Raw genomic sequence first — 52,270 nt, 5'->3', positions numbered from 1 at the left:
AGCAACGATCGGGTTCTGATCAAAATTGCTTCCACCTGGGAAGGCATCAAAGCTGCCGAGGTGCTGGAGAAAGAGGGGATTCACTGCAACCTCACGCTCCTGTTTGGTTTCGGTCAGGCCGTTGCCTGTGCAGAAGCCGGCGTCACTCTGATCTCCCCCTTCGTGGGGCGCATCCTGGATTGGTACAAGGCTGAAACCGGGCGCGACTCTTACCCCGGACCTGAGGATCCGGGTGTGATTTCGGTGACCAAGATCTTCAACTACTACAAGACCCACGGCTACGGCACGGAGGTGATGGGGGCGAGCTTCCGCAACATCGATGAGATCACGGAGTTGGCCGGTTGTGATCTGCTCACGATTTCACCGAAGTTGTTGGATCAGCTCCGTGAGACTGATGCTGTGCTGACCCAGAAATTGGATGCCACCCATCCCACCGATGGCGAAGCCAAGATCCACGTCGATCGCGCCACCTTTGATGCACTGATGCAGGACGATCGGATGGCCAGCGACAAACTCACCGAGGGCATTAAAGGCTTCAGCAAGGCCATTGAAACGCTGGAGCATCAACTGGCCCATCGTCTGGCTGAACTGGAGGGTGGATCCGCCTTTCGCCACGCCGTTTCCGAGATTTTCATGCTCAACGACATGAATGGTGATGGCTCGATCACCCGTGACGAATGGCTCGGAAGTGATGCCATCTTTGATGCCCTCGATCAGGACCACGACGGTCTGATCTCACAGGAGGACGTTCGCCAAGGCTTTGGCGCAGCTCTGACGCTGACCTCTGTCTGAGTCGCGCTGGTTCCATGCATGCCCTCGACACCATGCGTGCATTGGCCAGCAAGGCCGAAGTGATTCATCTCAATCAGGGTGACGCTCTGTTTCGTACCGGCGAAATCGGCACCTGCATGTATGGCTTGCTGGAGGGATCGGTGCGGCTCACCTGGATCGATTCAGCAGGTCATGAGGGACATGAAGACATCCCTGTGGGTCATGTGTTCGGCGCGGGGGCCTTGGTGATGGAAGACCATCAGCGTCTGAGCACCGCCACGGCCACCAGTGATTGCCGTTTGATTGCCATGAACCGCGACAAGTTCCTGTTTGCGGTTCAGGAGACGCCGATGTTCGCAGTGCAACTCCTTGCATCGATTGATGCCCGTTTGCGGGACATCAAATTGGCCGATGGATGATCGCGGGCGGGTCGATGCGGCGAAAGGGCGAGAACGTTATTGATTCGGCTCCGCAGCCGACCGGTAGGCGGCGGGCACGAGCACCAGAAACAGCAGCCACCAGACCAGTACGCCCAGGCTCAGGAGAAGGCTGATCCAGAGGCGGTGCAGCAGCGCCCAGGACCCGCCGACCATCAGCATTCCCGTAGAGATGATCGACCAGGGCTGGCACCACAAGGGTTTCAGCGACCAGAAGGCTGGCTGCTCCGGCTGTTCAGCGGAGGGCGTCGAGTTCACCGGCGGCTTGCATGGCGGCGAGATCGTCGTAGCCACCAATCACTGATCCGTCGATGAACACCTGGGGGAAGGTGGTCATCCCACTGCGCTGCTGCACGGCCTGGAAGGCTGCGTCGTCGTTGACGGTGGTGACGTTGTGGGGCAGATCCAGGGTTCTCAGGATGCGCAGGGCGCGGCTGCACCAGGGGCATCCCGGCAGCACGGCGATCTCGATCCTTGGAGCTGCTGCTGCTGCTGCCGTCTGACGCGCTGGGCGGCTTTCGCGTTGCTCCAGCACGCCAATCAGCAGATCAACGCCCTTCTGCACGATCGTGCCGGGCTCCAGGTGGCCTCCCCACACCTGACAGGCCCCATCCGAGAGGCTCAGGTGCAGGTGCACGCCCTCGGGGGAAAAAGTTCCATTGAGCGTGATTACCTCAAGATCGCCCTCCAGCACGGTGGGCTCCGCCTGGCCGGGGCACTGGAATGACGCCTTGGTCAGATTGCCGACCACGCCGAGAACAAATCCGCTGATGCCGTCCCGCTGGGCCAGTTCTTCGAGGCTGAGGCGCAGATCACTGCCGGGAGCAAGCTTCAGCGGCAGGGGGTGCATGGCGCCTCAAAAATTGTGTCCAAGATTACGCAATCTTGTCCAGCACGATATCGTTTATTTGATGTGATCATATTTTCACGAAATCGTGTCTCTCCTTCAGGATCTGGTTCAGGAGTTGCAGCAGCGGATTGAAGGTCAGGTCGCGGCTCCCAGCACGGCTGCGGTGGCGGATGCGGCTGGTTCCGAGCGCATCAACGTCACCCTGCCCCGCGGGGTGATGGATGACCTCAAGCGTCATGCCCTCGCTGAAGGGCGCAGTTGCGGCAATCTGGCCGCCTATCTGTTGGAAGAGGCCCTGCGTCGTCATCGCCCGCTGGGCTGAGTGGGCTGAGGTTTCCGTTTCAATCCAGCAGCCGGTTGGCAATGGCTGCAACCTTCCCCTGCCGTTGCAGTTTGAGGATGGAGACGTCCATGGGCGTGCGCAGGGGGCTGCCCGGTTTGATCACGAAGCCGTAGGTCTCTTCCGACAGGGTGAAGGGGGCGAGGCGCAGGGCGAGATCGGGATTGTTTTTGAGGTGGTAACGAATGGCCGGTCGATCAAAGATCAAGGCATCAGCCTTCTGATCCACCAAAAGTTGAACGGCGCTCCTGAGGTTGGTGGCTCTAACGATCCGCATGTCGCCGCGTTGGGCCAGCTCCATGCCACTGGTGCCCTCCACCACAGCAACCCGACGCCCGTTCAGTTGTGCAGGAGCGCTGATGCCTGATTCGGTGGCACCGGAGAGGAACAGGGTGAACGCCGAGGCGAGGCTGGCGGTGAGGGACGACACCGCGATCAGGGAGATCACCATCCAGGCACCGGTGATGCCCCGGCCGTTTCGTGTGATCGGCGCTTTGTCGCCGTAGCCCACCGTGGTCAAGGTCACCAGGGCGAACCACATGCCGCTGCTGATGCCCGGTAGCCAGTCCCGCGGAAATTGCTCACTATTGCGGTTGCGTTCCGCCAGCCAGATCAGGCTGCCTACCACCAGCAGAACGCTGATCAGCACCAGTACCGAGGAGATCACCGCCCAGCCGAAGAACACCTGCACGCGGCTCAGGATCGAGGGCGGGCGCATCGGCAGCAACACCCCGGATTTGCCCAGGTAGTAGGGCTGGGTGAAGTCAATGCCCGGCATGGCCAGGCGGCGTGAGGTGATGCTGATCGGGCCCACGAGCACGTCGATCTCACCGTCATCCACCGCCTCAATCCCGGCTTTGGGGGATGGCTGCTCCACCAGCTCGTAGCTGAGGTTGTTGTCTTCGGCGACGCGGCGCCAGATGTTGAGGCTGATGCCGCTGAGCTGATCGCCTTTCTTGATCACGAAGGGGGGCGATCCACTGATCCCCACCTTCAGTTGATTGGCCTGCAGGGGCAGTGCGTTGCCGAAGCAGGCCAGCGCGAGAACGACGGACCAGCGCCGGACGCCTCGCATCAGCGCTGTTCCAGACGACGCACGATCACGGCCATTGCCGCCAGGGAACCCGCCAGCGCGATCAGCAGGGCAATGGTCATGGAAGGGTCAGGTCAACGATGGTGCGCTCAGGTTGGCATCCCTCGCCCTAAGCAGCCAGTCGGCCACTTCCATCCTCAGGGCGTAGGCACATTCGAAACAGCCTTCCTCTTCCAGCAGGCTTAAGCGTTGTTCGAGCGTGCACAGGGTTGAACTCGCAACCTGGTGGAGGCCATTGCTCCGCGCCACAATGAGTCTTCTGGAGGCCCCTGAAGCTTGCGGCACAACGTCTGCCACCCAATGCAGCCAGCGCTACAGATCTGCGATCTGCACCGTTCATGAGCGCATTGGAGTGGTCCTGGGGCGACAGCCCACTCACGTTCCTGCCCCAGCGGGCCCTGTGGCGGGCTGAGGGGCGTGAGCTGTTTGTTGCCGACCTGCATCTCGGCAAGGCCGAGGTGTTCCAGGCCCACGGCATCCCCATGCCCAGCGATGGGGATCAAGGCACCCTGAATCCGCTGCTGGAGCTTTGCCATGCCTGGTCACCGCAGCGCTTGTTCGTGCTGGGCGATCTCGTGCATGCCCGGATCGGCATCACCGCTCCCCTTCGCGAAACCCTGCTGGCGCTGCCCGATCTCTGTGGTTGTCCGGTAGTGCTGATCGGTGGCAACCATGACCAGGACAGCTGGATTGAGGGCTTACCCCAACAGCCTTCTCAACGTCTGGGCCATCTCTGGTTGAGCCACATGCCCGAACGGGTGCCGGAGCCGGGGTTGTTGAACGTGTGTGGTCACCTGCACCCCACCACCCGGATTCGCAGCCGTTCCGATCAGTTGCGTTTGCCCTGCTTCGCCTTTGATCCGGAGGGCCCGCGTCTGGTGATTCCTTCGTTCGGGCAGTTGACGGGAGGCCATGACTGCGGCGAGCGTTACCAGCAATGGCTGGTGGCCGAAGGCTCCATCGTTCCTTGGTTCGACCCAACCACCAACAACCGAGAGCGAAGGGTCGCGTGACTCAGCCTGTTGCGCCGCGACCCAGACCCCGACCCAAGCGGAGGATCCGTCTGCGCAAACGCTGGCTGTTGCTGGCGATGCCGTTTGTGGTGTTCGGCGGCCTCATCGCCTTGGCGCCTGTGGCTCCCGAGCGCTCCGAGCTGCAGGATCAAGCTGTTCGTTCGGCCCAGCGGCGCGGCCGGGATGCCAAGCCGTTCCGCTACATCCCCGACGATGAGGTCTACGCGTTGGATCTCGATCCACGGCGGGTGCGCTTCGGGCTGCTGGAGGGTTGGGATCGCGAGCAGGACGCCTACCAGGACAGCGCTGCCCTGGCCTACGTGTCCGGCCCGATGTACGAGCGCCATGTGGACGACGATGGCCGCGAGATCACGGTTCCCCTGGGGGATCTGAAATTCGGCAAGCAGGTTTGGCGCGGTCGTAACCGCTCGGCTTCACGCCAACGGGCCTTCGTCGGTATCCGCCACGACGGCAGCATTGATTTCGGCTACGGGGAGCTGACCGATGAGCGCAGCCGCACCTACGACACCTTCATCGGCGGCCTGCATAGCCTTTACAACGACATCGAGGCTCCGCCGGAGAGTTACAAGGGGGCCTACAGCATCAGCATGGGCCAGCGCATCCGTTACTACCTGCCGCGGATCCGCATGGTGATGGGCCTGCGTCAGAACGGCCAGATGGAGGTGCTGATGAGCCGTGATGGCCTCACCCTCGAGCAGACCAAAGACCTCTCCCGTCGCCGGGGCTATCTGGCGGCTTATATGCCCGACCATGCCTCGAAGAGTCGTTTGATCATCCCTGGGGTGAAGGGCTTCACCGAAGAAGACGCCAACTGGATCAGCGGCGGTGCCACCAGCTTTGTGCATGTGCCCTACCTGCTGCGGTTGAGCCCCCGCCAGATCCCCCTGCAAGGCAATCTGATCGCGGCGCTGACGCCCAAGCTGGCGCTGGATGAGGGTTGTGATGGCCCGCTCGACTGTGTGTCGTCTTTCGGCAATCACCTCGCTGATCGCGCTCTGGCGGGCTTGAACCGGGTGATGGAACAGGGCGTGGAACCTCTGGCCCGGATGATCTGGGGGCCCGCTGACAACCTCACCAGGCCGGGTTTGCCCGCGGATGCCGACGATCGCAGCGTCGATCTGGACCGTGCGCCCCTGAGGGAACCCCCGATCACGGCGGATCCTTTGGTGTTGCGCGAGCCGCCCGCTGTGATCCGGGAGCCGGAGCCGGCTGAACTCGGTTCCGATGAAAGCTCAGATGCCAGCTCCGATGACAGCTGGACAGAGCCGCAGCTGTTTGTGCCGTTGCCCCCCGATCTGCCGCCGCCGATTGTGCTCGATGAGCCGATGCTCAACCCCGCAGAGGTTCTGCTGGATGAGCCAGCCCCATCGGTGATGCCGCCGCCAGCTTTGCCGCCCCTGCCGCCGGTGCTCGTGCCGCCCGTTCAGGATTGAGCTTTGGACATCGTTTGGTCCTGGTGGTCGATCCCCAGCACGCAACGTCGGGTTTTGGTGGCCCATCTCGCTCAGCCCCCGTCGCGCGCTGAGCAGCGTGCCTTGAGCGACAGCCTCACCTGCCGGCTGTTCGCCGATGCAGGCCAGATGGTTGTTGCGGATGACATCGGCCGCACGATCTACGGCAGGCCGCAGCTGCGCGATTCCCCGCTGCACCACAGCATTTCCAACACCGGATCCCTCAGCATCGGCGTGGTGGGGCCAGATCCGATTGGCATTGATGTGGAAGCTCTGGACCGGCCGTTGCGTGTGGCATCTGACCTGCTAACGCGGCGCATGTTTGCCTCGGCCGCTGAAGCGACGGACTGCCTGAGCAATTGGACGCTGATTCAGGCCTGGACGGCGAAGGAGGCTGTGTTGAAGGCAGCGGGTTTGGGGCTTGGCGGCGGACTGGCGAATGTGACCATCGCTTCGGACGGGGCCGCGGCATGGCTGCATGGTTCGCGTTATTCCCTCCGCCTCTGGACCCAGGAGGGCTTCAGCGTTGCGGTCGCTGAGGGCATCCGTTGCTAGAGGAAGGGATGGAGCATCGAGCAACAGCGTGAGATCTCTTTTGCAGCAACGTCTCGCCAAGGCCAACAACTTTCAAAAGGCGTTGATCACGTCTCTGCTCGCCTGGGTGGCCCTGGGGGTGTGGAGCTATCTGATCGTCGTGCCGATCCTTGCGGCTGTGGCGTTCCTCTGGCTCGGGGTAACGGGCTGGCTGGTGTGGCGGATCTGGCGCAAACCCCTGGGCTGATCCAGGGAGTTGCGGTTCAGCAACTTAGAATTCCGGCTGGTTTTGGTTCGCGTTCGGTGGAATTCACGGTGGTGATTCTGAGTGAGCAGGTTGGCTCCTACCCAAAAATCAACTGGACGGAATGGAAAGATCGCAACCGCAAGCAGATGAAAAGTCAGGGTGATGTGTGGTCGATGGCAACACTGTCTGGAGCAACAATCTGGGATTGTTTGGACGACAACAAGATCGACCGGCTCCATCTTGTGCAGTGGAAACCTGCTGAAGACACAATGTATCAAGTGAGCCTGCCGCGCCGCTGAGATTGAACTAATAATCAACACTTCTTTGATATCAATTCAGTAGCAAAAAAAGCACCTGTTCGATTCGAGAAGGTGCTTTTTGATTGATGCTGAGGTTCAGTCTTTTCTCTTTAGAGCAGGAAGAGGAAGATCACCGTGAACATGGAACCCAGCAGGAAGATCGAGTCCTCCTTGCGGTTGATATCGAAGGGCTCGTGGGGCTCTGGGATCATGGGAAGAGCAGTCGAAGCCGTCAAGCTAAAGGACTCGGCTGTCCCTCGGCGGTCTGATCCTTTTTTAATCACGTCAATCCGTGAGCCGGGCTCCATTCCATTGCGCACTCGATAACACCTCTTGGAGTTGATCCACTGCAAGCTGTTTTGCATCATTCCAGTCGTGGTCTGAGAGTCCGATCAGGTATTCGTGCTGAATGCCTGAGCCTCTTTGCCTTGATGTGATGATCGAAACGTCGTCGTAGGTGATGGGGAATGGGTTGCCGGCTGGTGCTCCAAGGACGGCCTCTGAGGCGAACAAGAGAAAATCAAAAATCACGGGATTGAAATATTCTTCGCTTTCATTCAGGTCACCGCAAGCCAGCATTTGTTCTCTGGTTTGTGGTGTGTAGGTCACAAAGGAAAAGCAGCAGGGATCACCGGTGGCTTGCAGGTAGAGCCCTTTGAACCGATGGTTGCTCATCAATCAGCCTGCCGCCAAATGGAAGAGTTGGGATCCCAGACGGGTTTGGCGTAGGTGCCCTTCAGTTGACGTTGAGGCTGATCGATGCCCAGTTGGCTATGGCATTGGCTTGCAAACTCAATCGAGTTTTTGTGGAATTCCTTCCAGGGCACCAAGGTTTTGCCATTCCAAATCGGCGGTAAACCTGTTTCTTTGAGCAGCTGATCAAAGGCGTCAAAGTGCGCCTGGAGTTGCTCGTCCGTGAGCACCGCCTCTGGCCGCGGCACCCTTATCGCCTGTTTGAAGGGTGCGCTCTCCATGCAAGCTTCAAATCTTTGGGTGAGTTCCGCTTGATGGCTCAAGGCTTTCTCTTGGACCACTCCAAAGACAACGAGGCCAATCAGCAAGAAACTGATCCCGATAATTGCGCTGAGATGACCAGCCGGCTCTCTGGTGTTGTCCATTGGCTCGCTCCCCCCAGCAAAGCCTAAGAAGGCATTTCTTCTCCGCGGCCCACCACCGACGGGTTCACCCGAACAGACTGGAGCCCCTTGTTTTGCCTGCGGATGCGAGTGCTGCTCACGGCTCTCCTCTCACTCGCGTCTTGTGCGCTGGTGTTGGCGACTGGGGTGAAGAGCACCGAGGGTTTCACGACCCACGTCGGGTCGCGGCTGCCGCCAGCAGAGCTGGGTTGCGTCCAGTCAGGGCACGTTCAAACCGATGAGGGGCGCCGGCTCATGATTTTCAAGTGTCCGATTTGATCAGCCGTTGGCCGGCTTTGTCAGCTTGTAGAGGTTCAAGGCGAAGAGGGCCATGCCGAAGCTGCCGAAGGCGATGAGCAGGTCTTGGGTGGTGAAGGCCACGGCTCTCGTTACAAAACTTTGTTGACTAATGTAACGGAGGCGCAGGGATGCGTCGTCAAGTCGTTTCGAGGGGGCTGTGGGCGGTCCTCTTTTTTATGACCTACCCCTTTGATGCCATTAAGACAGATCTTGAAAAAGCCTTCCGGCTTCCCGATGCTCCACCGCTTGAGCATCCTCAGAAACAAGACGTTGCCGAGTTGAGCGAGTCAGAACGGTCGACGGTTCTGTTTGAGCACCCTGGCGTCTGAGGCGTCCATACTTTTGGCCCAGCAGGGGATCGACCCATGGCGGTGCTTGGGCGTCAGGCCATTCTTCAAGCGGTTGACGAGGGCCTGATTGCGATCACGCCATTCAATGCCGACCATGTTGGGCCTGCATCGGTGGATCTCACCCTCGGCTCCACGTTTCGGGTGTTCCGCAAGGTGCATGAGGTGATCGAGGTTCGCGATCACACCGACTACCGCGAATGCACCGACAAGTTGGAAGTCCCTGAGGGAGGCCACATCCTGATCATGCCGGGGGAGACCGTTCTGGGAATTACCCGCGAACGGATCAGACTTGGCTCAGGCCTTTGCGGTTGGCTTGAGGGCCGCAGTCGCTTTGCTCGCCTGGGGCTGATGGTGCACATCAGTGCACCGTTCATGGGGCCGGGGATCGACAGTCAGCAGGTGCTGGAAATGAGCAACTTCGGTCCGGCTCCGCTGGCGGTGGTGCCGGGCACGCTGATCTGTCAGTTCATCTTTCAGCGCATGGATGGTGAAGAGCACTATGCCGGCCGCTTCGCAGGGCAAAGCCAGAGCAGTTTTTAGGAGGGTTGTCTTTTGTGACCCTGATTACCTCCTTTGAGAGGAATTAAGTAACTCAACGTTGGTATCGAGCCGTTAACTCCCTGCACCGCAGCGGGTTTACATAACTCATCGGAGATGTACATCCTCCGCAATGTTTGCCCTTCCGATTCTCTTTAGGTTTGTCCTGTTGGCGTTCGTCGGAGCAACCGTTGCATCTGTGGCTAACTCCAAAAAAGACTTTGCCTTGCTCGCTGGTGTTTTCCTGTTGGGTCTCGGAGCCCTAGAAGCAGTCCTTGTTTTCTTTGGCGTCTAATCCTGGCGACGAGCCTTGCTTTGGCAAGCGAAGCCACGCCCTTGGAAGCTGGCTTCGCTGCTCCGTGAAGGTGCAAATCAACTGGAGAGTGATGGCGACATTGGCGACCTCTTGCTTGGTGAATTCAACCTGGGCCAAGCAGATGGTTGCGCACTTGAATGGATAGAACGGGTCAAAACAAGGGGAACAGTGTTGATTGTTCCCCGGTGGGAGTTTTCGGACTTGAATCTCGAAGATCGGCTTGGTCAACTCAGAGCTCTTCTTCGGCTTCTCCTTTGATCTGGCAATCACTTGTTGGGTAAGCCACGCAAAGCAGGGCAAAGCCTTTGGCGATTTGTTCGTCGTCAAGGAAGCTCTGATCCGATTGATCCAGAGAGCCACTCGAGAGCTTGCCTGCGCAGGTGGAGCAGGCACCAGCTCGGCATGAATAGGGCAGATCAGCACCCGCTTCCTCTGCAGCATCAAGGATGTACTGATCGTCGGCACAGGCAAAGCTGGAGGAGCCTTCCGATGTGGTGATCGTGATTTGATACGAAGCCATTGGTTCAATCAATGCATGCATCAATCAAAAATCCAATTGGATGCCTTCGCTGATGCATTCAAGGAAGACTTCGGGATCGATGTAGCAAGTCATACCGGATTGATTTTGATGTTCTTGATCACTGATTTTGCAGGTCAGATTGATTGCTGTTGAGGGTGTTTTGAGTCAACCGCTCAATTCAGAAAACCCCGGTTGCACTCAGGCAAATCAGGGTTGTGGCGAGCAGCACCCAGCCCACCAGCTGAAGCCATTGTGTGAATGGCGTTCCCATGGCTTGTCAGTCGAGTGGGTCGTCCCAAAGCGGTGGTTCATCAAATTCTTCCAACAGAGAGTTGGCTTCTAACTCCTTGCCAGCCAGCAGCAGTTGAATCACTTGATTCCAGATGAATCGAGTCAGCCGTTCTGCCTCCTTTCCCTGATGCCCGGTCTCGAACTTGATCGGAGGCACATCACCTGTGTCGTCGTGAAATCGTGAGATGAGCGACACAGGGCTGGGCGCATCAACTGCTCCGTCGTAACTCTCCCGGTTCGACGGTTGACGTATCAACTGACTCCGTTTGTTCGCACACGTTGAAAGCCAAACAAGGCCTCGCCATGGGCAACCCAACGGCGCATGCTCGAGCCATGCAAGCCAAAACATCGGAAGCCTTAGAGGTGCTCGAGGCTGTTGTTGTCACCGCCGGCCTGGTGGCGGGCAACCTCGTGTTGTTTTCGCCGTTGCGCGTGGACAACCGCGTGCCGCCTGCCCCGGCATCGCAAACGGCGGAACGCCCTTAGCGCTTGAACACGCCGTTGCAGTCGCCTGGAGCAGGTTTCACAAAGCAGTGCCCCTCAACAGACCAGTACCCCAGAGCTGGAAAAGTCAGGCCTTGGGCCCGGGCTTCGGCGTTAACGGTATCAACGCCTTGGGCCTGGATCAGCAAGTTGCCCTCGCCATCCGCCAAGTCCAGGAAATTCATTTCCTCGGTCTCGGCCGTGGGGTTGGCGTGGCCCTGCAGGGGAACAACCACCAGCACACAGGCCATGAGGAAGGAGCGCAGCATCGGCCTGGAAAGGGAGAACGAACGATCAGTTGAATCAGCCGTCTTGATGGGCGGCGAGGGCACGCACCACGTCTCCCCGGGTGATCACGCCGACGGGACATTGGTTGCCGTCCAGCACGAACAGGCGTTGCGTGCCCCGTTCATGCAGCTGGGATGCCGCCTTGGGCAGCGCTAACGCCGTATCGCAGCTGTGGGAGTCTTTGCGCATCAGATCGCTCACCTTGGTGCCGAGCACCTGGTGCACCTGCTTGTCCCAGTTCAAGGGATTGCGCAGGTAAATCACGCTGTCCAACAGCATCACGTAGGGCCCGGCATCTACACCGCTCTCCCGCACCATCAGATCCTGCTCCGTCAGCTCGCCGATCAGACGACCCTCTGCATTCACCACCGGCAAACCACTCACATGGTGGTCGCTGATCATCTGAACGGCCTGCTGCAACGGGGTGTCGGGCGTGACCGTCAGAACCGGCTGGGTCATCACATCAGCCACCGTCAGCTGCAGGACCATGATCAAGGTTCAGCTCCTCACATTCTGAGCGTTGTTTCTGTCTTTGCGTTCGATTGCCAACGGACTCACCGTGGCGCGAGCCGTTGCCGGTTTCCCGCTGATTCTTGCCCTGCAGTTCGGCTGGCAGGGCTGGGCCTGGTGGTTGCTGCTGCTGGCCGGGCTCAGTGATGCGGCCGATGGTGGGCTGGCCCGGCGTGCCGGGGGTGGCAGCAGCTGGGGCGCCCGCCTCGACCCCCTCACCGACAAAGTGCTGATCGCGGCACCGTTGCTCTGGCTGGCGTCGTCCGCTGTGCTGCCGCTTTGGGCGGTTTGGTTGTTGCTGGCCCGTGAATTGCTGATCTCGGGCTGGCGCTCCCAGGCCAGTGATGGCGGGCCGGCTTCGCTGTCGGGCAAAGCCAAGACGATCCTTCAGTTCCTCAGCCTGCTGCTGATGCTCTGGCCTACCGGCTGGATCGCTGCTGCCGGGCTTCAGAGCCTGGGCTGGTGGCTGTTCTGGCCCTCCCTCGCCCTGGCTCTGAGCTCAGCTCTGGGCTACATCACGCCCCGATCAGCGCCTCGTCAGAACTGAAGTCTGGCGCTGCGGTTGGGTTCAGGGCGTAGTCGTTGCTGTAGCTGTCGGCCAGGCCCTTGGCCAGGTCGAAGCTGGGTTGCCAGGCCAGTTCGCGTTCCACCCGGGTGATGTCGGTGAGGAAGTGATTGAGCCGCAGCGGGAAGGCCTTGCGGGCCTTGGGGTCCAGATCGCTGGGGTTGAAGCTGCGCAGCTCGAGGCCATCAGGATCGCGGCCGCAGGCCACGGCGGCGGCGCGGATCAGGCCACGGAAGCTGATGCCCTGCTTGCCAGAGCAGTTGTAGATGCGATTGGCGGCAGCATCCACCTCGATGCAACGGGCCATCGCCTCCGCCAGATCCTCCACATGGCCCAGTTGGGTGATCGTGCTGCCGTCACCGGGCAGCGGAATCGGGCGGTTGTGAACGATGCGATCGAAGAACCAGCGTTCCACCGGGTTGTAGTTGCCCGGGCCATAGATGTAGGTGGGCCGGAAGCTGGTGAAGGGAATGCCCTCCTTGCGCAGCCAGGTCTCGGTGTCGGCCTTGCCGGCGTGACGGCTCTGGGGATCGGTGGGGCTGGATTCATCCAGGGGCCACTGCTCCGAATCGGCGTACACCCCGGCTGAACTCACATAAACAAAGCGATGGCTGGGGGCCCCGGTGATGGCCACCACGCGGCTGCTGTCCTCTTGCTTGCGTCCGGAGCTGTCGACGATCACATCGAAGCTGCGGCCCTGCAGCGCGCTGAGGCCTTCATCGCTGCTGCGATCGCCACACAGGTGTTCCACGCCGGCGGGGACGGGGTTCTTGCCGCGGGTGAACAGGGTGAGTGCATGGCCCTGGGCCTGCAGGCGGGCCACCAGGGGCCGGCCCACGAAGCGGGTTCCCCCCATCACCAGGATCTTCATGCACTTGGGCCCGAAAAGCGCAGCTATTGAAGCGTGGCGCTGCAGGATGGAGGGTCTCTGGTCCGACCCCGATGGAGATCATTCCCGCCATTGATTTGCTCGATGGAGCCTGCGTCCGGCTTCACCAGGGGGATTACGACCAGGTGACCCGATTCAGTGAGGATCCTGTGGCGCAGGCCCTCAGCTGGCAGAGCCAGGGGGCAACCCGTTTGCACCTGGTGGATCTCGATGGCGCCAAACGTGGTGAGCCGATCAATGACGCAGCGGTGCGGGCCATCACCGCCGCCCTCGACATCCCTGTTCAGCTCGGTGGTGGTGTGCGCTCGCTCGAGCGCGCCGAAGAGTTGATCGCCTGTGGCCTGGATCGGGTCATCCTCGGCACGGTGGCGATTGAACAACCGGAGTTGGTTCAGGAGTTGGCCCAACGCCATCCCGGCCGCATCGTGGTGGGCATTGATGCCAACGATGGCCGGGTGGCCACCCGGGGCTGGATCGAGCAGAGCGATGTTCTGGCCACCGATCTGGCCAAGCAGTTCAGTGCCGCCGGCATCGCGGCGATCATCACCACCGACATTGCCACCGATGGCACCCTCGCCGGCCCCAACCTGGAGGCCCTGCGAACCATGGCGCAGTGCAGCGCCGTTCCGGTGATCGCCTCCGGTGGCATCGGCTGCATGGCCGACCTCCTCTCGCTCCTGCCCCTGGAGCCCCTTGGTGTGACGGGGGTGATCGTTGGCCGAGCCCTCTACGACGGCCGTGTCGACCTGGCGGAGGCCATCGCCGCGTTGGGCGAGGCAAGGCTTCAAGACGTCACCGCCGTGGCGGCAGACATCGCCTGAGCTGGCCTCGGGCCTTATGGTTGAAGCAGCAGGCACCTTCTGTGGTAATAGCAGCCGCTGGCAAGAGCAGCACGCCGTCCCCCGCGGGCAGCTTGCAGGAGGTGTTTGAGCAATGCCGGCGGCTGGGCATGCGCCTCAGCCGTCAGCGGCGCATGGTGCTCGACCTGCTCTGGAGCGAGAAGAGCCACCTCAGCGCCCGCGACATCTTTGAACAGCTGAATCTGAGGGGCCGCAGCATCGGCCATACCTCGGTGTATCAGAACCTCGAAGCCCTGCAGTCGGCTGGGGTAATCGAGTGTCTCGACCGCGCCAGTGGTCCCTCTACGGCTACCGCAGTGATCCCCACAGCCATCTCACCTGTCTGGACAGCGGTTCGATCGAAGACATCGACGTTGTTCTCCCCGACGACCTGTTGCGTCAGATCGAACAGCGCACCGGCTTTCGCATCGAGTCGTACACCCTGCAATTGAACGGCCGGCGCACCCTGGAGAACTGAGCAGAAGCTCGTTACCTTGAGCCCAACTGTTTCGGGTTTAACCCTTGGTCTCCCCTTCGCCGGTGCGGATGTTGCTGCTCGCTCCGGATCTGCTCGGGGAGTCGCTGGCGCTGAAACTCACCTCCGCCCGGGAGGATTGGGAGGTGGCGCTTCGCCCTGAGCGCCTGACGGGTGCCCCGGCTTTGGTGATCTGGTCGATCGACACCATGGCCTCATTGGCGTCGCTTCAGCAGGAGCTGTTCGCCCTGCAGGAGCGCTGGCAGCCCGCCCCGGTGCTGCTGTTGCTGCCCAGCGAATTACGCCTGTCGCGGGAACAGCTGCTGGAACTGCCGGCGGCCGGCCTGCTGCAGAACGTCGATGCCCAGGGCCTGCAGAACGCCATCGAAACCCTGCTGCAGGGCGGACGGGACATTCGTCTGGAGGCTGCGCCGGAGACGCCAAGCCAGCAGCAGACCATGGGCCTGGGGCAGTGGTTGCTGGTGAGTGGCCTGCAGCAGGTGAGCCGCGACCTGCAACGGGTGGAGGCCCTGCTCAATCCACCCCCGGAGCAGCCGTTGCTGTTCCTGCTGCTGCAGGGGCGCCGCCGTGAATTGCGCTTCGCCAAGGGCTTGCTGCTCTGGCTCTGGGGACCGCTGCAGATGGGCCTAGAGCATGCAGAACCCCTGGGCCCCTCAATGTCCAGCGATGGATCAGCCACCACCACGGCGATCAGCCTGTGCGAACGCAATGCCGTTGCCGTTTGGGATGCCATCCGCGACCGCATCGATGCATCAGTTCAGGCTGGATTGACCAATTCCACCGGCCGTTTGCTGGCGATTGAGGGTCTGCACCCGGATCGTCGCCAGGAGCTGCTGCTGGCCCTCTTGCAACAACTTGATCAGGTCCTTCAGCGCCTGCGCAGCCGCCAGGACGGCACGGCGATCGCTCAGGCCTGGGATGCGTTGCAGCCCGAGTTGCGCCAGCAGGCCCTCACCGCCCTGGCCGGCAGTTACGTCCAGATCCCCTGCGACGGCGAGCTGCAGCCGGTGGTGGCTTCGCTGCTCAGCCGTGCTGATCTCACCGGCGCCGACGGTGAGCTGCCCGATCCAACCGGAATGCTGGCACCGCTGGTGGCCGATCAACCGATGCTGGTGAACGGCCTGCTGCTGCCGGCCGATGACCCCAGGGCTTTCCTGCAACTGGAAACCCTGGTGAGCAATTGGCTGGTGAGGACCGCGGAACTGATTGGTGCTGAATTGCTCGATGCCTGTGGTGACTGGCCGGAGCTGCGCCGTTACCTGTTGCGGGACCCTCTCCTGGCCACCCGGGAACTCGACCGGCTCAGGAATCGCTTGAACACCCAGCTGCGCTGGGCGGATTGGGTGGAGCGCCCCATTCAGCTCTACGAAAGCCAGCGCACCCTGTTTCAGTTGCGCTCCGGTCGCATCGAGCCGCTGCTGCTGACGGAGCCCCGCGACAAGGAGCTCAATCAGCTGGGTTGGTGGCAGCGGCAGGTGGCCTTAGTCCTGGAGGCCCGGGATGCCCTCGCACCCCTGGTGCAGGCCCTTGTGCGCCGCATCGGCGACCTTGCCGTGATCCTGCTCACCCAGGTGCTGGGGCGCGCCATCGGTCTGGTGGGGCGGGGTATTGCCCAGGGCATGGGACGAAGCTTCGGCCGCGGTTAGGCCCCTGGGTCCACAATGGCGATCCGCTGCTTCGGCTTGATGCTTGCTTTGGTGCGCTGTCTGATCACCGTTTCGATCGCGCTGCTGCTCCATGTCGCACCAGCCGCCGCTGTTTTGAACAGCGATAGCTACGACGGCAACATCTATGCCCTCTACGCCGGCAATGGGTCGTTGGTTCCTCCCGCCAGCACCTTGGAGGAGTCCCTCGCTGAGGGACGCACAGCTGTGATCGTCTACTACCTGGACGACAGCGCTGTGAGCAAACGCTTCGCTCCGGTGGTGTCGGAACTGCAACGGCTTTGGGGCCGCAGCATCGATCTGCTTCCCCTCTCCACCGATCCTCTGCAGGGCCGTGAATCCCTGGGTGCGGGTGATCCAGCCACCTATTGGTCGGGAACCATTCCGCAGGTGGTGGTGATCGGCCCCGATGGCCGGGTTGTGCTCGACCAGAACGGTCAGGTTCCCCTGGCGGCGATCAACGACGCCATCAGCGCCTCCACCGGTCTTCCCGCTCCGGATCTGGGACGCATTGACCAGGAAGGCAGCTTCAACGAAGTGAACATCGAAGTCACCGCCAACTGAGACGCCCACCGCCATGGCGCCTACGCTGCCGGCCAGTTGTCCCGGTCGCTGAGCCGGATCCGCTGTGTCGCTGCTGCTTGCTCCGCTCGGCCTAGGACTTGCTGTGGCCTGGCTGGAGCTCCGCCATCGCCTCAGGCCCGCCTCACCGTTGCGGATGACCCCTCGCGACTGGCGGGTAGATGATCTGGGCGGGCGGCTTCGTGTCGAGGGTGTGCTGGAGATCAGCAACCCCCACCCCCGCATGGAGATTTTTGTACCGGAGCTGCGGGTCGAGCCCGTGCTGCTGGGGTCCTCTGATCCCGCCGGCCTGGAGGTGAAAACGCGGATCATTGCCGACCATCCCGACGAGGAGACCCGCGCAGACGGCTACTGGGCCGCTTACATCGTCAAAGGACGCAAAACCACGCGTGCCCGGGTCTCGATCGAGATCACCGGCCCGACCCCATCCGCTCGGGTCGACAGCCTCTGGGTGGATGCCCACTGGGTGAATTACGGACCCTTCGGTCGCCTGCAGCGCCGTCAGGGTGTGCTGGTTCCCTTGAGCCGTCCTGAACCCCTGCAGCCCGATCAAGCCCACTTCCGCCAGGGGGAAGGCTGCCGCGTCTTGCCGCTGCGCACCCACCTGCTCGGCCCCCTGGACGACGCCATCGACGTCCTGCGCACCTACGCCGCTGATCTGGTGCAGCCCGGCGACATCCTCACCATCGGCGAGACCCCCGTGGCTGTGATCCAGGGTCGCTACCGCCATCCCAGTGAGGTGGAACCCGGCATGGTGGCGCGCCTGGCCTGCCGTGTGTTTCACCCCACCAGCAGCCTGGCCACGGCCTGCGGGATACAGACCTTGATCGATCTGGTGGGGCCCACCCGGGTGCTGGTCGCCTGGCTGGGGGGTCTGCTGATGAAGCTGGTGGGCATCCCCGGTGGCTTCTATCGCCTCGCCGGAGACCAGGCTCGCTTGATCGACGACATCACCGGCACTACACCGCCCTATGACCAGACCATTGTTCTGGGGCCATCCCGGGCTGAGCAGTTCTGTCGTGATGCTTCTGCCGAACTCGGGGTCGACGTTGCCATCGTCGACGTCAACGACCTCGGCCGTGTGAAGGTGCTGGCCTCCAGCCCCGGCTGTGATGAGGGCTTGCTGGGCCGGGCCCTGCGTCCCAATCCTGCTGGCAATGCCAATGAGCGCACCCCCCTGGTGTTGGTGCGGCCAGGCCTGGAATGAGCGATACATTGTGAGCAGTTGGGGTTGGAGGGTGTCCGATGACAGAACCCAAGACCACCTCCATCCGCATTGAGCCCCTCAATCCGGCCCACCTTGCCCAGTGGGTTCAGGATGCGCCGATCGATCAGCTCTCACGGTTTCAGGGCTTTCTGATCGGTGAATGGCTCTCGAGAGTTGAGCAACGCTTTCCCGATCTGCTCCCCAGCCGTTCGCCCCGTTGCCTGATGGCCCTCGCGGGGGATCGCCCGGTGGCCAGTGTGGTGGCCCGGCCGTTCAACCGCCGCGGCAGCTGCTGGATCCTTCATCTGCCGGAGCTGCTGGGCCCGCTGGACGATCACAGCCACCGCACCATTCAGCAGTCACTACTGCAGCAGGCTCTGCAGTCCTGGACGGCCCAGATCTGCAGCTGGGTGATCCGCTGCCCGGCCACTGATGACGATGCCATTGCCCTGCTGCGGGAGCTGGGCTTTCAACCGCTTCGTCCGTATCAGTGCTGGTGTCCACCAGGGGCTGGGGTTGATCCAAATGGAACCGATCAGTTGCCAGGGGGTCTGCGCTGGGCGGCCTTGAACCGCCGCACCGCCCAGTTGCTCTGGCCGATCGAGCAGGGCGGCAGCCACAGCCACCTGCGTCAGATCACCGACCGCCATTGGCTGGATCTGCTGGACCGCAACGGCCCCGGCTGCGGCGTGCTGATGGCTGGAGATGCTGTGTTGGCGGGCTGCATCCGCCTTCCCGATGCGGGAGAGGCAGGGTTCCTGGAACTGATGCGCGACGTCGCCTGGGATCCCCGGCTGGATCAGGCCCTTCCCCAGGTTTTGAACGGGATCCTTCAGCGCGGCCGCCCCCGCGGGCTGCTGACGGCCTTTGACGATGCCCCCCTCAGCCAGATCCTGGAGGCGGAGGGCTGGACCCGCGGCGACGAGCAGCTGCTGCTCGGACGCAGCATGTGGCGACGTCAGTCACCCCAGCGCAACCTGCAGCTGACCCGCTCGCTCGATCAGGTGCTGGGCCGATTGCGGCCTCAGGGCACACCTTTGCCCACACCAAGCCTGGGTGATCGGCACTAATGCGGCCGCGTCCTTGTTCGATCCTCAGCCTCGATGTGGGCCGGCGGCGCATCGGCCTGGCCGGCTGCGATGCCCTGGGCATCAGCGTCACGCCCCTCGCTGCCCTGCGTCGTGGTCGCTTTGATGCGGATCTGGTCGTTCTGCGGGCCCACTGCCGTGAACGGTCGGTGCAGGGGCTTGTGGTGGGATTGCCTCTGGATTCCGCGGGCCAGCCCACGGCCCAGGCGGAGCATTGCCAGCGTTACGGCCTGCGCCTGGCTGCCGCCCTCGATCTGCCCCTGGCCTGGGTGAATGAACACAGCAGCACCTGGGCGGCCGGTGAACAGTTCGGACTGATGGGCGATCGCAGCGGACGTCTGGACAGTGCCGCCGCTGCCCTGCTGCTGGAGCAATGGCTGGCGGAGGGTCCGGAGCTCAAACCGGCCCAACAGAGTGCGTCAAGGTCGGGCACCGGGGCTGGCGATGGTGGATCCTGAGCCCAGTCAGAGCCGCGTCGATGTCTGAGTCGGGCCCCGGTAAGAGCAGCGATCACCCCACCCTGCTGGTCCGCGACCGCGAGGGCCATGACCTGCTGTGCTTCCTCGAGCATCTGATCCCAATCGAGGGGCAGGACTACGCCCTTCTCTCGCCGGTCGACACACCGGTGTCGCTGTTTCGGCTCAATGACGATGCAGAGCCGGTGCCGATCATGGAAGTTGCCAGCAGCGAGCCGATTCTCTCGGTGGCTGATGTGGTGCTCCAGGAGCACGACCTGGTTCTGGTGCGATCGGCGATCACCCTCACCGTCAGTGGTGAACTGGAGGAGCCTGATCAGGACGAGCTCGACGAGCTGGAAGAGGACGACGACGTTGATGAGGACGCCGAGACCTTTGAGCTGCTGGTGAGCTTCATGGTCGACGCGGAGGAGTACGGCCTCTACATCCCCCTTGATCCGTTCCTGGTGTTGGTGCGGATGGTGGATGGCCAGGCGGTGCTGCTGAGCGACGATGAGCTCGACCGCGTTCAACCCCTGATTGAGGCGGAACTGGAGGAGCGTGAATGGCCGGATTGACGGCACAGCACTGGTTGACCCCCGATTGGGATCCCCACCTCACCATTGCCCAGCTTTCGCTGCCTCACCTCACGGCCCACGGCATGAAGGCCGCCGTGATCGACGTTGACCGCACCCTTCTGCCCGGTCGTGACGTGACCCTGCCAGGGCCAGTGCGCGACTGGCTGGTGGATGCCGGCCGCCGCCTGCAGTTGCATCTGTTCAGCAACAACCCCTCCCGCGATCGGATTGCTGCCGTGGCTGATCAGCTGCAGGTCAGCTTCACCTTTGGTGCCGGCAAGCCCCGCCGTGGCGCCCTGCGCAGCGTGGTTCGTGATCTCGCGCTCCCCCCGGAGGCGATCGCGATGATCGGCGACCGCCTGTTCACGGATGTGCTTTGCGGCAACCGGATGGGGCTTTATACGGTGTTGGTGCATCCGGTTCGAGACGACGGAAAGCCCTGCCGCCATGACCGTGTTCAGCGGTTTGAACGCGCCATGGCCCGCGTGATGGGGGCGCCTTCAGCATGACCCTGTGGGTCGTGAAAATCGGCACCAGCCTGCTTCGGGGGGAGACCGCCAGCACGATTGATGGCTACGCCCGCTGCTTTGCAGGGGCCATGGACCGCGGTGACCAGGTGGTGCTGGTCACCAGTGGTGCCGTTGGCCTGGGCTGCCAGAAGTTGGCCCTCACCAACCGACCCGACACGATGGTGGCCCTTCAGGCGGCTGCGGCCATCGGCCAGGGCGCACTGATGGCGCTGTACGAACGGGCCATGGAACGCCATGGTCGTTCCGTGGCGCAGGTGCTGTTGACCCGCTCCGACCTGGCCGATCGGCGTCGGTATCAGAACGCTTCGGGCACTTTGCGGCAGCTGCTGAGCTGGGGGGTGCTGCCGGTGATCAACGAAAACGATGCCCTTTCGCCGGCGGAGTTGCGCTTCGGCGACAACGACACCCTCTCGGCCTTGGTGGCCGCCGCCGTTGAAGCCCAGCAACTGATCCTTCTCACGGATGTTGATCGCCTCTATTCCTCGGATCCGCGGGTTGATGCCAACGCCGAACCGATCTCGGATGTTCGCCACCCTCGGGAGCTGGACTCGTTGGAACAGGGGGCTGGCGACGGTGGGCGCTGGGGCACCGGGGGCATGACCACGAAGCTGTCGGCAGCCCGCATTGCCACCGCCAGTGGCATCACCGTGCAGCTCGCCGATGGCCGCGACCCCGTTCGCCTCGAGGCTTTGTTGCAGGGGGAACGGGGGGGGACGGTGTTCCATCCCCACCCCGAACCCCTGGGCAACCGACGCAGTTGGCTGGCCCACGTGCTGCGGCCTGAGGGTGAACTGCAGCTGGATGCGGGGGCCTGTGCTGCGCTACAGCACCGTGGTGCGTCTCTGCTGCTGGTGGGTGTGACGGCGGTGCGGGGTGAGTTCGCCGCCAATCAACCCGTTCAGTTGCTGGACCCCGATGGAGAGGACCTGGGCCGTGGCCTTTGTTCGATGGACAGCGACCAGTTGCGGGCCGCGATCAATGACCCATCGCCGGGGGAGTCCTCCCCGGTGGTGGTGCATCGCGATGGTCTGGTGCTTCGCAGCCGTTAACCACGTCTACGATCCGCCGGACTGTCCTGGCCTCCATGCGTTTCAGCACCCTGATCAAGGTTCTGCAGACCGGTGATGCAGGCCTGCGTTGGAGCCAGCCGGGCTTGGACCCATGGCTTGAGGGTGCCGCTTCACTCGATCAGGCCTCAGCCGCCCAGCTCAGCTTTCTGGAGAAGGGCAACGCCCTCACCGCGGCCTTGGGCGCCAGCGGCGTGGGTGCCCTGTTGCTGCCCGATCAACAAGATCTGATTGACTTGGCTTCGCAGCGTGGCATCGCCTTTGCGGTCTTCGCGGATCCGCGTCTGGCCTTTGCTGAAGCCCTCGATCAGTTGCATCCCCGCCGCCGGCCCTTGGCGGAGATTCACCCTTCGGCGGTGATCGATGAACGGGCTGTGGTGGGCCCCGGCACAGCGGTTGGCCCGCGGGTCTGCATCGGGGAGGGAAGCCGTCTTGGTGCCGACTGCATCGTTCATCCCGGGGTGGTGATCTACGACAACGTGGTGGTGGGTGATGGCTGCGAGCTGCACGCCAATGCCGTGCTCCACCCCGGCAGCCGTCTCGGGCGTGGCTGTGTGGTGAACTCCAATGCCGTTGTCGGCTCTGAGGGCTTTGGCTTCGTGCCGACGGCCAAGGGTTGGCGAAAAATGCCGCAGACCGGCCAGGTGGTTCTCGAAGACGGCGTTGAGGTGGGTAGCGGCACCACCATTGATCGCCCTTCCGTCGGCGAGACCCGCATTGGTGCCGGCACCAAGATCGACAACCTTGTGCAGATCGGCCATGGCGTCACCACCGGCCGTGGCTGTGCCTTCGCCTCCCAGGTGGGCATCGCCGGCGGCGCCCACATCGGCCAGGGGGTGATCCTGGCGGGCCAGGTGGGGGTCGCCAATCGTGTTGTCGTGGGCGATCGCGTTATCGCCAGCTCCAAGACCGGCATTCACAGTGATGTGGCCCCCGGAGAGGTGGTGAGTGGTTTTCCCGCGATTCCGAATCGCCACTGGCTGCGATGTGCCGCCACCTTCAGCAAGCTGCCTGAGATGGCCAAGACCCTGCGGGAGCTCAAGCGGGACACCCCTCAGTAACCTCAGCGGTCGACCTGCCGCACCGCACCGTCATGGCTCAGCACCGCGTCGTTCTCCTGCCCGGTGATGGCATCGGCCCCGAGATCACCGCTGTCGCCCGCCAGCTGCTGGAGGTTGTGAGCCAGCGCCATGGCTTTTCGTTGAGCTTTGAGGAGCAGCCGATCGGCGGCAGCGCCATCGATGCCACCGGTGAGCCGTTGCCCGCCAGCACCCTCGAAGCCTGCAAGGCAGCCGATGCGGTGTTGCTTGCCGCCATCGGCAGCCCCCGTTTCGACAGCCTTCCCCGCGAGAAACGCCCGGAAACCGGCCTGCTCGGCCTGCGCGCCGGTATGGAGCTGTTTGCCAATCTGCGGCCGGTGAAGATTGTTCCTGCCCTCATCGATGCCAGCAGCCTCAAGCGTGAGGTGATCGAGGGGGTGGACCTGATGGTGGTGCGGGAACTCACCGGGGGGATCTACTTCGGTCAGCCCAAGGGACGCATTGAGACCGAGGGGGACGAGCGCGGCTTCAACACCATGACCTACTCCGCCTCGGAGGTGGATCGGATCGCAAAGGTGGCCTTTGAGATCGCCCAGGAGCGGCGGGGCCGGCTCTGCTCGGTGGACAAGGCGAATGTGCTCGATGTGAGCCAGCTCTGGCGGGATCGTGTTGATGCCATGGCGCCCAGCTATGGCGCTGTGGAGGTGAGCCATATGTATGTGGACAACGCGGCGATGCAGCTGGTGCGTGATCCCCGCCAGTTCGATGTGCTGCTCACCGGCAACCTCTTCGGCGACATCCTCAGCGATGAGGCGGCGATGCTCACCGGCTCCATCGGCATGCTGCCCTCCGCGTCCCTCGGCAGTGAGGGCCCTGGTTTGTTTGAGCCTGTGCACGGTTCAGCCCCCGACATCGCCGGTCAGGACAAGGCCAATCCCATGGCCATGGTGCTGTCGGCCGCAATGATGCTGCGCATCGGCCTCAAACAGGCCGTGGCTGCCGATGATCTTGAGGCCGCTGTTGATGCCGTTCTGGCCGGTGGCTTCCGCACGGGTGATCTCATGGCAGAAGGCTGCACCCAGCTGGGTTGTCGCGCCATGGGTGAGCAATTGCTCAAAGCTCTGTAAGCCAGAGATTGGTGCAATTGGGCCCTGATCTGGCAGGATCGCCGGGCCCGTAGTCCCTGCGTCGATGTCGAAGCGTCATCCGGTTGTCGCTGTTACCGGTTCTTCCGGAGCTGGAACCAGCACCGTCAAGCGCGCCTTCGAGCACATCTTTGCGAGGGAAGGCATTACCCCTGCAGTGGTGGAAGGCGACAGCTACCACCGCTACGAGCGGATGCCCATGAAACAGGCCATGGCTGATGCCCTGGCCAAGGGTGAGAACTTCTCCCATTTCGGCCCTGAGGCCAACCTCTTCGACAAGCTCGAGGAACTGTTCCGCACCTATGGCGAAACCGGTGCTGGTCAGAAGCGCTACTACCTCCACAGCGTTGAAGAAGCGGCTGAACACAACGCTCGTCTTGGCGTCAACCTCGAGCCGGGTCAGTTCACGCCTTGGGAAGACATCCCGACCGGCACTGACGTGCTGTTCTACGAAGGTCTTCATGGCGGTGTGAAGGGCGAGGGCTATGACGTGGCCGCCCTGGCCGACCTCCTGGTGGGTGTGGTGCCGATCACCAACCTTGAGTGGATTCAGAAGATCCACCGCGACAACGCTGAGCGTGGTTATTCCGCTGAAGCGATCGTCGACACGATCCTGCGCCGGATGCCTGATTACATCAATCACATCTGCCCGCAGTTCAGCCAGACCGACATCAACTTCCAGCGTGTTCCCACCGTGGACACCTCCAACCCTTTCATCTGCCGGAACATCCCGACCCCGGATGAAAGCTTCGTGATCATCCACTTCCGCAAGGGTGCTCGTGAGAAGTGGGGGATCGACTTCGGTTACCTGCTGAACATGATCCACGATTCCTTCATGTCCAGCCCCACCAGCATCGTGGTGAATGGCGGCAAGATGGGCTTCGCCATGGAACTGATCCTCACTCCGATCATTCACCGCATGATTGAAGAGAAGAACAAGCTGAGCTGATCGCTTCTCCTATCAAAAATCGTCTCTACAATGAGCCCATCTGAGTGATCAGGTGGGCTCTATTTCTTTGTCAACGCCCTCCTTTGAAATTCGCGGTGTCTCGGGGGCGCCCTCGACACCCCGATGGGACCGAATTGACAGCCGCTCGCTGATCGCCCAGGCCCGTCGCATTTATTTCGCCTATCTCTCCAGCACCCCTGCGGGGCAGGAGCCTCTTGGTGTGGTGGTGGATCCGCAGGAACCCGATGGCCGCGTGGTCTTCGAGACCCCTGTTCTTCTGCCGGACGAAGAGTTCATTGCCATCGATCTGATCCGGGGGCGCACGAGCCGTGGTCGGACCCGATGGAAGGGTTGATCCTGGTTTGGACGGGCCTGCTGGGCGCCTGCGTCGGCAGCTTCATCAACGTGGTGGCCTGGCGCTTGCCCCGCCAGGAATCGGTGGTCTTTCCCGGCAGCCACTGCCCCAGATGCGGCCATGCCATCCGCTGGCATGACAATCTCCCGGTGCTCGGTTGGCTGCTGCTGAGGGGCCACTGCCGCGACTGTGATGCAGCGATCAGCTGGCGTTACCCCGCCGTGGAGGCCCTGAGTGCCGGCCTCTGGATCTCGGCGCTCTTGGTGTGGCCTGGTGCTGGTGGGGGGCTGCCTGATCTCTGGCTCCCCTGGGCTGGTCTCCCCCTGATCGCGCTGCTGTTGCCGCTGGTGTTGATCGATCTGGATCACCTTTGGCTGCCGGAGCCCCTGTGCCGCTGGGGAGTGGTGCTGGCCCTGCTGCTGTTGGAAGGTCTCAGTGCCCTGGCCGAACGGTGAACGGTTGTTGGGACAGCCTGCGCTGGGCCTTGGCGATGCCAAGTTGGCTGCGCTGGGTGGGGCATGGCTGGGCCCCGGGGGCATCGCAGCGGCGATGGCCCTTGCGGTTGTCTCGGGAGCTTTGGTTGGAAGCGCCGCTCGCCTCAGTGGCCGGTTGGGCCCCAGGGAACCGTTCCCTCTCGGTCCCTTCATTGCCCTGGGAATCTGGCTGGTCTGGTTGACCGGTCCGCAGTGGTGGTGGAGCACCTGGGTGATGCTGTTGGGCGCTTGATTCCTCAGCGTCTTTCACCGGGCCGGCTTTTAATGGTGTGAGCTGACGGCCCTGTGTGTCTCTGTTCGATTGGTTTGCTGATCGCCGCAAGGGTCAGTACGTCGCCAACGTCAAGCAGGAACCCGATGAAGGCGATGGGTTGTGGAGCAAATGCCCGGAGTGTGGTCAGGTCGTTTATCTCAAAGACCTGAAACTCAACGCCAGTGTTTGCGCCAACTGCGGCTATCACCACCGGATCGACAGTGCTGAACGCATCGCACTGATTGCGGACCCCGACAGCTTCCAGGTGCTGAATGCGGATCTGTCACCGGTGGATCCTCTCGGATTCAAAGACCGGCGCGCCTACGCCGACCGGCTGCGGGAAAGTCAGGCCTCGACGGGGCTGCGGGATGGTGTGGTCACCGGGCTCTGCCGGGTGGAAGGCATCCCCATGGGCCTGGCAGCAATGGACTTCCGCTTCATGGGGGGATCGATGGGCTCGGTGGTTGGGGAGAAAATCACCCGTCTGATCGAGGAGTCCACTGCCCGCAAGCTGCCGCTGCTGATCGTCTGCGCCTCCGGCGGTGCCCGGATGCAGGAGGGGATGCTCAGCCTGATGCAGATGGCGAAGATCTCCGGCGCGCTGGAACGCCACCGCGAAGCCGAGCTGCTCTACATGCCCTTGCTCACCCACCCCACCACGGGGGGTGTGACCGCCAGTTTCGCCATGCTGGGCGACCTGATCCTGGCGGAACCGAAGGCTTTGATTGGTTTTGCTGGGCGCCGGGTGATCGAGCAGACCCTGCGGGAGAAGCTGCCCGACAATTTCCAGACGGCTGAATATCTGCAGGAGCACGGCTTCGTGGACACGATCGTTCCCCGCACCCAGCTGCGCTCCACCCTGGCCAATCTCCTGCGCCTGCATGGCTGCAAACCGATGGAGCTCACCAGCGCATGATTCGAGCTGGTTTTGTTCTGATCCTGTCTTTGGTCTGTTGGGTCGCTCCCGTTCTGGCGGGCCCTGTGGAATGGATTGAGGTTCCTGCCACCGACGCGGGCCAGCAGTGGTGGGACCGAGGCAGTGTGCGCATCGATCGGGATGGATACCGAACCGTGCTCAGCCGGTTCACTCCAGCGGTCAGCGAGGACGGAGACCAGCCATCCGGCGAGCTCTATGTGATGCAACTGGACTGCTCCCAGGAGCTGTATCGCGATAAACAGGTGAATGGTTTGCCGCGTTTTCGCGCCCAATGGCAGCCTGCAGGGGATGACGGGCTGATCACCTCCGTGATTGAGGCTGTTTGCACCGAACCCCTCCCCAGCTGAGATGTCTCCACAACCCCTTGGTGTTGCCGTAGCCGGTCTCGGCTTCGGGGAGAAGGTGCACCTTCCGGCCCTTGCGGCAACGACTGATCTTGAGGCTGTGGCGCTTTGGCACCCACGCCAGGAGCGCTTGGATGCCGCCACGGCTGCCCATGGCTTGAAAGGATTCAATGATTGGGACGTTCTGCTGGCTGATCCCGCGGTGGATGCGGTGATCATCGCCACACCCCCTGCACCCCGCTTCGAACTGGCCCGCCGGGCCCTGGAGGCGGGCAAGCATCTGCTGCTGGAGAAGCCCATCGCGCTGCATGCCGATCAAGCCCGCGAGCTGCAGCGACTGGCCCTGGCACGAGGGCTGTCGGTGGCTGTGGATTACGAATACCGCTCTGTTCCCCTGTTCATGCAGGCCGCACGCCTTCTGCAGGCCGGTGCCGTCGGCACACCCTGGCTGGTGAAGCTCGACTGGTTGATGGGCAGCCGTGCCGATCCCCAGCGCGGCTGGAACTGGTATGCCCAGGCGGATCAGGGTGGCGGTGTGATCGGAGCGCTCGGAACGCATGCCATGGACATGCTGGCCTGGCTTATCGGTCCCCTGGGGACCGTCCAGGCCCTGAACAGCGTTTCGATCAAGCAGCGCCCTCATCCCGATGGTGTTCTGGCAGATGTGGATGCCCCCGATGTGTCGCTGCTGCAGACCGTGGCCCATTGGCAGGGAAGGCCGGACCTGCCGGTGCCGGCGCAGGTCAGCCTCAGTTCCGTGTCGCGCAACGGTCGCGGGTTCTGCCTGGATGTGGTGGGGTCGTCGGGGTCGCTGCTGCTCAGCAGCACCAATCAGAAGGACTACGTCCATGGCTTTGAGCTGCAGCACGCCCCGCTCGGTGAGCCCTTCCGCGCCGTGGAAGCTGATGCCGACTTCGCCTTTCCGGAAACCTGGGCGGATGGCCGCATCGCCCCTGTGGCCAGGGTGCTCGGCTGGTGGGCCCAGAGCATCCGCAGTGGGCGACCGATGCTGCCTGGACTGGCCGAGGGCGTGGCTAGTCGTGTGGCCTGCGACCAAGCACAGACGTCACTTGCTCACAACTGATTGCGCCAAATGATGCAATCCCTTGGTTCCAATTTGAAGGCGTTTTTGTAACTCAAGTCAATTGGTTTGTCGCTTCAGATCGAAGAATTGCTTTCCACTGAATCGACCCCATGGCTCTGGCGGATTACTCCTCGGAACTGATGGCTACAGCCCAAGCCCTAGCCGCTCCTGGTAAGGGGATCTTGGCTGTTGACGAATCCACCAAGACAATTGGTAAACGTCTCGGCTCAATCGGTGTCGAGAACACGGAAGCGAACCGTCAGGCTTACCGCGGAATGCTCTTCACCACAGCAGGCTTGGGTGAATTCATCAGCGGCGCCATTCTTTACGAAGAGACCCTGTTCCAAAGCCACGCCGATGGCGAGTCGATGGTCGACAAATTGGGCAAGCTTGGAATCATCCCCGGCATCAAGGTTGATAAGGGCCTGAGGCCCCTGGGTGGAGCCAATGCCGTCGAGACGCTTTGCACCGGCCTTGATGGGTTGGTTGAGCGTGCTGCCGACTACTACGCCCAAGGTGCACGCTTCGCTAAGTGGCGTGCTGTGCTGCAGATCACGGCAGATGGCTGTCCTTCAGCGCTCTCCATTCGCGAAAACGCTTGGGGCCTTGCCCGTTATGCCCGCTCTGTTCAGGAATCAGGTTTGGTGCCGATCGTGGAGCCCGAAATCCTGATGGACGGCAATCACAGCATCGAAACCACAGCTCGTATCCAGGAGCATGTGATTCAGGAGGTTTATCACGCTTGTCACGCCAACGGTGTTCTGCTCGAAGGCACTCTTCTGAAGCCTTCCATGACCGTTCAAGGGGCTGATTGTGCTGAGAAGGCCGATCCAGCAAAAGTTGCTGCCATGACGGTGCGAACCCTTGAGAGAAGTGTTCCTGCCAGTGTCCCCGGCATCGTGTTCCTCTCCGGAGGTCTGAGTGAGGAGGCCGCCTCTGTTTACCTCAATCACATGAACAGCATTGAGCGCAAAGCCAAGTGGAACCTGGGTTTCTCCTATGGCCGTGCTCTTCAGCACTCCTGCCTCAAAGGCTGGGCTGGCTCCAACCTGGAAGCTGGTCAGAAAGCCCTGCTTGCAAGAGCTCAGGCCAACTCTGAAGCTTCTCGAGGTCAGTACGTGCCTGGATCACAGCCTTCCTCGGATGAGCAGCTGTTTGTCGCTGGTTACACCTACTGAATCGGATTTCACCAAGCTCTGTCGTTGGTTCAACAGGGCTTGGTGACAATTTGAACACAACTAGGTAAAGTCGTCGCCCGGCGGAGTCTTATCCGTCAAGGTTCTCCGTTTCAGACTTTTCCTATGGCGCTCGTTCCGCTTCGGCTCCTGCTCGACCACGCCGCTGAAAACGGCTACGGCATTCCTGCGTTCAATGTGAACAATCTGGAGCAGGTCCAGGCCATCATGGAAGCGGCTGACGAGACCGACAGCCCTGTGATCCTCCAGGCTTCCCGCGGAGCCCGTAGCTACGCCGGTGAGATCTTCCTGCGTCACCTGATCCTGGCCGCGACTGAGACCTATCCCCACATCCCTGTGGTGATGCACCAGGACCACGGCAACGCTCCTGACACCTGCTACTCCGCTGCCATCAACGGTTTCACCTCCGTGATGATGGACGGTTCCCTGGAAGCCGACGCCAAGACTCCCGCCAGCTACGACTACAACGTCAACGTCACCAAGCAGGTGGTGGACTTCGCTCACTCCGTGGGTGTGAGCGTTGAGGGTGAGCTGGGTTGCCTGGGCTCCCTGGAAACCGGCAAGGGTGAAGCCGAAGACGGCCACGGTTTCGAAGGCGAGCTGTCCAAGGACATGCTGCTCACCGATCCCGCTGAGGCTGCCGACTTCGTCGCCAAGACCAAGTGCGACGCCCTGGCCATCGCCATCGGCACCAGCCACGGCGCTTACAAGTTCACCCGCAAGCCCACGGGTGAAGTGCTGGCCATCAGCCGCATTGCTGAGATCCACAAAGCCATCCCCAACACCCACCTGGTGATGCACGGCTCCTCCTCCGTTCCCCAGGAATGGCTGGAGATGATCAACAAGCACGGTGGTGCTATCCCCGAGACCTACGGCGTTCCCGTCGAGGAAATCCAGGAAGGCATCCGCAACGGTGTTCGCAAGGTGAACATCGACACTGACAACCGTCTCGCCTTCACCGCTGCTGTGCGTGAAGCGGCCATGGCCGATCCTTCCAACTTCGACCCCCGCCACTTCAACAAGCCGGCTCGCAAGTACATGAAGCAGGTCTGCCTGGACCGTTACCAGCAGTTCTGGGCTGCCGGCAACGCCAGCAAGATCCAGCAGCAGAGCATCACCTACTACGCCGGCCTCTACGCCAAGGGTGCTCTCGATCCCAAGGCTGCCGTCGCTGCCTGATCATCACGATCAACCGATCACTCGCTGGGGGCCGAAAGGCCCCCTTCTTTTGTGGTGCTGCTCGTGAGCAGCGTCACGTTTTGACCAGGCCATCACATCAGGCTGAGCAGGCCGTGCTTGCCGTCCAGTTGTGCCTGCGCTCCCAGGGGCAAGGCCTGGTTGGGCCGGCCATGGCCCAGCGGCAGATTCAGCACCAGTGGAATGCCCAGATCGCCCAGGCGTTCCTCCAGGATCTCGTCCATCGTGAAATCACCGGGAAGGATGTCGTCTTCAGCCCAGCTGAAGCGGCCGCAGGCCACCCCCGCCAACTGCTGCAACAGGCCTGCGCTGCGCCACTGGGTCAGCATCCGATCCACCCGGTAGGGCGCTTCGCCCTCGTCTTCCAGCACCAGGATGGCCCCCTTCAGGGAGGGAAGCCAGGCTGTGCCGATCAGATGGGTCGCCACGGTCAGGTTGGTGACCACCAAGGGTCCGCGGGCGATCCCCCGCCGTCGTGGCTCGCCCAGCAGGGGCGCCACCGGACGCCCGCAGAGCAAGTCCACCGTGCGTTGCCATTGCGTCTCTGTGCCGCCGCTGGATCCATGGATGGCCCCCGGCAGGCCAGCGGCCCACTGGGCCAGCAGCAGGGAGCTGGTGTCGGAGAACCCCAGGCTCCATTTGGGATGGCGCGGAAAACGAAAACCGGCTTCGAGCACACGGGCGGCCCCCCAGCCCCCGCCAAGGGTCACCACGGCATCCAGCGTTGGATCGTTCCAGGCTGATCTCAGATCCTCAACCCGTTCCTGGTCGGTTCCCGAGAAATAGCGCCATTGACGGGTGACGGCCGCGGGAATCTCCAGGTGCCACTGCTGTTGATCGCAGCGTTCGCGCAAGGCTTGGAGATATGTGTCCGGATCCATCCAGGTGCCGGGATTCACGGCGCGGATGCGTGATCCAGGCTTCAAGGGTTTCAGCCTGCGCTGGGCCGCCATGGCCCTGGGGGAGAGCAGGGCCGTGATGATCGTGGATGCTCCTGAGATCAGCAGCGTCCGGCGGGTTGGCATCAGCCCAGCAGGGCTTCCAGCATGCGGCGGCCGTCGGTTCCTCCCGTGGCCGGATCACAGGCACGCTCGGGGTGGGGCATCAGGCCCAGAACGCTGCCGCTTGCATTGGTGATGCCTGCGATGTCGGACACCGACCCGTTGGGGTTGTTGCCGTAGCTCAGGGCGATGGCGTCGTCGTCCTGCAGCTGCTTGAGCGTGTCATCGCTGCACTGGTAGCGGCCTTCACCGTGGGCGATCGGCAGGGTCAGGGCCCCGTCGTTGTACCCCTGCATCCAGGCCGTGCGCTGGCTCACCACCTTGAGGGGTGCGTCTTCACAGATGAAGTGCAGATCGCGGTTCCTGGTGAGGGCGCCGGGGAGCAGGCCCAGTTCGGTGAGCACCTGAAATCCGTTGCAGATGCCGAGCACGCGACCGCCCTTGGCGGCAAAGTCGATCAAGGACTGCAGGGCTGGTGCGAAGCGGGCAATGGCGCCGCAACGCAGGTAGTCGCCGTAGCTGAAACCGCCCGGCAGAACGATGGCGTCAAAGCCGCTGAGGTCGGTTTCCTCATGCCAGACCCGACGCGTGCTCATCCCAAGGCAACCCTCGGTTGCCCATTGAACATCCCGGTCGCAGTTGGAGCCGGGAAAAACGATGACCCCGATGCTCATGACTGCTCCAGCTCCAGGCTCCAGTCTTCGATCACCGGGTTGGCCAGCAAGCGATCACTGAGCAGTTCCAACCTGCGGCGGGCCTCGGCCTCATCAGGAGCCTCAAGCTCCATTTCCACGGCTTTACCGATCCGCAGCTTGCTGAGGCCTTCCACCCCAAGTCGTTCAGCGGCACCACGCGCGGCTTCTCCGGCTGGATCGAGTACGGAGGGGCGCAGACGCACGAGGACGCGGGCTTGAAAACGCGGCACGATCAGCAACTGGTCTGATCAAATCCTGACAGACACCAAACCCTGAAGAGATCCGGTGCGCCTCAACGGCGTGACCATCGCCCGGCCCCATGGTGAAAAGGAGGCCTTTCGCCAGCGTGCTGCCGAGTCAGTGTCTGTGTTTCGCATTCAGCTCTGGACTGCTGCTCTGCTGCTGATGGGCAGCTCTTCAGCTGGGAGCTCAGCAGCAGCGGCTTCGATGCGCTGCCGGATCGCGCAGCAGGCCTGGAGTCCCTGTCGGATGGTGGCCGCCAGTCCTGGAGAGCGCTGGGTGTTGACCTGGAATCAGCAGCGCGTCGAATTTGTCCATGACGGCAGCGGCCTGATGATGATGCGGGTTGGTGAGGGCGACGACTGGCGGGAGGTGCAACCCTTCTGGACGGCGGACCACAGCCTCTGCTGGGGTTCTGTTTGTGCCACGGGAGACGTTCCGTTGGAGTGAAACCGGGGTGATAGATCTGAATTGAGGGCAGATTCCCCATGGCAGTTTTTTCTCTCCCTTGTTCCAGCTGTGGAACACCCGTTGAGATTCCGGGGCGTTACGGCTTCAAGTTGAAGAGTGCAGGCGTCACCAACACGGTGTGCACCCGCTGCCGGCAGGGCGCATTTCTGGCGTCACGACGCGACAACCTCTCCAGCCCGATCGCCCTTGCTTCCAGTTCTGATCGTCGTCGTCTGATCCCCTTCACCGCTGCTGTGGCGGCCTTGGCCCTGTTGATCGGGGGTGTTGTTTGGCGCTCAGCTGTGCCGACGGCTCAGGAGGCTTTGCCGGCGAGTGAATCTCCCTCCAAGTAGAGCGTCCTGCTTGGGAAGGCAAAGTCGATTCCTGCTTGGGCGAAGGCCTCCATGATTCCGAGGTTGATGGCTTGCTGTTCGTTCAGAGCGACCGTGAAATCACGGGTGTCGATGTAATAAACCAGTTCAAAATTCAAGCTTGAATCAGCAAATTCGGTGAAGTGGCAGCGGTTGAAGGTGCTGTGGGCCTGATCATCGATCACGGCCTGAACCATCGTCGGGATTGCCTTCATCTGCTCGAGCGATGTGTTGTAGGTGACGCCAATTGAATAGATCATCCGGCGTTGCGCCATTTCAGCGAAATTGAGGATGGTTGAGCCTGTAAGGGATGAGTTGCTCATCACCACCTGTTCGCCGCGCAGGCTGCGCAGATGGGTGGAGCGAACCCCGATGCGTTCCACCGTTGCCGAGGTGGAGCCCACCGTGATGAATTGCCCAACGGTGAAAGGCTTGTCCAGAAGAATCATCAGGTAGGCGAACAATTCCTGGGCCGGTTCTTTCAGGGCCAAGCCAATGCCGATGCCGCCGGCACTGAGCAAACCCCAGATCACCGTCATCTTCACGCCCAGGCTCTGCAGCACCAACAAGGTGCCGATCGCCCACACCACGGTTTTCAGCAGCGGGAGCAGGCTTTGGAGCAGTTGTTGAAGATCATCCGCGCCTGCACGGCGCACCAATCCGAAAAGGAATCGCGCTCCGATTCGGTTGACCAACCGAATCAGAATGATTGTGCCAACAATGCGCAGCGATGTGTCGTAAGCCCTTGCAATGTTGTTGGGCAAGCCCAAATCATCCCGAGCAAGGATCAGAGTGACCACCAAGCCGAAAGGCACCACCGAAGCGGCGAAGGCGTTGAGCACGAAGTCGTCGAAGTCGGTTTTGCTTCGCTTCGTGAACCGAGGAAAAACTGTCTTACAAAGAAACGCCAGGGTCAGAGTGATGGCTGAACCGATCAGCAGCTTCGCTATGAAATCAGTCAGATCCATCGCTCACACCGGAGATACCGCGTGATTGTCGACGGCCTTCCAGGCGCTGGCAAGCGAGATGGGGCTCAAGCGCGCTGAAACACCAAAGTCAGATTGTTGGCGGGCATGGAGACCACGTTTTCGGTGTTGAAGCCAGCCTTGGCGGCGATGGCTGTTACTTGATTCAGCTCCCGCAATCCCCATTGGTGGTTGCGTTCCCTGAGGGATTGGTCGAAGGCGGCATTGCTTGCGCTCGTGTGAGCACCATTGCGCCTGAATGGGCCATAAATGATCAAGGGGGCGCCGCTGGGCAGCAACAGGGCTGATTCCTCGAGCACAGCATCCGTGCAGCTGGCTGGACTGATGTGCAGCAGGTTGATGCACACAACAGCCTTCACGGCCCCTTGGAGGTTCTGGGGCAGGGGCCAGGGGCGGTGTTCAACATCGAGGTTGAGGGCTGCTGGCATCACCTGGCTCAGAGCCTGGTGCTGGATCCAGGCGTTGATGCTGGCGCGATGGTCTGGATCCGGATCGCTGGCCTGCCAGCGCAGATGGGGAAAGCGCTGCTGAAAGCAGACGGCGTGCTCACCACTGCCGCTGGCCAGTTCCAGCACGGCTCCTGAGCCAGGCAAGAGCTGCTTCAGCAGATCTCCGATGGGGCCGCGGTTGCGTTCCGTGGCCGGGAAGAAAAGCCGTTGGTCCATTGTCAGCTCGGGCAGGGGGCAGCGCTCTGGCTGCAGTGGAGGCGCAGTTCGGCCAGCCAGGCTTCCAGGGCTGCCAGGGCGTCCGGTTGCAGGCGGTAGTAGATCCAGCGGCCGCTCTGCCGATCCGTCAGCAGCCCCGCCTCTCGCAGCACCCTGAGATGGAACGAGAGCTTCGACTGGGAGAGGTTGAGCTCACCGGTGAGGTCACAGACGCATCGTTCCCCCTGTGCCAGCGCATGGATCACGTCGAGACGGATCGGGTCGGCCAGTGCTTTGAGCAGCTGCCTCGACTGCTCCCTGTTGAGGGTGTTCTGGATCACAGGAGCAGTGTCCCCCGCTCTGTTTGGATCAACATAATTTGATTGATCAAAGGAGCTGGTATGCGGATCGGCATCAATGGCTTTGGACGGATTGGGCGCCTGGTGTTCCGGGCCCTCTGGGGACGGCCCGGCATCGAACTGGTGCATGTCAATGATCCCGCTGGCGATGCAGCAACGGCGGCCCACCTGCTGGAGTTCGATTCTGTGCATGGTCGCTGGGATCGAGGCATCACCAGCAGTGCTGATGGATTCAGCGTGGAGGGATCCGCACTCACCTGGTCCAGCGAGAAGGACCCCACCGCCGTGCCCTGGAGCAATCGGAGGGTGGAGATGGTGCTTGAAGCCAGCGGCAAGATCAAAACGCCGGAGACGCTCAATCCCTATTTCGATCAGCTGGGCCTCAAACGGGTGGTGGTGGCCTGTCCCGTGAAGGGTGTGGTTGCCGGTGAGGACGCGCTCAACATCGTTTACGGGATCAATCACCACCTCTATGAACCGGCGCGCCACAAGTTGGTGACGGCCGCCTCCTGCACCACCAACTGCCTGGCGCCTGTGGTGAAGGTGGTGCACGAGAGCTTCGGCATCGAGCACGGCCTGATCACCACCATTCACGACATCACCAACACCCAGGTGCCGATCGATTCCTTCAAAAGCGACCTGCGCCGGGCACGCTCCGGGCTCAGCTCACTCATTCCCACCACCACCGGTTCGGCCAAGGCGATCGCGATGATCTTCCCTGAGCTGAAGGGCAAGCTCAACGGTCATGCCGTTCGTGTTCCCCTGCTGAATGGATCGCTCACCGATGCGGTGTTCGAGCTCAAGCAGAGCGTCACGGTGGAGCAGGTGAATGCTGCGTTCCAAGCAGCTGCGGAAGGGCCTCTGAAGGGAATCCTGGGTTACGAGGAACGCCCGTTGGTGTCGTGTGACTACACCAACGACAACCGCAGCTCGATTGTCGATGCTCTCTCGACGATGGTTGTTGATGGCAATCAGCTGAAGGTGTTTGCCTGGTACGACAACGAATGGGGCTACAGCTGCCGCATGGCCGATCTCACCTGCCACGTGGTTGGTCTGGACGGATGAAGCTCTCCCCTCTGCAGCAATACGGCATCGTCACCGCCAACTACTGGGCCTTCACGCTCACCGATGGGGCCCTGCGGATGTTGGTGGTGTTCCACTTCCATCAACTCGGCTACACCACCCTCGAGATCGCCTTCCTGTTTCTCTTTTATGAGCTGTTTGGGGTGCTCACCAACCTGTACGGCGGTTGGATCGGTGCCTGCTACGGGCTGCGGCTCACCCTCTGGGTGGGAACGCTGCTGCAGATTCTTGCGTTGTTGATGTTGATGCCCGTCGCCGCCAGTTGGCCGAAACTGTTGAGCGTGATCTATGTGATGACCGCCCAGGCCATCAGCGGCATCGCCAAAGATCTCAACAAGATGAGCGCCAAGAGTGCCATCAAGACGGTGGTTTCGGAAACGCCGGAGGATCAGCAGCAGGGGCAGCAGCAGCTGTTCAAGTGGGTGGCGATCCTCACGGGATCCAAGAACGCCCTCAAGGGTGTGGGCTTCTTTCTCGGTGGGGTGCTGCTCACTGCCTTTGGCTTCAATACTGTCGTTGGCTGGATGGCGGCAGGTCTGGCCCTGGCCTTCCTGCTCACGCTGGTGCTGCCCGGGGAGATCGGAAAGATGAAGTCCAAGCCGGCCTTTTCGTCGCTGTTCTCCAAATCCCAGGGCATCAACGTGCTGTCCCTGGCGCGCTTCTTTCTGTTTGGTGCCCGGGATGTTTGGTTCGTGGTGGCTTTGCCCGTGTTCCTTGAGGCCTCCCTGGGCTGGAGTTTCTGGGAGATCGGTGGCTTCCTCGGTCTCTGGGTGATTGGCTACGGCATCGTTCAGGGATCAGCGCCTGGTCTGAGACGGCTCTGGGGGCAGACCACATCCCCGGGAGCATCTGCTGTGCAGTTCTGGAGTGCTCTGCTCACCGCCATTCCCGCCCTGATCGCGGTGGCGCTGTGGCGCCAGGTGGATGTGGCGGTCGCCATCACCGCAGGCCTTGCCGCCTTTGGGGTGGTGTTCGCGATGAATTCGTCGATCCACTCCTACATGGTGCTGGCTTACACCGATGCGGAGAGCGTCAGCCTCAATGTGGGCTTCTATTACATGGCCAATGCGGCCGGACGCTTGGTGGGCACGTTGCTCTCGGGGGCAGTGTTCATGCTCGGCCGAACCGAAGCCGCGGGCATGCAGGCCTGCCTCTGGGCTTCATCCCTGCTGGTGTTGTTGTCGTGGTTCAGCAGCCTCAGGCTTCCTGCTGCGCGAAACGCCACTTGATCGGGGCATGGGTGAAGCAGGACGGGGCCAAACTCTGAATTTCTGCTGAATATCGCCGCGTTGGTAGGGATTCAGACACCCGCAAGCAGAGATTTTCTTCTGAATGGATGAAATCGTTTCTGTTCCCATGCGTGACGAGCCTGGAAGCCCCGATTGTCGTTTGGTGATCGATGCCAAGCGATCCCTGGAGGATGTGCTGCGTTTGATCGCTGATCTGCCCCATACCGACCACATGCGGCGGCAGCTCTTGTCGGTGTACAACCAGCTGGAGGGCATGCACGACCTGAAACGCAGTGGTGGTGCCAATGTGTCGTTTCGTTCCGCCGATTGGAGTTCTTCGGCGAAGTGATCCGGTTGACACCGATAAGGTCAGGTGTCGCCTTTCGCTGTCCTGAGAGATGTTTGAAAACGACCGACGTCCGGCTTGGCTGAACTGGGTCTTCCTGGGGATGTTCCTCTGGTCGTCGTGGCAGCTGTTTGGGTTTTGGTCCCAGCGGCTGAGTGGTTGAAGGGCCTTAGACCAACACGCCGGTCAGACGCAGCGTTCCCCACAGGTCGAAGACGCAGAAAATCAGTCCGATCACGATGATGTCCCAGGCTTTGTGGCGGATGGCCCAGGGGGCAAGGAACAACTCCGCGATCCCATGCAGTGCCGTTCCAATGGTGATGTGCTCCAGCACCAGCAGGCCATGGGCCACCAGGAACAGTGCACTGGCGATACACCGCATTAGGACTTGCCAGGAACCGAGCAAAGCCTGCAGAACTGGATTATAGATCACCTTAAAGCGTGCTGCTGTCATGACTCAAGCCCGCTGCAGATGATATTCCCCGTATTTCTCGGAATGTGAGGTACAAGATCGATCGCTACGTTGAAGTTCTCGCCCCTTCGTTGTCTCTGATGCGCCTTCAACAATCGATTGCTGATCAACTCAAATAGCGCAAAGAGTTGCTTTACAACCTCGGAGTGATTTTATCCTATGCCTCAATGCTGACCTTCTTCTGGCATGGCGTCAGCATGCTGGTTGCCAAGGAACATCCCAAGCACACCTTGGTTGTGTATGCCGCTCTCACATTTTTTACGATCGTGGTGATGGCTCCCTACAAGTGGGACAAAAAGTGGATGCGGATCAAAACCTCGATTGGGATGTTGGTGTTTGGCATGTCACTGTTGATCTATTTGTTCTGCTGGTTTGCGTATTGATTTGGATTGTATGGATTGCAATGGCTTTGCTCTAATCGCAACCCATCGGTCTGCCTGAGGGCGGCACATCGATGGGTTGATTGGATTCACAAGCAAATCGTTTTTGATGGAGTCGCTTGATCAGTCCTTGTAGGGATAGTTGTTGGGTACAAAGAATTGCTCGTTGAAAGGAGGCCGCTTGTAGCTTCCTTGCTTCGGGCGCTTCGGCATCTTGATGGGTGGCGGTGTCATGTCTTCATAGGGCACCTTGCTGAGAATGTGGCGCAGGCAATTCAAGCGGGCGCGGCGCTTGTCATTGGCCTCCACGGTGAACCATGGGGCTTCCGGGATATGCGTTTTGGCAAACATGGTGTCCTTCGCTTTCGAGTACTCCACCCAGCGGTTGCGCGACTCGATGTCCATCGGACTCGTCTTCCAGCGACGCTCTTCGTTATCAATGCATTCCTGGAAACGTTTTTCCTGTTCGTCATCGTTGATGGAGAACCAGTATTTGAGCAGCAGGATTCCGTCCTGCACCAGCATTTGCTCAAACTGTTGGCGCGACATATAAAACTGCTCCACTTGTTCGCGTGTCGCGAAGCCCATCACTTTTTCCACACCGGCCCGGTTGTACTAGCTCCGGTCAAAGACAACGATTTCTCCGGCACTGGGAAAATGCTCCACATAGCGCTGGAAATACCACTGGCTTTTCTGATGCTCTGATGGCGTGCCCAGGGCTACCACCCGGCATCCCCTGGGGTTCAAGGACTCCGTCAGCCGTTTGATCGATCCTCTCTTGCCTGCGGCGTCCCGTCCTTCGAACAGGATGATCATGCGAAAGCCTGTGGCTTTCACCCAGTACTGCATCTTCACCAGTTCCGTCTGGAGTTTGGCCAGCTCTTTTTCGTAGACCTTTTTGTTCAGGCGTTTGTGCTTGTTGGAACAACCCTTCTGCAGTTCCTCCATGATTTCCTGCGGTTGGTCGACATCACCATCGCTGTAGTGATCGATGGCCTCGAGGACGGCTGTCATGTCGTGGTCGACGGTCTGGCTCATGCTTTCGGTGGATCACCAGTTCAGTTCTGCCAGCGCTGCAATCTGCGGGGTCGATCTGGTCCGATTTTTTACGGAATGTCTGGTGTGTTCGGCTTCAGCGCCTGCCTTGAATAGGGGGCGATACCACCAGTCGGATGATGCGAATCAACCTCCAAAGCGCACCAAGCAAGAGGATGCCCGCCAGAAGCGCGATGGCAGCGATCAGCACGATGGCGGCGAGCCCGAGCATGGCTTCCAGTAGTTGCTGAACGCCGCCAATCAGGTCATCAATGGCCTGGCTCAGCAGCAGCATGATGTCCACCTGCTGGGGCAGCTGATTCAGCAGAACTGCGATCCCTGCGGCAGCAGCCAGCATCAGCATGACAACCGTCAACTGCCGCAGGACGGGGCCATAGGGGAAGCGGCGACGGGGGCGGAAGACCCGTCGTTGATCACGTTTGCTGCTTCGGCGCGCCTTCCTCATGGCATCGGTGTGATCAGGGTGCCGTCACTGCGGCGATTCTGAAGCGTGTTTCCTGCACGTCAACGGTCGGACTGCGTTTCAGGCTTGTCCACCGGTGCCAGTGTTGGCGATGTCTCCTTGATCTCCTGGGGCAGAGGCACAAGCAAGGCGGTGGCGATGCTGCACGCCAGAGCAACCCCAGCCAGAAGGGGTGGTCCGAGGCGTTTCTGCAGAGGAATGCGACCGAAGATCTCCTGACGCCTCAACGGGCGGTCTTCGGGGAACGTCCAGGTCAGCTTGACCCGGTTGTCGAGCCGCAAGCGATCAAGGCAACGCACCAGATCGGCCAGTTCGGCGTCATCGAGCTTGAGCTGCAGCGGCTCAACGCCCTCCCGGCTGCTGCGCAGTTCCAGTCGATGGTTGGCTTGATCCGGCGCGATGCTCACAAAACCGCATTCCAGACCAAAGCAGCGCTGCACGCCGGACAAGCGATGCCTGGCGTAGGGCATCACCGCTGCCATCAGAGCCTCGAGATGATCCCGGGTTCCTTCCAGTTCCGGTGCTCCAATCAACTGTAGCCGCCAGGACGACAGGATGCCGATCGCCTCATTGGACTGTCCGGCGGAGAGGTCGGGAAAGCCTTCCACCACCAGCCGTGCTGCGGTCTGTTCGTATTGGTATGTCGTTTTCAACATGGTCGGCCTAGGGCGTGGGGTCGAGCAGGGTTGCGCGGAGTCGATCGATTCCACCTGGGCCTGCGCAGAACGCCAGGGTGCTGATCAGCTGGCGGTGCACCTGGCCCGCCGGTTCCATGGTGAGCAGACGAACAACGGCTTCCCGGCGCGGATTCATCCGCTCTTCGATGAGGTCCCGCAGGCGCTCGTGGAACAACTGCCAACGCTGTTGGGTGAGTTGTTCGGGTTCGCGGCTCGAAAGGAGTTGATGGAGCATGGGGTAGAGCCGATCAGCCATGGCACACACCAGACAGATCAGGGATTCGGCATCCACCGGGTCGAGCTGGTCCCGCCGGGTGGTGCGCCGAAGCGGGTTATGACAGCGCCGCTTCCAGAGTTCAACCCGGTTGGGGAATTGCGTCTGGAGACCCATCTGTTTGCTGGTCCAGACCATCGCCTCGCCACCATTCAGATCAAGAGCCTCAATGGTCAGCAGCAATAGGTCGAGACGCTCGACGCCCCGCCGGCTGAGACGCGCGCCATCGGTGGGTGCGCTGGAGGCTGGAGCTTCAGTCATGGCTGCGATGACAATGAAGTCAGGCTGTGACTGACTGCTACTTGGGTTTTACGACTCTCTCGCAGTTCTCTGTCGCAGAACTCTCGCAGTACTGAAACCATGGGGAGACCGAGGAAGCCGATCCAGCAAAGGTCGAACGGAGTGTATTGCGTTCAGCTCCATTTGGGAGGCAAGCGTGTCATGCGTTCTTTGGGGACCAGAGACATTGAGGTTGCTCACCGTCGAGCTGCCCAAGCGATGGCAGAACTGGAGGCAGCTCACAAGGCCAGAGATGAGGGTAAGACGAGGTGGCGAGATGCCGAGGAGTTCAGCAGTCTTCTCGAACTCTCTGATGTCCTTGATCCTCAAACCACTGCTGAGCAATACACGGGCAAGCGGGCTCAAGACGACGGATCCGGAGCATTTCTGGACAAGAACACTGAGGCACTCGCTCAAGCCCTGCTCAAGAGGGAGGTGCCAGCTACTTGGAACGATCTCATCCGAGAGGTCGAACGCATCCGCAGAAGGAAGAACCTGTCTCCTTTCTCCGCCAGCTGGCACCGAAATGTGGGTATTGCCATCAAGCAGTGTCCATTCGAGCTCGCTGAAGCAACCCCAGAAGCGATCAGGGAGTGGATCGATCAAATGCAGGATTCAGGCCTCACTGTTCTGACCATCAACAGCAAGTGCTCATTGCTGTCGGGGCTGGTTGCTAAGTGCATGAAGTCAGGCCTGCTTCGGGGGCTGACCATGAACCCTTTCGATGCCGCGGACTACAGCGCTGGGGAGGCAAACCACATCTACACAGCAATTGAACGGGATTACCGGGATCTGTCTTTGCTCCTGCCAAAGCTTCTCAATAGGCAGCTCATCCCTGTCCTGATTCAGGTCTATTGCGGTACGCGCATCAGCGAGGTCAGGAATCGGAAGCGTGAAGACTTCGATTTGGAGCTTGGCACGATGCAAGTTGCTGTAGGCACAGCGAAGAACAAATCCTCTGTCAGAACTATTCCGTTGCCGCCAAAGGTATTGGAGCTTTTGAAGCAGTTCCCTTTTGAAAAGGGTTGGGGTACAGCGTCTCAAATCAACATCAGGCTCAAAAGCATCAACCCTGAGCTAACGACTCATAGCTTTAGGCATGGCCTCACAGACTTGGGTAGGAGGAATCAAGTGGACCCAGCTCACATCGAAGCGCTGCTTGGTCACAGGCTGTCGATTAGTCAGATGTCCAATGTTTATCGACAGGGATATGACCCAGAGGTTTTGCGAAAGGCTATTTCTTCTACATGGAAAAAGATTGATGCGTGGTTGCATATTTGAGTCAGCAAGATTTTGAATCGCAAGATGCCGATGAAACTCCCGGATCTTGCTGAAACAGGCCTAGAAGCTCTTCTAAGATCTCTCTTTCTAGTTAAATGATCAATCCATCACGCAGCGCCTATCTCTCGCTGCAGGCTCTCCTGAGGGCCTCTGGGTAATCGGGCACTATAACGGGGGAATAGCTCAGTGCTTTCCACCATCGTCAAAGAAAAGATGATTAAAAAACTCGTGGATTGGAATCCACGTAAAAGAAATGGGTGACTCTGAATACCTTCGGGAGTAAGTCCTCATCCGCGTTGTCAGACGCCAGGGAGAACAAGCCTTCAGGCAGCTTGTAGTAGCACCCGTTATCTGATCCCGTCAGCGTGACGCCCTAACACAGCGGCACCACCATGAACTCAAGTGAAATCGTCCTCTATGGAGTATTCATTTGATTCGTGTTTGCGGAGTGAGTGCTACAGGCGGAGCCTGCGGCAACACCTCCCAAACCGAATCTAAGTGAATACTTAACCAGGCACTTGTGTTGTTGATCAAATATTGATATGTGTTTCGTGGTCATCTATCAGCAAGGTGATGACAGAAGAGAGAGATGTGGTGATCAGCGCTTTGGGCGCATAGCTGGATAGGGTCCGCAGATCTTTAGCCCTGCTTAGCCGTGATCAAGAACCCGATCCTTTTGAAGGCTTGGAAAGTCATCACATGGCGGTGGCGGCTTCAGCTGGCGCTCAACGCGCCTTTTGGACTCCTGTGGGTGGCAGATAAGACCAACCCAGCTGTGCACGCCTTTGACATGTCAGTGCTCGCAGCACTTTATGCCGAGTGGCTGGCTCCAATGATGGGTATTGCTTGAGTGGCTAACCCCAAGAGAAAAGGGGCCCTGAAGCTGGGAGACACTGACAGGGTTGAAGCGGTAACAACCCAAGTATTGCCTTTCAGGAAAAAAACGCGATCCTGCTGCTAAGTCATTAGCTGCTGCCTGATGTTCATCACTGTTTTTGGTCAGAAAGGTGGTGTCGCCAAAACATGTAGCAGCGTTCACATTGCAGCTAGCTGGAGCCAGCAGCAAAAACGGGTCGTCCTTGTTGATGCCGACCGCAATAGATCGGCCACTGCTTATGGAGCTAGAGGGCTCTTGCCCTGCTCAATTGTGCCAATTGAAGCAGCAGCAAAAGCCACTCGGTCAGCAGAGATTGTTGTTACGGATGGTCAAGCGAGCAGCAACGAGGAAGAGATGAAGAATTTGGTAGAGGGTGCTGACTTCATTTTGCTGCCCACTACTACACAAAGTAGATCAATCGAATTGACAATTGAGATGGCGCAGATGATAAACAAATACAAGATTCCATATGCTGCACTTCTTGTAAAAGTTGACTCACGCAAAGAGGCTGCAGCTGAAAATGCTAAAGAATGTCTTGAAGGATTCGACATCAAGGTTCTCAACGTACAAATTCCCTTGTTAAGTGCATTTGAACAAGCAGAGACAGAAGGAGTCACTGTTGATCAAGCGATTGACAAACGCGGGCGTGCGAATCCACGCCGAATGGCTGGATGGTCCGCTTATTGCTCGGCCTGCAAAGAAATCGAAGATCTATACGAAGAGCACAAAAAACTCAATCCAATTCAGTCACCGATTGGATGGGACTTTACTCCTATGGAACAGCGTGTTTCAGCATGAGGACATGTGGAAACTAAAATCTGATGGGTATTAATTCTGGGTTCAGCTAGCATTCCAATCATTTCATGATGGTGAATTCAGTTAAGGAACACTGTTGTTGGCATGTCTTCAGCAGATGTTACTGTTACCCAAAGGATAGTCGGCTTGTTGCCGACATTTTCACTGTAATGAGGCGTGTCAACTCCTTTTAAAAAGGCTTGACCGGGCTTGAAAATAGTTTTGATTTCGCTTCCATCGGACATCACTCGAGTATTCATCAATGAGCCGGAGTTCACTCCTTGCACATAAACCATCATTGGAGCTGGATGCTTGTGCAGCGGAATCTTTCCACCAACTGGAATTTCAACTCGATAAAGACGCATTTCGGCCTTGCCATCAGGATATTTGAGAAAAGCTCCCTCAATCGTTTTAGATGCCGTGAAAATCTCATTAATTACAGGCTTCGCCGAAGTAACTCCAGGCTCAGTCGGTTTGTTCGAACTGCAAGCAGACACAAGCAAAGAGATTATCCCAAGTGCAATTACGCGCTTCATGTGAGGGCCTTTAGGGGGGGGCTGTGATTCTGACCATGTTTAGCAATAAGACCACACCTTGTAATCAAGAAGAATGGGAACTGTCTCCTGTCTTGTTGGTAGTGCAAAATTCTAACTCGATTTCAACGCTGAACTGTCTTCCCTCTAAAAGGCATCAGTGATTATCGCAGCCATTTCAGGCGTTGACGCGGAGCAACACCGGCCCAAGCCTTGATATGGCGATGCCGCTTTCGCGATCAACCGACGTACCCCTCGCAATAGCCCGAATTTGTCAGCGCAGAGTTGGCTCGGGGTCTTGAATTGATCCTTAAGGGCCAAAATACGTGACACAGATGTTGCTACCACTAACGGGCCAGCCTTTCGTCTGTTGTACTCGCCCTATATACCTGGAGAGCCCAATCGGTTTAGTGTGCAGATGAAAGTCACTTCCGAGCAGTGGGTCAAGGAGCTTTCTCTCGCTACTGAGTTGACGGCATATCTCACTGCCCGCACCAAGTCGAAGGCAAAGATGTGCACATACAGAGTAGTGGACACTGCCACAGATGATGTGGTGTCGACCGTTCGGTGTGGCAGGACCTTGATTCAATAGGCCAGCATCCGGCTTTTGGGCAATCTTGACGACTGCCGACCACATGTGGCCGATTTTCAGTTGTGCCGCCAAGTGTTGATCTCGTCAGTTGCTCCTCCTTGAGTGGGCTACTTGTCGACACCATCGCAAATGTCAGGGCTCTTATTCAGAACCGATTGATAGATTAAATACAGATCCCCGACGACTATCGCCGTAATTGCAGCTGTAGCTCCCAGCTGGATTAATGCCAGGTAAAGAATGAAGTCACCAACCATTTGCTCTCCTTGCCTGCTCTCTATCAATAGACGCAAACCTCACCTGTCAGGGCAGTTAGAACCTAACTTCACACTCAGATTTCACAGAAATATCTGAAGCCCATTTACGGAGGACCTTTGATGCTGCATCCCCATACCCCCTTTTGCTGTTCTGCGTCGCTTAACTTTTGTACAACTTAGTCGTGGTTTTACCCCAGAACCCAGTCATAACTCTGTGTTTGCAACGCTTTAGTCCTTGATAAACCGTATGCCTGTTCTGTTTCCGTAGCAATTTATGTGACGGGTCATTGAAGAACATAGCCACGAAAGTACTGCTCGCAGTTGATTTTTACCCCTTAGGGAGGCCAGGTCATCTTCTTGAAAGTCTCTGGATTCGCTTGGGGCTATGCCGCAGGAGTCCAGCCCACGTTCTGCTTCCAAATTGGCGTGATGTCTTGTCTGTGCGGTTGGGTCAGGGCTTGCCGAATGCCTGAATGGATTGATGTTTGATCAGTAGACGATGGGCTTACGGCCGCTTCTGCAGCTTAGGCGAGCAATCGCCAGCGAGGTGTTGATGTCGTTATCGCCGCCTGCACCTCTGAAGCTGTAGGAGAACTGGGCAGATTGTCTATCGCCATGCTCCCCCATCAGTTCTTCCATCACGCATTCTTTGAAAGCCACTTTCTTCTCCAAATAGTCCACTAGTAAAAGAGTTGGTATAGCGATCACTGCGCCTAACGCAGCTCGGGTCAACAGTGTGGTTGCTCTATTTGTATCCATGAACCCATTGTGCATTCATCCATCCTCAGTAGCCCAGCCCATCGGCTTCTGCTGCGTAGACACTCAGATCTCAGACTCTCGAAACGATTAGGGCAGAAGGTGATGTGGCAATCTACAGAGCTCTTGAATTGGTTGCTTGGATTACAAGGAGTTTTGCCTCACCTGTCTCGTCACGTTGGCGGCCATTAACACGGTGCTGAATTTGCGTTCACAACGACGGCTCTGAGCCCTTAGATCAGCTTTGAACGTCCCAGCAGGTATCCAACAACGAGGCCAGTTGCGGCCCCTTGGAATTGCCAAAGCTGTTTCCTGTATCGCCAACCAGCTCTATCCAAAGCAACACCAGCCCAGATGGATATCGCAACAATCAAAAGCAGGAGGAGGTTTTTCATCTGCGCTCTAGCTGAATTCCCACGTCACGATGACAGCCATTGCGGCTAAGAGAAGGAAAAACAACCAGTTCCCACCAGCTCCAAAAGCGAACATTGCCGCGATGAGCACTGCACTAACAGCAACCTTCAGGCGTTCATCCATTTGCAAGACGCTCACACTTCAATTTCAGTCTTCTCGTCAGTCTTCTGAGATCGCTTTGTAGAGGTCTGCTTCCTGTTCTGACCTCTAAGGCTCGCTTGTTACACCATACGGATTGAAAACTTCCAAGCCCCAACCCAGCCAGTAGGGATAGAGGACTCATTTTAGTAGCACCCCATGGCTTCATAGTCGGCCAGTACCCGATCAATGCGTGGGGCATATTTCTCGATAACTTCCTCTCTAGTTATTTCTCCGTCTGCTTCGTAGTTAGCCATCCTGATGTTCATGCAGTTAAGGATCTCGTTGTTAACGAAATTTTTCATGCATATAGCCTGAGTTTTCTCCATTGCTGGGAGAATGATTGCGTTTTGAGCTGCTAGTGCCTCGGCATCCATCGCAGATTTCAGGCGCGCAGCAGCTCTTTGTATTGCTTCGCATTGGGCATAGTCTATTGCCTGAGCACTAGGCATTAGGCACAGAACCAAAATAAGGAGCATCTTCTTCACTTAGAATGCCCTGGAGTACAACGAGTTTGGCTAGCCAGCTGCCATTTGTCACTATCACTTGCAGTTTTTGTCAAGAACTGACTTGACCTTAAAGTAATGCTTATGGTTTCTTTTCCCTCTTCTCAGGAGATAGCACTTGGCAATACAGATCGAACGCTTCCATTACGATATCTGGTTTGCTCTCTAGTAGATAAGCTTCTTTCTCTGACTTTCTGTTGCCTCTTATTTTTGTTGATGAGTCAAGTGCTGAGTCTCTGAATCCTCCAAGTGTACCGCTTCCACTTAGATTAAATAGTGTCCAGTCCTTTGAGCCTTTGCACCATTGGGCAGCATGAACGGCCTCGTGCGTCAGTGTTGTACTCAGTTGCTTCTTCGCGTCATTAAACTTGTCTCTTCCGGAAATGTCACCAAGCCTTGGATCTTCTAGGAGATTATCTACGCATAGATAAATTGCTCTATATCTAGAGATAAAATATCCTCTCATTAAATAGTTTGTTTTGCATGTCGGAGGGTTGGTTATTATAAGGAATTGTTTTTTTATCAAGAGGTCGTGTAGGGGCCTAGTCCTTTTGTTTATGTATCGGCGATAATCTGCTGCCTGCGTACTAAGGCCTGATGTAAGAAGGATTAGTAAAACAAAGATATGCATCGTTCGCCAGCTTTTGACGCATCTTGCTCCCTCTCGCGAAAGTCGAGGATTTTTGTCAGTTTCTAGCATCAGTAAGAAGCAAAGACCAGGAATTTTGAATTAATGGGAAAACGTGATTGTGAAATCGTGAAACCCACGCCTAGGGGTATGGGTATTTGCTTGGGAAAGACTTACTCATCATGTTCTTGCTTGAAGGGGGATGGTTAGTATTTTTTTGGACGGGCTTTGTTGTCATGGTAAAGCCGGCAGCGATACTTCTTTGATCTTTTCATGGCTTTCGGCGACAACAGAGCGTCCGTCGGGTGCGACCAGCACAATTGAATTGACCGATGGAGGTATCCCAATTACCTCCCAGCCAGGTGGGCCTCCCTGGAATCGGAATTCATAGCCGCCTGCATCTCTTTTTGTCAGACAGGGGTTGTTTGTTGGATTTAGATACATGCATCGAGCTGGGTGATAGATGCGCAATCCCCCATTAGATGCTGTAGCCGCCCCGCGAGCGAGGTTTATGGCGCGTTTTGACGCTGTTGGAACCAACTCCCTGGCTTCAGTCCGCACCATTGCTGGCATTGTGTGAGCGGTTACTAACAAGGTGCCGATTAGGAGAAATCGCTTCATTTGTGCGTAGTTCAACGACTTCCCCATTTTGCGAAAGCCTTTCAGTTCTTGCAACAGTGCTCCAGGTGCTGATCATCTCTTGCGAGAGTGGAAAGGCGAATTTGGTAAATACAATGGCTCGCTAGCTTCGCTATTGCGTGTTTCTTTTGGTTATTTTCTTTCGGCTTCAATAGATGTGCAGCATGTATAGATGGGGAAAACTTCTCCAGTTCTGTCTCCTTCGGTAATTGTTTCATTCCCTATGTGCCTGCAGCCAGGCTTACGAGACAGCGACTTTACGACTTTCTTGATGTCTTGGGCTTTCTCGTCGCTTAAATAAGTGTCCTTGCAGATCGCTGGATATTTGATTTCACCGCTCATCGCGAAAAAAAGTGATGTGAGTGCTATGAGTGGAGTCATTAATTGTTAGTGGTTAAGTAAATCTCTCGCAAGTGACAATCATGCGGAGTGACTAAATATACATAATCGCTTGGCTCACACCGACACTGTTTGATTGCTGGCCAAATCACCTGCTCCCTTTTGCGCTGGCCTCTCGATGTTTTTGACTAATCCATCAACCAATCCAGATCATCGTCCCAGGCTTTGTCTCTTCCGCTATGTGGCCTGCGTTTTCGCGGTTTAACTGATTCAACCAGTAGGAGGGGCGGAGGTGGCAACAGCGGTGGGGCTTGTATCTCCTTGCTTCTTGCTCGATATGGGATGACCGGCAGGCGTATGGGTTCCGCAGCTTGTATTGGGACTGAACTCGTAACCAAGATTCCCAGTAGTGCATCTCGTATGAGTCGTCCGAAAAACGACTCCTGTTTTCGATTGCATCGTTGAAGTGCTGGCTGTGCTCTCAGAAACATGTACTACGCACGTTGCCTCGCAGGAGTTTGTCATTAACTACTGCTATTGCTCCATTTCCTGCGGACGCTGCTTTGCGCCGGTGCTTGTTGCCCACCCCACCCTCTGCGTGTGCAAACGCAGTCCGTGCACTCCTCCATGCAGGTGTATTAGTGCGGCCAGCTGGGTTTAGGCAGCTTGAACAGCCTGAAGAAAACAGCATCCTTCTGTAGGCCTTTCTGACGGCAGGTGCATCTCGATCCTGCAGGCCGAGAGGGGTCTGCAGCAGGGAGTCGAGGACCACTTGGCCTCCTTCCGCGCCAATGGGGAGTCGAGGTCCATTAGGCCTCTTCCCCATATCTTTCAAAAACCAGCGGAAATATTTGAAGCCCATCTACTGATGGCCTTGGATGCTGCATCCCCCATGCCCCCCTTTTGTCGCTCTGCTGTCGTTTAACTCTCGTAGAACCCTGTCGCACTACTCCGCTGGGATTCAGCCACAACCCAGTGTTTGCAACGCTTTAGGCCTTGACACACCTCATGGCTGCGATGATGCCAGGGGCACTGCCATTGCGTCACCTGAATTTGGATCTTCAGTCGCACATTCGCTCAATTCCAGATTTTCCCAAGCCTGGAATTCTGTTTCGAGACATCAATCCGCTGCTGCGCTCACCAGAAGCAATGGCCGATGTGATCCGCCAGTTGGGTGCGTTCTGCGACCAGGTGAAGCCTGATCTGATCGTGGGGATCGAATCCCGGGGGTTCATCTTCGGGGCACCCTTGGCCAGCGACCGACGGCTTGGCTTTGTACCTGTGCGGAAGCCTGGAAAACTCCCCGGTGAGGTGGTCGGTCTCGACTACGCCCTGGAGTACGGCACCGATCGGCTGGAGATTCAAGCCGATGCATTTGAGAATTCACCCCGGGTGCTGGTGGTGGACGATCTGCTGGCCACCGGTGGCACGGCTGCGGCGACGGGACAACTGGTGGAGCAGGCCGGCGGTTGCTTGGTGGGCTTGGCCTTTGTGATCGAGCTGGAGGGGCTCGGAGGCCGTCAGGCCTTGCCCGCGGGTCAACCCGTTGAAGCGTTGTTGCGCTACGGCTGAGTGTTCTGCCAGTCGAAGACGTCTTCCAGCTGCTGCAAACTCAACAACCCGAAGCTCCACAGCACGATCGGGAGGGGAGCTTGTTCCAGCTCCGCCTGGCGTTGCCCTAACTCCAGGGCGCTGGGACTCAACCCCAAACGCCGCTGAAGAAACTGCAGCAAGGCGTCTGTTGCGGGGGGTTGTCGCTGGCTGGACATCACCATGGTTGCGACCCGCGCTTGGCTCAGTTTGGCAAGGCCCGCCAGAGCTGCATGGGGCCGTCACTCATGGCCCGCAAGCTGAGTTGGCGCAGCCCAGAAAACTTTTTCAGCAGCAGCAGGGCCAAACGCCTCAGGGGCAGCAATAGCGGTTGGCGGTTGGAGAACACCCGCACCAGAAGATCCGTCGCCACACCCACCTGCAGCACATCGAGCCAGCGGCTCATCCCGTAGCGCCGAGCGATTGTTGCGGCGCTGCCCCCCCGCTCCACGGCGCGCAGCAAAACTTCCACATCACGCCAGCAGAGATTGAGCCCCTGGCCTCCCACGGGATGGCAGCGGTGGCCCGCTTCGCCGATCAGCACGCCCCGTCCGCGATGCAAGCGGCGAGCCAGCAGCCATTGTTGTGGGAAGGCTCGGGGTTGATCCAGAAGGAAATCCGGTTCAATCCCCTCCGGCAGAACAGCGGCCAGCTGATCGAGAAAGGCACTGCGCTGCAGCCTGCTGCGCTGCTGGCAACTCTGCCAGGGTGCACTCCACACCACCTGGAACGTGCCCTGCCCCAAGGGCAGAACGGCGAGAGGGCCTTCCGGGCGAAACAACTCGCAGGCCCTGTCGTGAGGGAGACCCCGCAGGGCAACTTTGGCGGTGAGGCACCCCTGGCGATAGCGCATGCCCCAGTGACGGATGCCCCAGGCCTCCCTTGTGGGGGAGCGTGGTCCGTCAGCCGCCACGATCAGGGCGTCAGCGCTTGGATCAGGGCATGGTTCGGCCAGGTGCATGGCCACGTTGCTATTGGCCTTTATCCGAGCCAGCAACAACTTCATCAAGGGCCGGTGATCGAGGATCCAGCCGATGCCTTCATGGTGTCGATTGGCTGATGCCAGGTCGTCCTCGCTGAAGAGAACGCGGGCGTTGGTGGCCCCATCCCGCAAATCCAGGTCACGGAACGGCACCAAGGAATCGTGCAGGTCGTGCCATAGCCCCAGTTTCGTCAACAGCC

68 protein-coding genes and 3 pseudogenes (2 of these 71 cut by a window edge) are annotated in these 52,270 nt (G+C 59.5%); 42 read left to right on the top strand and 29 right to left on the bottom strand.

What is annotated here, in order from left to right; genetic code table 11:
- Together DXY02_RS03105 and DXY02_RS03100 are read left to right on the top strand one after the other, a co-directional pair.
- On the top strand, positions 1 to 792 hold the 3' portion of the coding sequence (locus tag DXY02_RS03105) for a transaldolase (RefSeq protein ID WP_114987958.1). Its footprint begins 381 nt before the window's first position; the window shows 792 of its 1,173 coding nt (coding positions 382-1,173); its start codon lies off the left edge, out of view; it ends in the stop codon at positions 790 to 792.
- Positions 793 to 806: 14 nt separating this feature from the next.
- Entirely contained in the window at positions 807 to 1,190 is a 384-nt protein-coding gene (locus DXY02_RS03100) for a cyclic nucleotide-binding domain-containing protein (protein ID WP_114987957.1), read from the top strand.
- Between the two features lie 36 nt (positions 1,191 to 1,226).
- Here the strand turns inward: DXY02_RS03100 and DXY02_RS03095 are convergent, their stop codons facing one another.
- Both DXY02_RS03095 and DXY02_RS03090 read right to left on the bottom strand, forming a co-directional pair.
- Complete coding sequence (locus DXY02_RS03095) at positions 1,227 to 1,466, bottom strand: DUF6737 family protein (protein ID WP_114987956.1); 240 nt, start codon at positions 1,464 to 1,466, stop codon at positions 1,227 to 1,229.
- Positions 1,444 to 2,058 carry a PCC domain-containing protein gene (locus DXY02_RS03090; RefSeq protein WP_114987955.1) on the bottom strand — a complete coding sequence of 205 codons (615 nt, stop codon included), beginning with the start codon at positions 2,056 to 2,058 and terminating at the stop codon, positions 1,444 to 1,446. Before DXY02_RS03090 ends, DXY02_RS03095 begins: the two co-directional genes overlap by 23 nt.
- An 85-nt stretch (positions 2,059 to 2,143) precedes the next feature.
- Between DXY02_RS03090 and DXY02_RS03085 the strand changes: the two genes are divergently transcribed.
- Complete coding sequence (locus tag DXY02_RS03085; protein ID WP_114987954.1) at positions 2,144 to 2,380, top strand: CopG family transcriptional regulator; 237 nt, start codon at positions 2,144 to 2,146, stop codon at positions 2,378 to 2,380.
- Between the two features lie 19 nt (positions 2,381 to 2,399).
- On the opposite strand, the gene DXY02_RS03080 is transcribed toward DXY02_RS03085, so the two are convergent.
- Positions 2,400 to 3,473 (bottom strand): transporter substrate-binding domain-containing protein, encoded by a 1,074-nt coding sequence (locus tag DXY02_RS03080; protein ID WP_114987953.1) that lies wholly within the window; start codon positions 3,471 to 3,473, stop codon positions 2,400 to 2,402.
- A 356-nt stretch (positions 3,474 to 3,829) separates the two neighbouring features.
- On the opposite strand from DXY02_RS03080, the gene pdeM reads away from it, so the two are divergent.
- The 5 genes from pdeM to DXY02_RS03050 all read left to right on the top strand — a co-directional run bounded on the left by pdeM (position 3,830) and on the right by DXY02_RS03050 (position 7,056).
- Positions 3,830 to 4,504 (top strand): ligase-associated DNA damage response endonuclease PdeM, encoded by a 675-nt coding sequence (pdeM, locus tag DXY02_RS03070; protein WP_114987951.1) that lies wholly within the window; start codon positions 3,830 to 3,832, stop codon positions 4,502 to 4,504.
- Between the two features lie 77 nt (positions 4,505 to 4,581).
- A complete protein-coding gene (locus DXY02_RS03065) occupies positions 4,582 to 5,958 on the top strand; it encodes a hypothetical protein (RefSeq protein ID WP_371639899.1) in 1,377 nt (458 codons plus the stop codon).
- A 3-nt stretch (positions 5,959 to 5,961) separates the two neighbouring features.
- On the top strand, positions 5,962 to 6,531 hold the full coding sequence (locus DXY02_RS03060; protein ID WP_114987949.1) for a 4'-phosphopantetheinyl transferase superfamily protein: 570 nt from the start codon (positions 5,962 to 5,964) through the stop codon (positions 6,529 to 6,531).
- A 40-nt stretch (positions 6,532 to 6,571) separates the two neighbouring features.
- Positions 6,572 to 6,757: a hypothetical protein gene (locus DXY02_RS03055; protein ID WP_114987948.1), complete on the top strand. Its 186-nt coding sequence runs from the start codon at positions 6,572 to 6,574 to the stop codon at positions 6,755 to 6,757.
- Positions 6,727 to 7,056 (top strand): hypothetical protein, encoded by a 330-nt coding sequence (locus DXY02_RS03050; protein WP_371639885.1) that lies wholly within the window; start codon positions 6,727 to 6,729, stop codon positions 7,054 to 7,056. The genes DXY02_RS03055 and DXY02_RS03050 overlap by 31 nt, the downstream gene beginning before the upstream one ends.
- 285 nt (positions 7,057 to 7,341) lie before the next feature.
- Here the strand turns inward: DXY02_RS03050 and DXY02_RS03045 are convergent, their stop codons facing one another.
- Together DXY02_RS03045 and DXY02_RS03040 are read right to left on the bottom strand one after the other, a co-directional pair.
- A complete protein-coding gene (locus DXY02_RS03045; protein ID WP_114987947.1) occupies positions 7,342 to 7,731 on the bottom strand; it encodes a hypothetical protein in 390 nt (129 codons plus the stop codon).
- Positions 7,731 to 8,174: a hypothetical protein gene (locus DXY02_RS03040; RefSeq protein WP_114987946.1), complete on the bottom strand. Its 444-nt coding sequence runs from the start codon at positions 8,172 to 8,174 to the stop codon at positions 7,731 to 7,733. The genes DXY02_RS03045 and DXY02_RS03040 overlap by 1 nt, the downstream gene beginning before the upstream one ends.
- Before the next feature lie 446 nt (positions 8,175 to 8,620).
- On the opposite strand from DXY02_RS03040, the gene DXY02_RS03030 reads away from it, so the two are divergent.
- Positions 8,621 to 8,821, top strand: a complete 201-nt coding sequence (locus DXY02_RS03030) for a hypothetical protein (protein WP_114987944.1) — start codon at positions 8,621 to 8,623, stop codon at positions 8,819 to 8,821.
- Positions 8,822 to 8,857: 36 nt separating this feature from the next.
- Positions 8,858 to 9,382, top strand: coding sequence for a dCTP deaminase (dcd, locus tag DXY02_RS03025; protein WP_114987943.1), 525 nt, complete (start codon positions 8,858 to 8,860; stop codon positions 9,380 to 9,382).
- 542 nt (positions 9,383 to 9,924) lie between these two features.
- Here the strand turns inward: dcd and DXY02_RS03020 are convergent.
- Together DXY02_RS03020 and DXY02_RS03015 are read right to left on the bottom strand one after the other, a co-directional pair.
- Positions 9,925 to 10,215, bottom strand: coding sequence for a 2Fe-2S iron-sulfur cluster-binding protein (locus DXY02_RS03020; RefSeq protein ID WP_041435043.1), 291 nt, complete (start codon positions 10,213 to 10,215; stop codon positions 9,925 to 9,927).
- 277 nt (positions 10,216 to 10,492) lie between these two features.
- The gene (locus tag DXY02_RS03015; RefSeq protein ID WP_114987942.1) at positions 10,493 to 10,702 is read right to left on the bottom strand and encodes a hypothetical protein; all 210 of its coding nucleotides are present in this window, start codon (positions 10,700 to 10,702) and stop codon (positions 10,493 to 10,495) included.
- 83 nt (positions 10,703 to 10,785) lie between these two features.
- Here DXY02_RS03015 and DXY02_RS03010 point away from each other — a divergent pair, with 83 nt between their 5' ends.
- Positions 10,786 to 10,992, top strand: a complete 207-nt coding sequence (locus tag DXY02_RS03010; protein ID WP_114987941.1) for a hypothetical protein — start codon at positions 10,786 to 10,788, stop codon at positions 10,990 to 10,992.
- Here DXY02_RS03010 and DXY02_RS12395 read toward each other — a convergent pair.
- Both DXY02_RS12395 and DXY02_RS03000 read right to left on the bottom strand, forming a co-directional pair.
- A complete protein-coding gene (locus DXY02_RS12395; RefSeq protein WP_244276127.1) occupies positions 10,989 to 11,258 on the bottom strand; it encodes a hypothetical protein in 270 nt (89 codons plus the stop codon). The genes DXY02_RS03010 and DXY02_RS12395 overlap by 4 nt on opposite strands.
- Positions 11,259 to 11,292: 34 nt before the next feature.
- Complete coding sequence (locus DXY02_RS03000) at positions 11,293 to 11,766, bottom strand: CBS domain-containing protein (protein ID WP_114987940.1); 474 nt, start codon at positions 11,764 to 11,766, stop codon at positions 11,293 to 11,295.
- Positions 11,767 to 11,797: 31 nt separating this feature from the next.
- Here DXY02_RS03000 and DXY02_RS02995 point away from each other — a divergent pair, with 31 nt between their 5' ends.
- A complete protein-coding gene (locus tag DXY02_RS02995; RefSeq protein WP_114987939.1) occupies positions 11,798 to 12,334 on the top strand; it encodes a CDP-alcohol phosphatidyltransferase family protein in 537 nt (178 codons plus the stop codon).
- On the opposite strand, the gene DXY02_RS02990 is transcribed toward DXY02_RS02995, so the two are convergent.
- On the bottom strand, positions 12,303 to 13,223 hold the full coding sequence (locus tag DXY02_RS02990) for an NAD-dependent epimerase/dehydratase family protein (protein ID WP_114987938.1): 921 nt from the start codon (positions 13,221 to 13,223) through the stop codon (positions 12,303 to 12,305). The genes DXY02_RS02995 and DXY02_RS02990 overlap by 32 nt on opposite strands.
- A gap of 71 nt (positions 13,224 to 13,294) precedes the next feature.
- On the opposite strand from DXY02_RS02990, the gene hisA reads away from it, so the two are divergent.
- From hisA to lpxD, 11 genes and pseudogenes are all read left to right on the top strand, one after another.
- Positions 13,295 to 14,062 (top strand): 1-(5-phosphoribosyl)-5-[(5-phosphoribosylamino)methylideneamino]imidazole-4-carboxamide isomerase, encoded by a 768-nt coding sequence (gene hisA, locus DXY02_RS02985; protein ID WP_114987937.1) that lies wholly within the window; start codon positions 13,295 to 13,297, stop codon positions 14,060 to 14,062.
- A gap of 128 nt (positions 14,063 to 14,190) precedes the next feature.
- Positions 14,191 to 14,558, top strand: a pseudogene (locus DXY02_RS02980) (Fur family transcriptional regulator).
- Between the two features lie 68 nt (positions 14,559 to 14,626).
- Positions 14,627 to 16,222 carry a DUF3685 domain-containing protein gene (locus DXY02_RS02975; protein WP_114988018.1) on the top strand — a complete coding sequence of 532 codons (1,596 nt, stop codon included), beginning with the start codon at positions 14,627 to 14,629 and terminating at the stop codon, positions 16,220 to 16,222.
- A gap of 15 nt (positions 16,223 to 16,237) precedes the next feature.
- Positions 16,238 to 16,804: a thylakoid membrane photosystem I accumulation factor gene (locus tag DXY02_RS02970; RefSeq protein ID WP_114987936.1), complete on the top strand. Its 567-nt coding sequence runs from the start codon at positions 16,238 to 16,240 to the stop codon at positions 16,802 to 16,804.
- A gap of 64 nt (positions 16,805 to 16,868) precedes the next feature.
- Complete coding sequence (locus tag DXY02_RS02965; RefSeq protein WP_114987935.1) at positions 16,869 to 18,029, top strand: F420-0:Gamma-glutamyl ligase; 1,161 nt, start codon at positions 16,869 to 16,871, stop codon at positions 18,027 to 18,029.
- 38 nt (positions 18,030 to 18,067) lie between these two features.
- Positions 18,068 to 19,099, top strand: coding sequence for a hypothetical protein (locus DXY02_RS02960; protein WP_114987934.1), 1,032 nt, complete (start codon positions 18,068 to 18,070; stop codon positions 19,097 to 19,099).
- Positions 19,099 to 19,575, top strand: a complete 477-nt coding sequence (gene ruvX / locus DXY02_RS02955; protein WP_114987933.1) for a Holliday junction resolvase RuvX — start codon at positions 19,099 to 19,101, stop codon at positions 19,573 to 19,575. Before DXY02_RS02960 ends, ruvX begins: the two co-directional genes overlap by 1 nt.
- A 20-nt stretch (positions 19,576 to 19,595) precedes the next feature.
- Positions 19,596 to 20,150, top strand: coding sequence for a DUF3727 domain-containing protein (locus tag DXY02_RS02950; protein ID WP_114987932.1), 555 nt, complete (start codon positions 19,596 to 19,598; stop codon positions 20,148 to 20,150).
- A complete protein-coding gene (locus DXY02_RS02945; protein WP_114987931.1) occupies positions 20,138 to 20,659 on the top strand; it encodes a YqeG family HAD IIIA-type phosphatase in 522 nt (173 codons plus the stop codon). The genes DXY02_RS02950 and DXY02_RS02945 overlap by 13 nt, the downstream gene beginning before the upstream one ends.
- A complete protein-coding gene (gene proB, locus DXY02_RS02940; protein WP_114987930.1) occupies positions 20,656 to 21,729 on the top strand; it encodes a glutamate 5-kinase in 1,074 nt (357 codons plus the stop codon). Before DXY02_RS02945 ends, proB begins: the two co-directional genes overlap by 4 nt.
- 35 nt (positions 21,730 to 21,764) lie before the next feature.
- Entirely contained in the window at positions 21,765 to 22,808 is a 1,044-nt protein-coding gene (lpxD, locus tag DXY02_RS02935) for a UDP-3-O-(3-hydroxymyristoyl)glucosamine N-acyltransferase (protein ID WP_114987929.1), read from the top strand.
- 2 nt (positions 22,809 to 22,810) lie between these two features.
- Here the strand turns inward: lpxD and DXY02_RS13045 are convergent, their stop codons facing one another.
- Positions 22,811 to 22,939, bottom strand: a complete 129-nt coding sequence (locus DXY02_RS13045; protein WP_256377290.1) for a hypothetical protein — start codon at positions 22,937 to 22,939, stop codon at positions 22,811 to 22,813.
- On the opposite strand from DXY02_RS13045, the gene leuB reads away from it, so the two are divergent.
- The 9 genes and pseudogenes from leuB to fba all read left to right on the top strand — a co-directional run bounded on the left by leuB (position 22,880) and on the right by fba (position 30,723).
- Complete coding sequence (gene leuB, locus DXY02_RS02930) at positions 22,880 to 23,914, top strand: 3-isopropylmalate dehydrogenase (protein ID WP_244276131.1); 1,035 nt, start codon at positions 22,880 to 22,882, stop codon at positions 23,912 to 23,914. The genes DXY02_RS13045 and leuB overlap by 60 nt on opposite strands.
- Before the next feature lie 64 nt (positions 23,915 to 23,978).
- Positions 23,979 to 24,881 (top strand): phosphoribulokinase, encoded by a 903-nt coding sequence (locus tag DXY02_RS02925; protein WP_114987927.1) that lies wholly within the window; start codon positions 23,979 to 23,981, stop codon positions 24,879 to 24,881.
- 67 nt (positions 24,882 to 24,948) lie between these two features.
- Positions 24,949 to 25,236 (top strand): hypothetical protein, encoded by a 288-nt coding sequence (locus DXY02_RS02920; protein ID WP_114987926.1) that lies wholly within the window; start codon positions 24,949 to 24,951, stop codon positions 25,234 to 25,236.
- Positions 25,224 to 25,962, top strand: a pseudogene (locus tag DXY02_RS02915) (A24 family peptidase). The gene DXY02_RS02920 and the pseudogene DXY02_RS02915 overlap by 13 nt, the downstream one beginning before the upstream one ends.
- Positions 25,963 to 26,017: 55 nt before the next feature.
- Entirely contained in the window at positions 26,018 to 26,899 is an 882-nt protein-coding gene (gene accD, locus DXY02_RS02910; RefSeq protein ID WP_114987925.1) for an acetyl-CoA carboxylase, carboxyltransferase subunit beta, read from the top strand.
- Positions 26,896 to 27,267: a hypothetical protein gene (locus DXY02_RS02905; protein WP_114987924.1), complete on the top strand. Its 372-nt coding sequence runs from the start codon at positions 26,896 to 26,898 to the stop codon at positions 27,265 to 27,267. Before accD ends, DXY02_RS02905 begins: the two co-directional genes overlap by 4 nt.
- A 1-nt stretch (position 27,268) precedes the next feature.
- The gene (locus DXY02_RS02900; protein WP_114987923.1) at positions 27,269 to 28,348 is read left to right on the top strand and encodes a Gfo/Idh/MocA family protein; all 1,080 of its coding nucleotides are present in this window, start codon (positions 27,269 to 27,271) and stop codon (positions 28,346 to 28,348) included.
- Positions 28,349 to 28,458: 110 nt separating this feature from the next.
- Positions 28,459 to 29,526 carry a class I fructose-bisphosphate aldolase gene (locus tag DXY02_RS02895; protein WP_114987922.1) on the top strand — a complete coding sequence of 356 codons (1,068 nt, stop codon included), beginning with the start codon at positions 28,459 to 28,461 and terminating at the stop codon, positions 29,524 to 29,526.
- Between the two features lie 123 nt (positions 29,527 to 29,649).
- Positions 29,650 to 30,723 carry a class II fructose-bisphosphate aldolase gene (gene fba, locus DXY02_RS02890; protein WP_114987921.1) on the top strand — a complete coding sequence of 358 codons (1,074 nt, stop codon included), beginning with the start codon at positions 29,650 to 29,652 and terminating at the stop codon, positions 30,721 to 30,723.
- Positions 30,724 to 30,815: 92 nt separating this feature from the next.
- Here the strand turns inward: fba and DXY02_RS02885 are convergent, their stop codons facing one another.
- From DXY02_RS02885 to purS, 3 genes are read right to left on the bottom strand one after another with little or no spacing between them, the layout of a single operon-like run.
- Positions 30,816 to 31,766, bottom strand: coding sequence for an LD-carboxypeptidase (locus tag DXY02_RS02885; protein ID WP_114987920.1), 951 nt, complete (start codon positions 31,764 to 31,766; stop codon positions 30,816 to 30,818).
- Positions 31,766 to 32,416 carry a phosphoribosylformylglycinamidine synthase subunit PurQ gene (gene purQ / locus DXY02_RS02880; protein ID WP_114987919.1) on the bottom strand — a complete coding sequence of 217 codons (651 nt, stop codon included), beginning with the start codon at positions 32,414 to 32,416 and terminating at the stop codon, positions 31,766 to 31,768. The genes DXY02_RS02885 and purQ overlap by 1 nt, the downstream gene beginning before the upstream one ends.
- Positions 32,413 to 32,667, bottom strand: a complete 255-nt coding sequence (gene purS, locus DXY02_RS02875; RefSeq protein WP_011364806.1) for a phosphoribosylformylglycinamidine synthase subunit PurS — start codon at positions 32,665 to 32,667, stop codon at positions 32,413 to 32,415. Before purS ends, purQ begins: the two co-directional genes overlap by 4 nt.
- Before the next feature lie 55 nt (positions 32,668 to 32,722).
- On the opposite strand from purS, the gene DXY02_RS02870 reads away from it, so the two are divergent.
- Positions 32,723 to 33,127, top strand: coding sequence for a hypothetical protein (locus DXY02_RS02870; RefSeq protein WP_114987918.1), 405 nt, complete (start codon positions 32,723 to 32,725; stop codon positions 33,125 to 33,127).
- A 38-nt stretch (positions 33,128 to 33,165) separates the two neighbouring features.
- A complete protein-coding gene (locus DXY02_RS02865) occupies positions 33,166 to 33,480 on the top strand; it encodes a Tat pathway signal protein (RefSeq protein ID WP_114987917.1) in 315 nt (104 codons plus the stop codon).
- Here the strand turns inward: DXY02_RS02865 and DXY02_RS02860 are convergent.
- The 3 genes from DXY02_RS02860 to DXY02_RS02850 form a co-directional block, all read right to left on the bottom strand.
- Entirely contained in the window at positions 33,441 to 34,466 is a 1,026-nt protein-coding gene (locus tag DXY02_RS02860) for a mechanosensitive ion channel family protein (protein WP_114987916.1), read from the bottom strand. The two genes, DXY02_RS02865 and DXY02_RS02860, sit on opposite strands and share 40 nt — an antisense overlap.
- Positions 34,467 to 34,531: 65 nt before the next feature.
- Positions 34,532 to 35,149: a DUF938 domain-containing protein gene (locus tag DXY02_RS02855; RefSeq protein ID WP_114987915.1), complete on the bottom strand. Its 618-nt coding sequence runs from the start codon at positions 35,147 to 35,149 to the stop codon at positions 34,532 to 34,534.
- Between the two features lie 2 nt (positions 35,150 to 35,151).
- Positions 35,152 to 35,469: a metalloregulator ArsR/SmtB family transcription factor gene (locus DXY02_RS02850; RefSeq protein WP_114987914.1), complete on the bottom strand. Its 318-nt coding sequence runs from the start codon at positions 35,467 to 35,469 to the stop codon at positions 35,152 to 35,154.
- A 60-nt stretch (positions 35,470 to 35,529) separates the two neighbouring features.
- On the opposite strand from DXY02_RS02850, the gene DXY02_RS02845 reads away from it, so the two are divergent.
- The 3 genes from DXY02_RS02845 (at position 35,530) to DXY02_RS02835 (ending at position 38,148) form a co-directional block, all read left to right on the top strand.
- The gene (locus DXY02_RS02845) at positions 35,530 to 36,552 is read left to right on the top strand and encodes an ArsJ-associated glyceraldehyde-3-phosphate dehydrogenase (protein ID WP_114987913.1); all 1,023 of its coding nucleotides are present in this window, start codon (positions 35,530 to 35,532) and stop codon (positions 36,550 to 36,552) included.
- Entirely contained in the window at positions 36,549 to 37,799 is a 1,251-nt protein-coding gene (arsJ, locus tag DXY02_RS02840; protein WP_114987912.1) for an organoarsenical effux MFS transporter ArsJ, read from the top strand. Before DXY02_RS02845 ends, arsJ begins: the two co-directional genes overlap by 4 nt.
- 127 nt (positions 37,800 to 37,926) lie before the next feature.
- Positions 37,927 to 38,148, top strand: coding sequence for a hypothetical protein (locus DXY02_RS02835; RefSeq protein ID WP_041435027.1), 222 nt, complete (start codon positions 37,927 to 37,929; stop codon positions 38,146 to 38,148).
- 166 nt (positions 38,149 to 38,314) lie between these two features.
- Here DXY02_RS02835 and DXY02_RS02830 read toward each other — a convergent pair whose 3' ends face one another.
- The gene (locus tag DXY02_RS02830) at positions 38,315 to 38,527 is read right to left on the bottom strand and encodes a hypothetical protein (RefSeq protein ID WP_011364797.1); all 213 of its coding nucleotides are present in this window, start codon (positions 38,525 to 38,527) and stop codon (positions 38,315 to 38,317) included.
- A 218-nt stretch (positions 38,528 to 38,745) separates the two neighbouring features.
- On the opposite strand from DXY02_RS02830, the gene DXY02_RS02825 reads away from it, so the two are divergent.
- Positions 38,746 to 39,000 carry a hypothetical protein gene (locus tag DXY02_RS02825; protein ID WP_114987911.1) on the top strand — a complete coding sequence of 85 codons (255 nt, stop codon included), beginning with the start codon at positions 38,746 to 38,748 and terminating at the stop codon, positions 38,998 to 39,000.
- A gap of 120 nt (positions 39,001 to 39,120) precedes the next feature.
- Here the strand turns inward: DXY02_RS02825 and ppk2 are convergent.
- The 4 genes and pseudogenes from ppk2 to DXY02_RS02805 all read right to left on the bottom strand — a co-directional run bounded on the left by ppk2 (position 39,121) and on the right by DXY02_RS02805 (position 41,728).
- A pseudogene (ppk2, locus tag DXY02_RS02820) lies at positions 39,121 to 39,945 on the bottom strand (polyphosphate kinase 2).
- 184 nt (positions 39,946 to 40,129) lie between these two features.
- Positions 40,130 to 40,498 (bottom strand): hypothetical protein, encoded by a 369-nt coding sequence (locus tag DXY02_RS02815; protein ID WP_114987910.1) that lies wholly within the window; start codon positions 40,496 to 40,498, stop codon positions 40,130 to 40,132.
- 59 nt (positions 40,499 to 40,557) lie between these two features.
- Complete coding sequence (locus tag DXY02_RS02810) at positions 40,558 to 41,172, bottom strand: DUF4335 domain-containing protein (protein ID WP_114987909.1); 615 nt, start codon at positions 41,170 to 41,172, stop codon at positions 40,558 to 40,560.
- Positions 41,173 to 41,179: 7 nt separating this feature from the next.
- Positions 41,180 to 41,728 carry a DUF3038 domain-containing protein gene (locus DXY02_RS02805; protein ID WP_114987908.1) on the bottom strand — a complete coding sequence of 183 codons (549 nt, stop codon included), beginning with the start codon at positions 41,726 to 41,728 and terminating at the stop codon, positions 41,180 to 41,182.
- A gap of 237 nt (positions 41,729 to 41,965) precedes the next feature.
- On the opposite strand from DXY02_RS02805, the gene DXY02_RS02800 reads away from it, so the two are divergent.
- The 3 genes from DXY02_RS02800 (at position 41,966) to DXY02_RS02790 (ending at position 44,702) form a co-directional block, all read left to right on the top strand.
- The gene (locus tag DXY02_RS02800; protein ID WP_170951455.1) at positions 41,966 to 43,027 is read left to right on the top strand and encodes a hypothetical protein; all 1,062 of its coding nucleotides are present in this window, start codon (positions 41,966 to 41,968) and stop codon (positions 43,025 to 43,027) included.
- Between the two features lie 655 nt (positions 43,028 to 43,682).
- A complete protein-coding gene (locus DXY02_RS02795) occupies positions 43,683 to 43,877 on the top strand; it encodes a hypothetical protein (RefSeq protein WP_114987906.1) in 195 nt (64 codons plus the stop codon).
- Positions 43,878 to 44,006: 129 nt separating this feature from the next.
- Positions 44,007 to 44,702 (top strand): ParA family protein, encoded by a 696-nt coding sequence (locus tag DXY02_RS02790; RefSeq protein WP_114987905.1) that lies wholly within the window; start codon positions 44,007 to 44,009, stop codon positions 44,700 to 44,702.
- Between the two features lie 77 nt (positions 44,703 to 44,779).
- Here the strand turns inward: DXY02_RS02790 and DXY02_RS02785 are convergent, their stop codons facing one another.
- The 5 genes from DXY02_RS02785 to DXY02_RS12090 form a co-directional block, all read right to left on the bottom strand.
- Positions 44,780 to 45,235 carry a cupin domain-containing protein gene (locus DXY02_RS02785; RefSeq protein WP_114987904.1) on the bottom strand — a complete coding sequence of 152 codons (456 nt, stop codon included), beginning with the start codon at positions 45,233 to 45,235 and terminating at the stop codon, positions 44,780 to 44,782.
- Between the two features lie 1,332 nt (positions 45,236 to 46,567).
- On the bottom strand, positions 46,568 to 46,810 hold the full coding sequence (locus tag DXY02_RS02780; RefSeq protein WP_137024370.1) for a hypothetical protein: 243 nt from the start codon (positions 46,808 to 46,810) through the stop codon (positions 46,568 to 46,570).
- Between the two features lie 722 nt (positions 46,811 to 47,532).
- Positions 47,533 to 47,874, bottom strand: coding sequence for a hypothetical protein (locus DXY02_RS02775; RefSeq protein WP_114987902.1), 342 nt, complete (start codon positions 47,872 to 47,874; stop codon positions 47,533 to 47,535).
- 100 nt (positions 47,875 to 47,974) lie between these two features.
- On the bottom strand, positions 47,975 to 48,523 hold the full coding sequence (locus DXY02_RS12095; protein WP_137024367.1) for a hypothetical protein: 549 nt from the start codon (positions 48,521 to 48,523) through the stop codon (positions 47,975 to 47,977).
- A gap of 231 nt (positions 48,524 to 48,754) precedes the next feature.
- The gene (locus tag DXY02_RS12090; RefSeq protein ID WP_137024365.1) at positions 48,755 to 49,195 is read right to left on the bottom strand and encodes a hypothetical protein; all 441 of its coding nucleotides are present in this window, start codon (positions 49,193 to 49,195) and stop codon (positions 48,755 to 48,757) included.
- A gap of 1,320 nt (positions 49,196 to 50,515) precedes the next feature.
- Here DXY02_RS12090 and DXY02_RS02770 point away from each other — a divergent pair.
- The gene (locus DXY02_RS02770) at positions 50,516 to 51,070 is read left to right on the top strand and encodes an adenine phosphoribosyltransferase (RefSeq protein ID WP_170951461.1); all 555 of its coding nucleotides are present in this window, start codon (positions 50,516 to 50,518) and stop codon (positions 51,068 to 51,070) included.
- Here the strand turns inward: DXY02_RS02770 and DXY02_RS02765 are convergent.
- Together DXY02_RS02765 and DXY02_RS02760 are read right to left on the bottom strand one after the other, a co-directional pair.
- On the bottom strand, positions 51,061 to 51,273 hold the full coding sequence (locus DXY02_RS02765; RefSeq protein WP_114987901.1) for a DUF2949 domain-containing protein: 213 nt from the start codon (positions 51,271 to 51,273) through the stop codon (positions 51,061 to 51,063). The genes DXY02_RS02770 and DXY02_RS02765 overlap by 10 nt on opposite strands.
- Before the next feature lie 20 nt (positions 51,274 to 51,293).
- Positions 51,294 to 52,270, bottom strand: partial view of an FAD-dependent monooxygenase gene (locus tag DXY02_RS02760; protein WP_114987900.1) — the 3' portion only. It continues 169 nt past the right edge of the window; the window shows 977 of its 1,146 coding nt (coding positions 170-1,146); the start codon falls outside the window, past its right edge; it ends in the stop codon at positions 51,294 to 51,296.

The organism is Synechococcus sp. N19 (assembly GCF_900474045.1).
Classification (GTDB): domain Bacteria; phylum Cyanobacteriota; class Cyanobacteriia; order PCC-6307; family Cyanobiaceae; genus Parasynechococcus.
Note: the sequence above shows the minus strand (reverse complement) of the source record. Positions and strands in the feature narration are given on the sequence as shown.

Excerpts from the sequence above, each read along its gene's own strand:
- DXY02_RS03100 (WP_114987957.1), top strand. The coding sequence starts at position 807 with ATGCATGCCCTCGACACCATGCGTGCATTGGCCAGCAAGGCCGAAGTG.
- DXY02_RS03090 (WP_114987955.1), bottom strand. The coding sequence starts at position 2,058 with ATGCACCCCCTGCCGCTGAAGCTTGCTCCCGGCAGTGATCTGCGCCTC.
- DXY02_RS03080 (WP_114987953.1), bottom strand. The coding sequence starts at position 3,473 with ATGCGAGGCGTCCGGCGCTGGTCCGTCGTTCTCGCGCTGGCCTGCTTC.
- pdeM (WP_114987951.1), top strand. The coding sequence starts at position 3,830 with ATGAGCGCATTGGAGTGGTCCTGGGGCGACAGCCCACTCACGTTCCTG.
- DXY02_RS03065 (WP_371639899.1), top strand. The coding sequence starts at position 4,582 with ATGCCGTTTGTGGTGTTCGGCGGCCTCATCGCCTTGGCGCCTGTGGCT.
- DXY02_RS03045 (WP_114987947.1), bottom strand. The coding sequence starts at position 7,731 with ATGAGCAACCATCGGTTCAAAGGGCTCTACCTGCAAGCCACCGGTGAT.
- DXY02_RS03040 (WP_114987946.1), bottom strand. The coding sequence starts at position 8,174 with ATGGACAACACCAGAGAGCCGGCTGGTCATCTCAGCGCAATTATCGGG.
- DXY02_RS03030 (WP_114987944.1), top strand. The coding sequence starts at position 8,621 with ATGCGTCGTCAAGTCGTTTCGAGGGGGCTGTGGGCGGTCCTCTTTTTT.
- dcd (WP_114987943.1), top strand. The coding sequence starts at position 8,858 with ATGGCGGTGCTTGGGCGTCAGGCCATTCTTCAAGCGGTTGACGAGGGC.
- DXY02_RS03020 (WP_041435043.1), bottom strand. The coding sequence starts at position 10,215 with ATGGCTTCGTATCAAATCACGATCACCACATCGGAAGGCTCCTCCAGC.
- DXY02_RS12395 (WP_244276127.1), bottom strand. The coding sequence starts at position 11,258 with ATGCTGCGCTCCTTCCTCATGGCCTGTGTGCTGGTGGTTGTTCCCCTG.
- DXY02_RS03000 (WP_114987940.1), bottom strand. The coding sequence starts at position 11,766 with ATGGTCCTGCAGCTGACGGTGGCTGATGTGATGACCCAGCCGGTTCTG.
- DXY02_RS02990 (WP_114987938.1), bottom strand. The coding sequence starts at position 13,223 with ATGAAGATCCTGGTGATGGGGGGAACCCGCTTCGTGGGCCGGCCCCTG.
- hisA (WP_114987937.1), top strand. The coding sequence starts at position 13,295 with ATGGAGATCATTCCCGCCATTGATTTGCTCGATGGAGCCTGCGTCCGG.
- DXY02_RS02975 (WP_114988018.1), top strand. The coding sequence starts at position 14,627 with ATGTTGCTGCTCGCTCCGGATCTGCTCGGGGAGTCGCTGGCGCTGAAA.
- DXY02_RS02970 (WP_114987936.1), top strand. The coding sequence starts at position 16,238 with ATGGCGATCCGCTGCTTCGGCTTGATGCTTGCTTTGGTGCGCTGTCTG.
- DXY02_RS02960 (WP_114987934.1), top strand. The coding sequence starts at position 18,068 with ATGACAGAACCCAAGACCACCTCCATCCGCATTGAGCCCCTCAATCCG.
- ruvX (WP_114987933.1), top strand. The coding sequence starts at position 19,099 with ATGCGGCCGCGTCCTTGTTCGATCCTCAGCCTCGATGTGGGCCGGCGG.
- DXY02_RS02950 (WP_114987932.1), top strand. The coding sequence starts at position 19,596 with ATGTCTGAGTCGGGCCCCGGTAAGAGCAGCGATCACCCCACCCTGCTG.
- DXY02_RS02945 (WP_114987931.1), top strand. The coding sequence starts at position 20,138 with ATGGCCGGATTGACGGCACAGCACTGGTTGACCCCCGATTGGGATCCC.
- proB (WP_114987930.1), top strand. The coding sequence starts at position 20,656 with ATGACCCTGTGGGTCGTGAAAATCGGCACCAGCCTGCTTCGGGGGGAG.
- lpxD (WP_114987929.1), top strand. The coding sequence starts at position 21,765 with ATGCGTTTCAGCACCCTGATCAAGGTTCTGCAGACCGGTGATGCAGGC.
- DXY02_RS13045 (WP_256377290.1), bottom strand. The coding sequence starts at position 22,939 with ATGGCGCTGGCTCACAACCTCCAGCAGCTGGCGGGCGACAGCGGTGAT.
- DXY02_RS02925 (WP_114987927.1), top strand. The coding sequence starts at position 23,979 with ATGTCGAAGCGTCATCCGGTTGTCGCTGTTACCGGTTCTTCCGGAGCT.
- DXY02_RS02905 (WP_114987924.1), top strand. The coding sequence starts at position 26,896 with ATGATTCGAGCTGGTTTTGTTCTGATCCTGTCTTTGGTCTGTTGGGTC.
- DXY02_RS02900 (WP_114987923.1), top strand. The coding sequence starts at position 27,269 with ATGTCTCCACAACCCCTTGGTGTTGCCGTAGCCGGTCTCGGCTTCGGG.
- DXY02_RS02895 (WP_114987922.1), top strand. The coding sequence starts at position 28,459 with ATGGCTCTGGCGGATTACTCCTCGGAACTGATGGCTACAGCCCAAGCC.
- fba (WP_114987921.1), top strand. The coding sequence starts at position 29,650 with ATGGCGCTCGTTCCGCTTCGGCTCCTGCTCGACCACGCCGCTGAAAAC.
- DXY02_RS02885 (WP_114987920.1), bottom strand. The coding sequence starts at position 31,766 with ATGCCAACCCGCCGGACGCTGCTGATCTCAGGAGCATCCACGATCATC.
- purQ (WP_114987919.1), bottom strand. The coding sequence starts at position 32,416 with ATGAGCATCGGGGTCATCGTTTTTCCCGGCTCCAACTGCGACCGGGAT.
- DXY02_RS02865 (WP_114987917.1), top strand. The coding sequence starts at position 33,166 with ATGGCAGTTTTTTCTCTCCCTTGTTCCAGCTGTGGAACACCCGTTGAG.
- DXY02_RS02860 (WP_114987916.1), bottom strand. The coding sequence starts at position 34,466 with ATGGATCTGACTGATTTCATAGCGAAGCTGCTGATCGGTTCAGCCATC.
- DXY02_RS02855 (WP_114987915.1), bottom strand. The coding sequence starts at position 35,149 with ATGGACCAACGGCTTTTCTTCCCGGCCACGGAACGCAACCGCGGCCCC.
- DXY02_RS02845 (WP_114987913.1), top strand. The coding sequence starts at position 35,530 with ATGCGGATCGGCATCAATGGCTTTGGACGGATTGGGCGCCTGGTGTTC.
- arsJ (WP_114987912.1), top strand. The coding sequence starts at position 36,549 with ATGAAGCTCTCCCCTCTGCAGCAATACGGCATCGTCACCGCCAACTAC.
- DXY02_RS02835 (WP_041435027.1), top strand. The coding sequence starts at position 37,927 with ATGCGTGACGAGCCTGGAAGCCCCGATTGTCGTTTGGTGATCGATGCC.
- DXY02_RS02830 (WP_011364797.1), bottom strand. The coding sequence starts at position 38,527 with ATGCGGTGTATCGCCAGTGCACTGTTCCTGGTGGCCCATGGCCTGCTG.
- DXY02_RS02815 (WP_114987910.1), bottom strand. The coding sequence starts at position 40,498 with ATGAGGAAGGCGCGCCGAAGCAGCAAACGTGATCAACGACGGGTCTTC.
- DXY02_RS02810 (WP_114987909.1), bottom strand. The coding sequence starts at position 41,172 with ATGTTGAAAACGACATACCAATACGAACAGACCGCAGCACGGCTGGTG.
- DXY02_RS02805 (WP_114987908.1), bottom strand. The coding sequence starts at position 41,728 with ATGACTGAAGCTCCAGCCTCCAGCGCACCCACCGATGGCGCGCGTCTC.
- DXY02_RS02800 (WP_170951455.1), top strand. The coding sequence starts at position 41,966 with ATGGCAGAACTGGAGGCAGCTCACAAGGCCAGAGATGAGGGTAAGACG.
- DXY02_RS02790 (WP_114987905.1), top strand. The coding sequence starts at position 44,007 with ATGTTCATCACTGTTTTTGGTCAGAAAGGTGGTGTCGCCAAAACATGT.
- DXY02_RS02785 (WP_114987904.1), bottom strand. The coding sequence starts at position 45,235 with ATGAAGCGCGTAATTGCACTTGGGATAATCTCTTTGCTTGTGTCTGCT.
- DXY02_RS12095 (WP_137024367.1), bottom strand. The coding sequence starts at position 48,523 with ATGCATATCTTTGTTTTACTAATCCTTCTTACATCAGGCCTTAGTACG.
- DXY02_RS02770 (WP_170951461.1), top strand. The coding sequence starts at position 50,516 with ATGATGCCAGGGGCACTGCCATTGCGTCACCTGAATTTGGATCTTCAG.
- DXY02_RS02765 (WP_114987901.1), bottom strand. The coding sequence starts at position 51,273 with ATGGTGATGTCCAGCCAGCGACAACCCCCCGCAACAGACGCCTTGCTG.